At 65.6% G+C, this 57,222-nt stretch carries 58 protein-coding genes (1 of these 58 running past the window's edge); 31 read left to right on the top strand and 27 right to left on the bottom strand.

Annotation, left to right across the window (positions count from 1 at the left end):
- The 3 genes from BH95_RS22965 to BH95_RS22955 all read left to right on the top strand — a co-directional run.
- Positions 1 to 1,602: the 3' portion of a heavy metal translocating P-type ATPase gene (locus tag BH95_RS22965; protein WP_244165099.1), read on the top strand. The gene continues 339 nt to the left of window position 1, outside the view; only the last 1,602 of its 1,941 coding nucleotides appear in the window; the start codon falls outside the window, past its left edge; its stop codon occupies positions 1,600 to 1,602.
- A 46-nt stretch (positions 1,603 to 1,648) separates the two neighbouring features.
- Complete coding sequence (locus BH95_RS22960) at positions 1,649 to 3,085, top strand: HNH endonuclease signature motif containing protein (protein ID WP_037184307.1); 1,437 nt, start codon at positions 1,649 to 1,651, stop codon at positions 3,083 to 3,085.
- 114 nt (positions 3,086 to 3,199) lie between these two features.
- Positions 3,200 to 3,403: a zinc-ribbon domain-containing protein gene (locus BH95_RS22955; protein WP_033188948.1), complete on the top strand. Its 204-nt coding sequence runs from the start codon at positions 3,200 to 3,202 to the stop codon at positions 3,401 to 3,403.
- Positions 3,404 to 3,526: 123 nt separating this feature from the next.
- On the opposite strand, the gene BH95_RS22950 is transcribed toward BH95_RS22955, so the two are convergent.
- From BH95_RS22950 to BH95_RS22930, 5 genes are all read right to left on the bottom strand, one after another.
- Positions 3,527 to 4,468, bottom strand: a complete 942-nt coding sequence (locus tag BH95_RS22950; RefSeq protein ID WP_019665708.1) for a TAXI family TRAP transporter solute-binding subunit — start codon at positions 4,466 to 4,468, stop codon at positions 3,527 to 3,529.
- 25 nt (positions 4,469 to 4,493) lie between these two features.
- Positions 4,494 to 5,855: an MFS transporter gene (locus tag BH95_RS22945; RefSeq protein ID WP_033188947.1), complete on the bottom strand. Its 1,362-nt coding sequence runs from the start codon at positions 5,853 to 5,855 to the stop codon at positions 4,494 to 4,496.
- Between the two features lie 121 nt (positions 5,856 to 5,976).
- Complete coding sequence (locus BH95_RS22940) at positions 5,977 to 7,359, bottom strand: sensor histidine kinase (RefSeq protein ID WP_037184304.1); 1,383 nt, start codon at positions 7,357 to 7,359, stop codon at positions 5,977 to 5,979.
- A 13-nt stretch (positions 7,360 to 7,372) separates the two neighbouring features.
- Positions 7,373 to 8,032, bottom strand: coding sequence for a response regulator transcription factor (locus BH95_RS22935; protein ID WP_019665705.1), 660 nt, complete (start codon positions 8,030 to 8,032; stop codon positions 7,373 to 7,375).
- A 54-nt stretch (positions 8,033 to 8,086) separates the two neighbouring features.
- Positions 8,087 to 9,217 (bottom strand): citrate/2-methylcitrate synthase, encoded by a 1,131-nt coding sequence (locus BH95_RS22930; RefSeq protein WP_037184302.1) that lies wholly within the window; start codon positions 9,215 to 9,217, stop codon positions 8,087 to 8,089.
- A 102-nt stretch (positions 9,218 to 9,319) separates the two neighbouring features.
- Here BH95_RS22930 and BH95_RS22925 point away from each other — a divergent pair, with 102 nt between their 5' ends.
- Both BH95_RS22925 and BH95_RS29140 read left to right on the top strand, forming a co-directional pair.
- A complete protein-coding gene (locus tag BH95_RS22925; protein ID WP_037185437.1) occupies positions 9,320 to 10,525 on the top strand; it encodes a citrate synthase in 1,206 nt (401 codons plus the stop codon).
- Positions 10,526 to 10,605: 80 nt separating this feature from the next.
- Complete coding sequence (locus BH95_RS29140; RefSeq protein ID WP_167336912.1) at positions 10,606 to 10,761, top strand: hypothetical protein; 156 nt, start codon at positions 10,606 to 10,608, stop codon at positions 10,759 to 10,761.
- Between the two features lie 13 nt (positions 10,762 to 10,774).
- On the opposite strand, the gene BH95_RS22920 is transcribed toward BH95_RS29140, so the two are convergent.
- From BH95_RS22920 to BH95_RS22910, 3 genes are all read right to left on the bottom strand, one after another.
- The gene (locus BH95_RS22920) at positions 10,775 to 11,197 is read right to left on the bottom strand and encodes a hypothetical protein (protein WP_037184299.1); all 423 of its coding nucleotides are present in this window, start codon (positions 11,195 to 11,197) and stop codon (positions 10,775 to 10,777) included.
- Positions 11,198 to 11,234: 37 nt separating this feature from the next.
- Positions 11,235 to 12,641, bottom strand: coding sequence for a carotenoid oxygenase family protein (locus BH95_RS22915; RefSeq protein ID WP_033188942.1), 1,407 nt, complete (start codon positions 12,639 to 12,641; stop codon positions 11,235 to 11,237).
- A 92-nt stretch (positions 12,642 to 12,733) separates the two neighbouring features.
- Positions 12,734 to 15,421 (bottom strand): ATP-binding protein, encoded by a 2,688-nt coding sequence (locus BH95_RS22910; protein WP_037184296.1) that lies wholly within the window; start codon positions 15,419 to 15,421, stop codon positions 12,734 to 12,736.
- 178 nt (positions 15,422 to 15,599) lie between these two features.
- Between BH95_RS22910 and BH95_RS22905 the strand changes: the two genes are divergently transcribed.
- Positions 15,600 to 16,232 (top strand): hypothetical protein, encoded by a 633-nt coding sequence (locus BH95_RS22905; RefSeq protein WP_037184293.1) that lies wholly within the window; start codon positions 15,600 to 15,602, stop codon positions 16,230 to 16,232.
- A gap of 90 nt (positions 16,233 to 16,322) precedes the next feature.
- On the opposite strand, the gene BH95_RS22900 is transcribed toward BH95_RS22905, so the two are convergent.
- Positions 16,323 to 16,787, bottom strand: a complete 465-nt coding sequence (locus BH95_RS22900) for an SRPBCC domain-containing protein (RefSeq protein WP_020110572.1) — start codon at positions 16,785 to 16,787, stop codon at positions 16,323 to 16,325.
- A gap of 112 nt (positions 16,788 to 16,899) precedes the next feature.
- On the opposite strand from BH95_RS22900, the gene BH95_RS22895 reads away from it, so the two are divergent.
- From BH95_RS22895 to BH95_RS22885, 3 genes are all read left to right on the top strand, one after another.
- Entirely contained in the window at positions 16,900 to 17,919 is a 1,020-nt protein-coding gene (locus BH95_RS22895; RefSeq protein ID WP_037184290.1) for an ABC transporter substrate-binding protein, read from the top strand.
- An 87-nt stretch (positions 17,920 to 18,006) separates the two neighbouring features.
- Positions 18,007 to 19,269, top strand: coding sequence for a hypothetical protein (locus BH95_RS22890; RefSeq protein ID WP_244165097.1), 1,263 nt, complete (start codon positions 18,007 to 18,009; stop codon positions 19,267 to 19,269).
- Positions 19,270 to 19,299: 30 nt separating this feature from the next.
- Positions 19,300 to 19,884: a hypothetical protein gene (locus BH95_RS22885; RefSeq protein WP_244165096.1), complete on the top strand. Its 585-nt coding sequence runs from the start codon at positions 19,300 to 19,302 to the stop codon at positions 19,882 to 19,884.
- Here the strand turns inward: BH95_RS22885 and BH95_RS22880 are convergent.
- Positions 19,868 to 20,536: a glycoside hydrolase family 25 protein gene (locus BH95_RS22880; RefSeq protein ID WP_244165095.1), complete on the bottom strand. Its 669-nt coding sequence runs from the start codon at positions 20,534 to 20,536 to the stop codon at positions 19,868 to 19,870. The genes BH95_RS22885 and BH95_RS22880 overlap by 17 nt on opposite strands.
- 106 nt (positions 20,537 to 20,642) lie before the next feature.
- Between BH95_RS22880 and BH95_RS22875 the strand changes: the two genes are divergently transcribed.
- The 3 genes from BH95_RS22875 to BH95_RS22865 all read left to right on the top strand — a co-directional run bounded on the left by BH95_RS22875 (position 20,643) and on the right by BH95_RS22865 (position 23,132).
- Positions 20,643 to 21,626, top strand: a complete 984-nt coding sequence (locus BH95_RS22875; protein ID WP_037184282.1) for an ABC transporter substrate-binding protein — start codon at positions 20,643 to 20,645, stop codon at positions 21,624 to 21,626.
- Positions 21,627 to 21,665: 39 nt separating this feature from the next.
- On the top strand, positions 21,666 to 22,439 hold the full coding sequence (locus BH95_RS22870) for a hypothetical protein (RefSeq protein ID WP_020110566.1): 774 nt from the start codon (positions 21,666 to 21,668) through the stop codon (positions 22,437 to 22,439).
- 141 nt (positions 22,440 to 22,580) lie between these two features.
- Positions 22,581 to 23,132 carry a hypothetical protein gene (locus BH95_RS22865; protein WP_037184279.1) on the top strand — a complete coding sequence of 184 codons (552 nt, stop codon included), beginning with the start codon at positions 22,581 to 22,583 and terminating at the stop codon, positions 23,130 to 23,132.
- Positions 23,133 to 23,224: 92 nt separating this feature from the next.
- Here the strand turns inward: BH95_RS22865 and BH95_RS22860 are convergent, their stop codons facing one another.
- Positions 23,225 to 23,626, bottom strand: a complete 402-nt coding sequence (locus tag BH95_RS22860) for a DUF6226 family protein (protein WP_037184276.1) — start codon at positions 23,624 to 23,626, stop codon at positions 23,225 to 23,227.
- 20 nt (positions 23,627 to 23,646) lie between these two features.
- Here BH95_RS22860 and BH95_RS22855 point away from each other — a divergent pair, with 20 nt between their 5' ends.
- The gene (locus tag BH95_RS22855) at positions 23,647 to 23,952 is read left to right on the top strand and encodes a hypothetical protein (RefSeq protein ID WP_037184273.1); all 306 of its coding nucleotides are present in this window, start codon (positions 23,647 to 23,649) and stop codon (positions 23,950 to 23,952) included.
- A 79-nt stretch (positions 23,953 to 24,031) separates the two neighbouring features.
- Here BH95_RS22855 and BH95_RS22850 read toward each other — a convergent pair whose 3' ends face one another.
- The gene (locus BH95_RS22850) at positions 24,032 to 25,297 is read right to left on the bottom strand and encodes an MDR family MFS transporter (protein WP_230594000.1); all 1,266 of its coding nucleotides are present in this window, start codon (positions 25,295 to 25,297) and stop codon (positions 24,032 to 24,034) included.
- A 138-nt stretch (positions 25,298 to 25,435) separates the two neighbouring features.
- Here BH95_RS22850 and BH95_RS22845 point away from each other — a divergent pair, with 138 nt between their 5' ends.
- The 5 genes from BH95_RS22845 to BH95_RS22825 all read left to right on the top strand — a co-directional run bounded on the left by BH95_RS22845 (position 25,436) and on the right by BH95_RS22825 (position 30,751).
- A complete protein-coding gene (locus BH95_RS22845; RefSeq protein ID WP_037184270.1) occupies positions 25,436 to 26,497 on the top strand; it encodes an ABC transporter substrate-binding protein in 1,062 nt (353 codons plus the stop codon).
- A gap of 86 nt (positions 26,498 to 26,583) precedes the next feature.
- Positions 26,584 to 27,549, top strand: a complete 966-nt coding sequence (locus BH95_RS22840; RefSeq protein ID WP_019665683.1) for a FecCD family ABC transporter permease — start codon at positions 26,584 to 26,586, stop codon at positions 27,547 to 27,549.
- Complete coding sequence (locus BH95_RS22835; protein ID WP_037184267.1) at positions 27,546 to 28,310, top strand: ABC transporter ATP-binding protein; 765 nt, start codon at positions 27,546 to 27,548, stop codon at positions 28,308 to 28,310. The genes BH95_RS22840 and BH95_RS22835 overlap by 4 nt, the downstream gene beginning before the upstream one ends.
- A gap of 49 nt (positions 28,311 to 28,359) precedes the next feature.
- Positions 28,360 to 29,331: an arsenic resistance protein gene (locus BH95_RS22830; protein WP_020110558.1), complete on the top strand. Its 972-nt coding sequence runs from the start codon at positions 28,360 to 28,362 to the stop codon at positions 29,329 to 29,331.
- The gene (locus BH95_RS22825) at positions 29,324 to 30,751 is read left to right on the top strand and encodes an FAD-dependent monooxygenase (RefSeq protein ID WP_037184265.1); all 1,428 of its coding nucleotides are present in this window, start codon (positions 29,324 to 29,326) and stop codon (positions 30,749 to 30,751) included. The genes BH95_RS22830 and BH95_RS22825 overlap by 8 nt, the downstream gene beginning before the upstream one ends.
- Before the next feature lies 1 nt (position 30,752).
- Here the strand turns inward: BH95_RS22825 and BH95_RS22820 are convergent, their stop codons facing one another.
- Positions 30,753 to 31,355, bottom strand: coding sequence for a TetR/AcrR family transcriptional regulator (locus tag BH95_RS22820; protein ID WP_037184262.1), 603 nt, complete (start codon positions 31,353 to 31,355; stop codon positions 30,753 to 30,755).
- A gap of 112 nt (positions 31,356 to 31,467) precedes the next feature.
- On the opposite strand from BH95_RS22820, the gene BH95_RS22815 reads away from it, so the two are divergent.
- A complete protein-coding gene (locus tag BH95_RS22815; protein ID WP_037184260.1) occupies positions 31,468 to 32,106 on the top strand; it encodes a hypothetical protein in 639 nt (212 codons plus the stop codon).
- Between the two features lie 16 nt (positions 32,107 to 32,122).
- On the top strand, positions 32,123 to 33,616 hold the full coding sequence (locus tag BH95_RS22810) for an alpha/beta hydrolase (RefSeq protein WP_037184257.1): 1,494 nt from the start codon (positions 32,123 to 32,125) through the stop codon (positions 33,614 to 33,616).
- Between the two features lie 40 nt (positions 33,617 to 33,656).
- Here BH95_RS22810 and BH95_RS22805 read toward each other — a convergent pair whose 3' ends face one another.
- Complete coding sequence (locus BH95_RS22805; RefSeq protein WP_037158764.1) at positions 33,657 to 34,244, bottom strand: hypothetical protein; 588 nt, start codon at positions 34,242 to 34,244, stop codon at positions 33,657 to 33,659.
- A gap of 66 nt (positions 34,245 to 34,310) precedes the next feature.
- Here BH95_RS22805 and BH95_RS22800 point away from each other — a divergent pair, with 66 nt between their 5' ends.
- From BH95_RS22800 to BH95_RS29135, 5 genes are all read left to right on the top strand, one after another.
- Positions 34,311 to 34,760 carry a MarR family winged helix-turn-helix transcriptional regulator gene (locus BH95_RS22800; protein WP_019665675.1) on the top strand — a complete coding sequence of 150 codons (450 nt, stop codon included), beginning with the start codon at positions 34,311 to 34,313 and terminating at the stop codon, positions 34,758 to 34,760.
- Positions 34,761 to 34,851: 91 nt separating this feature from the next.
- Positions 34,852 to 35,718 carry an AraC family transcriptional regulator gene (locus tag BH95_RS22795; protein ID WP_019665674.1) on the top strand — a complete coding sequence of 289 codons (867 nt, stop codon included), beginning with the start codon at positions 34,852 to 34,854 and terminating at the stop codon, positions 35,716 to 35,718.
- A 76-nt stretch (positions 35,719 to 35,794) separates the two neighbouring features.
- On the top strand, positions 35,795 to 36,364 hold the full coding sequence (locus tag BH95_RS22790) for a class I SAM-dependent methyltransferase (RefSeq protein WP_020110551.1): 570 nt from the start codon (positions 35,795 to 35,797) through the stop codon (positions 36,362 to 36,364).
- A complete protein-coding gene (locus BH95_RS22785; RefSeq protein WP_033188921.1) occupies positions 36,361 to 36,975 on the top strand; it encodes a LysE family translocator in 615 nt (204 codons plus the stop codon). Before BH95_RS22790 ends, BH95_RS22785 begins: the two co-directional genes overlap by 4 nt.
- Before the next feature lie 72 nt (positions 36,976 to 37,047).
- On the top strand, positions 37,048 to 37,215 hold the full coding sequence (locus BH95_RS29135) for a hypothetical protein (protein ID WP_019665671.1): 168 nt from the start codon (positions 37,048 to 37,050) through the stop codon (positions 37,213 to 37,215).
- 50 nt (positions 37,216 to 37,265) lie between these two features.
- On the opposite strand, the gene BH95_RS22780 is transcribed toward BH95_RS29135, so the two are convergent.
- Entirely contained in the window at positions 37,266 to 37,640 is a 375-nt protein-coding gene (locus BH95_RS22780) for a histone-like nucleoid-structuring protein Lsr2 (RefSeq protein ID WP_020110549.1), read from the bottom strand.
- Between the two features lie 196 nt (positions 37,641 to 37,836).
- Here BH95_RS22780 and BH95_RS22775 point away from each other — a divergent pair, with 196 nt between their 5' ends.
- Positions 37,837 to 38,067, top strand: coding sequence for a hypothetical protein (locus tag BH95_RS22775; protein ID WP_019665669.1), 231 nt, complete (start codon positions 37,837 to 37,839; stop codon positions 38,065 to 38,067).
- Positions 38,068 to 38,121: 54 nt separating this feature from the next.
- Positions 38,122 to 38,556: an SRPBCC family protein gene (locus tag BH95_RS22770; protein WP_037184255.1), complete on the top strand. Its 435-nt coding sequence runs from the start codon at positions 38,122 to 38,124 to the stop codon at positions 38,554 to 38,556.
- Between the two features lie 9 nt (positions 38,557 to 38,565).
- On the opposite strand, the gene BH95_RS22765 is transcribed toward BH95_RS22770, so the two are convergent.
- The 7 genes from BH95_RS22765 to BH95_RS29835 form a co-directional block, all read right to left on the bottom strand.
- Positions 38,566 to 39,627 (bottom strand): NAD-dependent epimerase/dehydratase family protein, encoded by a 1,062-nt coding sequence (locus tag BH95_RS22765; protein ID WP_037184252.1) that lies wholly within the window; start codon positions 39,625 to 39,627, stop codon positions 38,566 to 38,568.
- Between the two features lie 104 nt (positions 39,628 to 39,731).
- Positions 39,732 to 41,951 carry a catalase/peroxidase HPI gene (gene katG / locus BH95_RS22760; RefSeq protein WP_037184249.1) on the bottom strand — a complete coding sequence of 740 codons (2,220 nt, stop codon included), beginning with the start codon at positions 41,949 to 41,951 and terminating at the stop codon, positions 39,732 to 39,734.
- A gap of 57 nt (positions 41,952 to 42,008) precedes the next feature.
- Entirely contained in the window at positions 42,009 to 42,434 is a 426-nt protein-coding gene (locus BH95_RS22755; protein WP_026347871.1) for a Fur family transcriptional regulator, read from the bottom strand.
- A gap of 176 nt (positions 42,435 to 42,610) precedes the next feature.
- Positions 42,611 to 43,897: a lipase family protein gene (locus BH95_RS22750; protein WP_037185432.1), complete on the bottom strand. Its 1,287-nt coding sequence runs from the start codon at positions 43,895 to 43,897 to the stop codon at positions 42,611 to 42,613.
- 83 nt (positions 43,898 to 43,980) lie between these two features.
- Positions 43,981 to 45,465, bottom strand: a complete 1,485-nt coding sequence (locus BH95_RS22745) for a protein adenylyltransferase SelO (protein ID WP_037184246.1) — start codon at positions 45,463 to 45,465, stop codon at positions 43,981 to 43,983.
- 36 nt (positions 45,466 to 45,501) lie between these two features.
- Entirely contained in the window at positions 45,502 to 46,209 is a 708-nt protein-coding gene (locus BH95_RS22740) for a GAF and ANTAR domain-containing protein (RefSeq protein WP_019665662.1), read from the bottom strand.
- A gap of 159 nt (positions 46,210 to 46,368) precedes the next feature.
- Positions 46,369 to 46,491: a hypothetical protein gene (locus tag BH95_RS29835; protein WP_019665661.1), complete on the bottom strand. Its 123-nt coding sequence runs from the start codon at positions 46,489 to 46,491 to the stop codon at positions 46,369 to 46,371.
- A gap of 173 nt (positions 46,492 to 46,664) precedes the next feature.
- Between BH95_RS29835 and BH95_RS22735 the strand changes: the two genes are divergently transcribed.
- Together BH95_RS22735 and BH95_RS22730 are read left to right on the top strand one after the other, a co-directional pair.
- Complete coding sequence (locus BH95_RS22735; RefSeq protein ID WP_020110545.1) at positions 46,665 to 48,857, top strand: putative bifunctional diguanylate cyclase/phosphodiesterase; 2,193 nt, start codon at positions 46,665 to 46,667, stop codon at positions 48,855 to 48,857.
- 9 nt (positions 48,858 to 48,866) lie between these two features.
- Entirely contained in the window at positions 48,867 to 49,670 is an 804-nt protein-coding gene (locus BH95_RS22730; RefSeq protein ID WP_020110544.1) for a DNA-formamidopyrimidine glycosylase family protein, read from the top strand.
- Between the two features lie 4 nt (positions 49,671 to 49,674).
- On the opposite strand, the gene BH95_RS22725 is transcribed toward BH95_RS22730, so the two are convergent.
- Positions 49,675 to 49,863, bottom strand: a complete 189-nt coding sequence (locus tag BH95_RS22725) for a three-helix bundle dimerization domain-containing protein (RefSeq protein ID WP_033188998.1) — start codon at positions 49,861 to 49,863, stop codon at positions 49,675 to 49,677.
- A gap of 211 nt (positions 49,864 to 50,074) precedes the next feature.
- On the opposite strand from BH95_RS22725, the gene BH95_RS22720 reads away from it, so the two are divergent.
- Positions 50,075 to 51,130 (top strand): ABC transporter substrate-binding protein, encoded by a 1,056-nt coding sequence (locus tag BH95_RS22720; RefSeq protein ID WP_037184243.1) that lies wholly within the window; start codon positions 50,075 to 50,077, stop codon positions 51,128 to 51,130.
- 30 nt (positions 51,131 to 51,160) lie between these two features.
- On the opposite strand, the gene BH95_RS22715 is transcribed toward BH95_RS22720, so the two are convergent.
- The 4 genes from BH95_RS22715 to BH95_RS22700 are packed head-to-tail and all read right to left on the bottom strand — an operon-like array spanning position 51,161 to position 56,101.
- Positions 51,161 to 52,747: a dipeptide ABC transporter ATP-binding protein gene (locus tag BH95_RS22715; RefSeq protein WP_037184240.1), complete on the bottom strand. Its 1,587-nt coding sequence runs from the start codon at positions 52,745 to 52,747 to the stop codon at positions 51,161 to 51,163.
- Positions 52,744 to 53,583 carry an ABC transporter permease gene (locus tag BH95_RS22710; protein ID WP_033188915.1) on the bottom strand — a complete coding sequence of 280 codons (840 nt, stop codon included), beginning with the start codon at positions 53,581 to 53,583 and terminating at the stop codon, positions 52,744 to 52,746. The genes BH95_RS22715 and BH95_RS22710 overlap by 4 nt, the downstream gene beginning before the upstream one ends.
- Positions 53,580 to 54,539, bottom strand: coding sequence for an ABC transporter permease (locus BH95_RS22705; RefSeq protein ID WP_019665654.1), 960 nt, complete (start codon positions 54,537 to 54,539; stop codon positions 53,580 to 53,582). The genes BH95_RS22710 and BH95_RS22705 overlap by 4 nt, the downstream gene beginning before the upstream one ends.
- Entirely contained in the window at positions 54,536 to 56,101 is a 1,566-nt protein-coding gene (locus BH95_RS22700; protein ID WP_037184237.1) for an ABC transporter substrate-binding protein, read from the bottom strand. Before BH95_RS22700 ends, BH95_RS22705 begins: the two co-directional genes overlap by 4 nt.
- Before the next feature lie 210 nt (positions 56,102 to 56,311).
- Between BH95_RS22700 and BH95_RS22695 the strand changes: the two genes are divergently transcribed.
- Positions 56,312 to 57,222 (top strand): TauD/TfdA dioxygenase family protein (locus BH95_RS22695; protein WP_052060208.1); only part of this gene is annotated, 911 nt, incomplete at its 3' end.

Raw genomic sequence — 57,222 nt, 5'->3', positions numbered from 1 at the left:
TTCGCGACGTCCGGCGCGCTGGAGGCAGTCCTCACCGAGAGAACCGCGGACTCCGTCCGAAGCCTGTTGGGCCTGACACCCGACACCGCGGTCCGGCTCGACGCCGGCGGCACCGAACACCGAATCGACGCAACGGACCTGACCGTCGGAGACATCGTCGTCGTCCGTCCCGGCGAGCGCCTCCCCGGTGACGGAACCGTCGTCGACGGCGGGTCCGACATCGACCAGTCCTCGATCACCGGGGAGTCCGTCCCGGCCTTCAAGACCGTCGGCGACGACGTGTTCGCCGGGACCATCAACGGCACCGGTGTGCTGCGGATCCGAGTCGACGTCGACCCGTCGGACACCGTCATCGCCCGGATCGTCACGATGGTCGAGCGTGCCTCCGAGACCAAAGCGAAGAAGCAGCTGTTCATCGAGAAGGTGGAGCAGTACTACTCGACCGGCGTCGTGGCCGCTACGGCAGCGGTGTTCACCATTCCCCTGCTGTTCGGCAGCGACCTGCAGTCGGCGTTGCTGCGCGCGATGACGTTCATGATCGTGGCGTCGCCGTGCGCGGTCGTCCTCGCGACCATGCCGCCCCTGCTCGCCGCGATGGCAACCGCCGGCCGCAACGGAGTCCTCGTCAAGTCGGCCGTCGTGATGGAACAGCTGCGCCTGACCGACGTCGTCGCCTTCGACAAGACCGGAACCCTCACCGAGGGAACACCTCGCGTCGAACGGGTCGACGCACTGGGCGGCTTCGATCACACCGACGTCCTGCGATGGGCCGCGGCCGCCGAAGTGGGAAGCGAGCACCCGGTAGGAGTCGCAATAGTCGACCACGCCCGTAACCGCGGGCTTACGCTACCTCCCGCATCGAATTTCGAATCGACACCGGGCGTCGGCGTACGCGCACGGGTCGACGGACGACAGATCGTAGTGTCCAAACCCGATTCGGCCCAGACATCTTCCGGCACCTCCGACATCCGAACGCACGGAACGACCACCGTCGTCGTCACCGTCGACGACGTTCCCGCCGGAATCATCGCTCTGGTCGACACCATCCGTCCCGGGGTCGACGGCGCCGTATCCGAGCTGGAGCGTCTGACGGGCGCCCCGTCGGTGCTGATCACCGGCGACAACCTCGGGTCCGCACAGCACGTCGCCCGCCGCGCCGGAATCTCCGACGTGCGAGCCGGATTGTTGCCGGAGGACAAGGTCGACGCCGTGCGCGGACTGCAAGCACGCGAGCAACGGGTCCTCGTCGTCGGCGACGGGGTCAACGACGCACCAGCCCTCGCCGCGGCCGACACAGGAGTTGCCATGGGTCGCAAAGGGTCCGACCTGGCACTCGACACCGCCGACGCCGTCCTGGTGCGCGACGACGTCGCCGCGCTCGCCAAGGTGATCGAACTGTCGCGCCGAGCCCATCGCATCGTCGTCGCCAACCTCGTCATCGCCGGCACGTTCATCGTCGTCCTCGTGGCCTGGGACCTGATCGGAACCCTGCCCCTCCCAATCGGTGTCGCCGGGCACGAGAGCTCCACCGTCCTCGTCGCTCTCAACGGCATGAGACTTCTGTCCTCACGTGCGTGGCGAGGGACGAAACAACCTGCTTGACGGCCGAATCCGGAACTTGTCGGTGGGTCGCGGTACCTTTCCCCGCATGCAGAAGTTGGGGGACTCGAGCACCGCAGCGGAACTCTCGGACCGAGACGTCATCGCCGCCATCACCGAGCTCACCCACGCCCAGAATCAGACTGCCGCACGTAAATACGTTCTGCTCGACGAGTTCGCCCGCCGTGGCCTGAACCTGAAGACAGGGCATTCGACGCCACAGCATTACATCGCCTCGGGCACCCGTGTCACCCTCGCCAACTCGACCCGGCAGTTCGTCACTGCCAACTGGCTCAGCCGATGGCCTTCGGTGACCGAGGCTCTCGCCACCAGCGACATCTTCGTCGACCACGTCAAGGAAATCCACGACGGCTACACCACCATCAGCGGCGCGGACTCCACGCTCTCCGAGGAAAGCCTGGCCGCAGCGGTCGCAGACCTGCTCGCGACCGCCATGGACGGCACAGCCCACCAGGTCAAGCAGCGCGCTCAGGTGTTGATGCACGCAGTCATCGACGACGCCCGCGCCCGATACGACAGCGCACTCGGACGACAAGAAGCACGCAAACAGAAAGAGCGCGAAGCCGAAGAACAAGGACAGCCCCTGCCCGACGACGATGCTGACGCCGATCCTGATACCGATGTGTTGAACAACCCTCCGCCACAACCGGTATCGGAGAACACTGCGCTCAACAAGCTCGAGCTGTTCCTCCTGGCCAACGGACGCCTTGGCTTCAAGGGGGATGTGGACAAGGTTCTCGGCGAGAAGCTCCGGTCAGCCCTGTCCCCGCTCTCGCGGCCACAACCGGCACCCGACGGCACCCGCGATCCCCGCAGTGCATCCAGACGTCAGGCCGACGGGTTGTCGCGGCTCCTCGACCTCGTCGGCGGCGGCACGCGCTCCACCGGGCCGGGAACACCACCGGCGACGGTCAACGTCACCGTGAACCTAAGTGACCTCCTCGCCGACAGAGCCCTCTCGGCATCGCCGGACACCACAAGTGGGACAGCCACTTCCGGTGCCACACACAGGTCGCCGAAGATGGGTGACCCGGACTGGCCGTTCCAGCTCGAATGGACGGGCCCCTTGAGTCGCAGCCTCGCACGCCTGCTCGCCTGCGACGCGAACCTCAAGCCAATCATCCTGGACAACAACGACGTTCCCCTCTCGATGGGGAAGGAAGTCCGGCTCGCCACTCCTGAGCAACGCGCAGCCGTGGCCGTCCGCGACAGATGCTGCGTCCGATGCGGCCTCCCCGCGCAGTGGTGCCAAGTGCACCACATCGTCTTCTGGGAAGACGGCGGGCCGACCGACCTCACCAATCTGGTCCTGATCTGCGGCGACTGCCACCGCCTCGTTCACAATCACGGCTGGGACATCGACTTCGGCGCCGACGGCCACCCCCGCGTCATCCCACCCGCCGCCATCGACCCCGAACGAAAACCGATACCCAGCTTCCACCGACAACGCCGCCCCGCTGCCTGACCGGTCAAGTTGGCCACAGCACCCTCCCCGCCCCGGACCAACCGGGCGGGGCTGGGTGCCAGAGGTGTTGGGCAAGCACCGCGGCGTCCGCGGAGAAATCGCTAGGCTGGCCAGGTGTTCTTCCTCTTCGGTTACGGCAGCAAGCAAAAACACCTCGGCGCAGGCCAGACCCGAACGTGCCCTCGGTGCAACAACACCACGCAGTGGTCGCGGATCCGGACGTACACACAGTTCACGGTGTTCTTCATCCCTGTCGCGAGGTGGAGCCGCCGACAACTCGAACAGTGCAGCATCTGCGGCACCGCCGTCGAGGCCTGACCACCCCACAACCCGGATGTAACTGCGCCTTCCAGGTCGACCGTCCTCGGGCACAGGGTCACCATGCGGACCCCACTGACTCCCCGGGAGCACTTACTCATGGGCTCCCCGACGAACGCGCCTTCACCCGTGCCTGCGGCGGTACTCCGCCTCGGCTCCCGGATGGAGAGGGATCGTGCCGGTCATGACGAGAGACCGGGCGTCGAGGAACTGACTGCCGATCGCCTGGCGAGGAACCAACGCCGACGACCTGTCCAGCAGCACGCTCACCAACGCTGCGACCGTCTCGTCCGGCACATCCGGGCGGACCAGCAGCAGATTCGGGATGCCCACCGTCGTGACCTCGGGGTGCTCGCCGTACACACCCGCCGGCACCGGCACCGCCTCGTACGCCGTCCCGAATTCACTCCTCAGACCCGCGACCACTCCGCCCAGATCGAGTAACCGCACCGGCGTCGGCGGATCGGCGAACGCAGGCGTCGGCAACCCACCCGCCCACATCACCGCGTCGACGTCGCCGGCGTACAACGCATCGGCCGCCGCGTTCATCGACATCTGCACCTCGCGAACAGCGTCGGGCAGCCCCGCTGCATCGAGCACCCGGCGCGACACCAGCGTCGCGCCGGAGCCGGGAGCGCCGATGCTGACCGACCGTCCGCGCAGGTCGGCAATGGACTCGATCCCGGAATCGGCACGCACGGCGATCTGGAAGTAGTTCTCGTACACGCAGCCCACCGCCGTCAGATCCCGTCCCGGATGGTCGTACGCCGCGTCCGCGAGCGTCATCGCCAACTCGGCCCGCCCGGACTGCAGCGCATCGAGATTGTCGACGGAACCCTCCGTCGTCAGCGGGACGATGTCGGCTGCTCCGGCGCCCGCGGCCGCGTCGGCGAGCAGTCCGCCGAACTCCCAGAAGAAGCCGCCGATCTCACCGGCCGCGAGACGCACCCGAGGCGACGGCTCCGACGAGCACGACACCGAGGCCCCTGTCGCCGCACCGACGGCGAGAACGCCGGCAGCCCGCAGAACCGCTCTTCGCGAGAGCAGCACTGCGGGCTGGACCATGGTTCTCACCTTAAGACGAGGTCGCTCACTGGAAGGCGCGACCCTGTTCGCGGTCCAGAACCGTCTCGGTCTTGTTCCGCAGAACGAAGATGTAGACCACCAGCGACACCGCGATCACCACCGTCACGTAGAGGATGAACCACGAGACGTGGCCACCGTTCTTCGCGGCCTGGTAGATCAGCGGCGCCGTGCCACCGAACGCCGAGTTCGCCAACGCATACCCGAGGCCGACGCCCAAGGCACGCACGTGCGACGGGAACAGCTCCGCCTTCACGATCGCGTTGATGGAGGTGTAGCCGGTCAGGATGACGTAACCCACGCACACCAGCGCGAGCGACTCCACCACCGACGTCGCGGACGGCAGGTACGTGATGAGCACGTAGGTGTACAGGACACCGCCGATACCGAAGAACACGAGCAGCGGCTTGCGACCGACCTTGTCGCTGATCATTCCGCCGATCGGCTGCAGCAACATGAGGAAGATCAGGCCGAAGAGGTTGATCCACGTCCCGGTCATGCCGCGGTCCTCGTACGCCGTCTTGATCATCGACGGAGCGTTGACGCTGTACGTGTAGAACGCGATGGTGCCGCCGATCGTGACCATGAAGCACACCAACAACGGCCGCCAATGGTTCAGCACGAGTTCCTTCATCGATCCCGACGCCCGGTCGGCACCACTGCGCACGGCCGCGAGCTGATCCTTCGTCAACGATTCGTCCATGCTGCGACGCAGCCAGAACACCACCACCGCAGCGACACCGCCGATGAAGAAGGCGATGCGCCAACCGAACTCCTCGATCTGCCCCCGGTCCAGGAACGCCTGCATGATCAGCAGCGTCACCTGTGCGAGCACGTGTCCACCGACGAGGGTGACGTACTGGAACGACGAGAAGAATCCCCGACGCTCCCGCGTGGCGGCCTCGGACATGTACGTCGCCGACGCGCCGTACTCGCCGCCGGTCGCGAAGCCCTGCACCAGACGGCACAGGATCAGGATGACCGCGGCCCACACACCGATGCTCTCGCGTCCCGGAGTCAGCGCGATGACCAGCGAGCACGCGGCCATCATCGAGACGCTGAAGGTCAGCGCAGCACGTCGGCCGTTGCGGTCGGCGTAGCGGCCGAAGAACCACGACCCCACCGGACGCATCAGGAACGTGACGGCGAAGATCGCGTACACGTAGACGGTCGAGTTCTTGTCCGCCGAATCGAAGAACTGATTCTCGAAGTACGTCGCGAAGACGGTGTAGACGTACACGTCGTACCACTCGACGAGGTTGCCCGACGACCCGCGGAGCGTGTTGAACACCGCACGCCGAGTCGCCGCGGGAGACGAAACGGGGGCGGACCGCGGTGAGTCAGCGGTCGAGGTGGCCTCGTTGGCCATGGGCAGTCCTTCCACAGGGGGCTCGTGCTGGTCGCCGCGAGCTGTGCGGCAACCGTCGTGCCCCTACTGTGACCCCAGGCACAGCCTCCGACAAAACCGTTTCCGATTTCCTAACACTCTCTTAGGAAAGGACCGCCGGTACTACCAGCTCGACGCGCAGACCCGATGGCACACCCGCGCTGACCTGCAAGGACCCTCCTGCTCGCTCGGTCAAGGCGTGGACGATCGACAAGCCGAGCCCGGTGCCCTCACCGCCGACCCCCGGCGCCCGATAGAACCGGTCGACCACCTTCGGCAGCTCGCTCGTGGGTACTCCCCCACCCGAGTCCGCCACCCACACGAGCACCTGACCGTCGCCGCCCCGGCACCCGATCTCGACAGCCGAACCGGCGCCCGCGTACTTCGTGACGTTGCTCAGCAGCGCATCGAGAATCCTGATCATGTCGTCCTCCGGCAACGCCGCGCGGGGCACGTCCTCCGCGACGGCGAGCGAGTAGGACATCCCCGCGACAGTCAGTGTGGTCGACCAGAATTCGACGCGGCTCAGTATCGCCGCCCGGGCGTCGCACCCCGTCGTCCGCGCGCCGGCCGGCGTCTCCGCAGCCGCGAGGACCAGAAGATCCTCGACGACGGTGCTCAGCCGATCCACCTCCAGAGTCGTCTTCAGGTGTGCCTCGGACGCCGACTCCGGCACCCTCATACCCAGCACATCCAGTCGAATACGCAGTGCAGCCAACGGATTACGCAACGCATGAGCGGTGTCCGCGACCAGCCGACGCTGAGCCGCAGTGGCCGCCTCCACATCGTCGGCCATGGCGTCGAACGCACCGGACAGCTCACGCACTTCCGGCGGCCCGACGTACTCGGTCGACTCGGGCCTCGGCGGCTCCTCCGCCGGCAGCTCGGCGTGGAACTTGTCACCGAACGACTGCACCCGCGACGACAACGCCGTCAACGGCCGAACCACCCAGCGCGACAACGCAGCAGCGATCACTGCCACGGACACCAGGATCAGCAGCGCACCGGCGCCGATGACCACCCACGCCACCGCTACGTCTCTACGCGCCGCATCGGTCGACGCATCGATCACCACCGCACCGTCCACCTGTGTTCCACCGCCGACGGGAGCCGCGATCAGCACCTCGGACTGGGCCCACGGCGTCAAACTCGAAGGGACGTCGCCGCGTTGGTTACGTAACGCTCCCGACACGGCCTCCTGCACATCCGGCCGGTCGACGTCGATACCCGCCGACGCACGCACCACACCGCCCCGGTCGACGATGGCGAGGCCCTCGCCGTACAGAGAGTGGTAGCGCTGCACGGACTCTCGCAACCTCGGCACCCCGGACTCGTCCTCCCGCGAGGACAACTCCGCGAAGAACGTCGCTGCCGCGGCGCGGTTCTCGCCGAACCTCTGCACACGTTCCCGCCCCACCAACACCGCCAGAGGCACCGCAAGCGCGAGCACGACGACGATCGAGTAGATCATCAGCACGACCAGCACCCGGCGTCGCACGTCAGGTGTCCCAGCGGTAACCGAAGCCGCGGATGGTGACGATCGCCCCGGGGCGCCCGAGCTTGGCCCGCAGCGCAGTCATGTGAACGTCGAGCGTGCGCGAGATCGCCACGTACGCATCACCCCAGATGGCGTCCATCAACTGCTCGCGGCTCACGGCTTCGCCCCGCCTCGTCACGAGGTGCGCCAGCAGTTCGAACTCCTTGGTCGTCAGCCCGATGTCTCTGCCGTCGACCTCGACACCGCGTCCCACGAGATCGACCACGACATCACCGAGCACCACCCGGTCCGCCGAGGACTCGGCCGCTGCACTGCGACGCCGCGCCGCGACCTCCAGCCGCGCATGCAGTTCACCGAGCCGAGCGGGCTTCACGACGTAATCGTCCGCACCGCCGCGGAGAGCCCGCACCACCGACCGCTCGTCGTCCCGCGCCGTCAGCACCACCACCGGCACGGCACTGAGGGTTCGGAGCTTACGCAGCACCTCGAGCCCGTCCATGTCCGGCAACCCCAGGTCCAGCAGCACGACGTCCATGTCGTGGTATCCGAGCAGTACATCCGCTCCCCGGCGCATTCGAACGGGCGCGTGGCCGACCTCGGTCAGCGCCTCGACCAGCGCCTCACCGACTCCGTCGTTGTCCTCCACCACCGCGATACGCATCCACCACAAGATATATCCGACGTGGGCGCAGCGGCCCGGGGACACCGAAACCGGTCACAGCGGCGGAAGCGCCTGGGGTGCCTCGGGGCCGTCGTACCGGGCGATGGGCCGAATGATCTTGCTGTCTGCGGACTGCTCGACGATGTTGGCGCACCACCCGACGATCCGGCTGCACGCGAAGGTCGGCGTGAACATCGACCTGGGTATCCCGCACAGCTCCATCAGCACGCCCGCGTAGTACTCGACGTTCGCGTAGAGCTTCCGGTCCGGTTTCAGATCCGCCAGCGCTGCGGCGATCACCTTCTCCACCTGGGCGGCTTTGTCGATCAGTTCACCTCCCAGCTGCTGCGCAGTCTCACGGAGCATCACCGACCGGGGATCCTCGGTGCGATACACCGGGTGCCCGAACCCCATGATGCGTTCACCCGCAGTGATTTTCGACCGTGCCCAGGAATCCGCGTCCGCCAGGTCGGCAATCTGGTCCAGCCCGTCCAACGCCCGATCCGGTGCGCCTCCGTGCAGCGGTCCGGCGAACGCGCCGATCGCCGCACACACGGCGGAGGCGATGTCCGACCCCGTCGACGCGACCACCCGCGCCGTGAAGGTCGACGCATTGAACCCATGATCGATGGTCGCCGTCAGGTACCGGTCGACGGCCCGGGCACGAGCGTCGCTCGGAACGTCGCCGTTGATCATGAACAGCCAGTTCTGCGCCGTCGTCAGATCCTCCCGCGGTTCGATCGGCTCCTGACCCGACCGAAGGCGATGAACCGCAGCCAGAACGGTGGGAGTCACCGCGCACAGGCGCAACGACGTCGCTCGTTTGTCGGCGTCGGTGGATTCGTACAGCGGAACAGCACCGGGCAGGCCGGACAGAACCGTGCGCAGCGCCAGAAGCGGCTGCTCCGGGCCGGTCGCGGCAACCGACGCCACGGCCTCGCGCACCTCCGCCGACAGGACCCGCAGCGGCGCGACCGTACGGCTGAACTCCGCTCGCTCGGACAGGCTCGGCAGACGACCCTCCACCATCAGGAACCACGCATCCTCGAAGGTGCGGCTCTCGGCGATGTCGATCGCCGAATACTGACGGTAGTGATAGAAACCCTCGTCGCCTCGGACGTCACCGATCGACGTGGACGTGACGACGACGTTGTGCAGCCCACGCGGGGCCTCGAGAACGCTCATGACATCTCTCCTCTGCTGGTCACCCACCACGATCCGCGTTAACATTGATCGTTGTCAATGTTGATCGAGTCAATGTTCAGCACGCCGAACCGAGAGGCGAAAATGCCATCCCCCGACGGCCGAGACCTCCTCACCACCGCACAGGCCGCAGCCCGGTTGGGGGTCAAACCCGAAACCGTCTACGCCTACGTCAGCCGCGGGTTGCTGACCAGCAGTCGCCTCCCCGGCGTCAGGGGCAGCGTCTTCGACGTCGAGGAAGTCGAAGCACTCGCCGGTCGAGACACCGCTCGCCGCAACGACATCGGGACGGTGGAACGGATCAGAACTCGGATCACCCTGCTGGACGACGATCACCTGTACTACCGCGGCCGCAACGCCGTCGACCTGACCGCCTACTCGTTCGAGTCGGTAGCGCACTTCGTGTGGACAGGGCAAATGGACTCGGATCGCAGGTTTCACGTCGATCCCGTTGTGGCACAGAAGTGCCGAGATGCCGCCGCGTCACTGTCGCCGGAGTGCCGATTCATCGACCGTATCCGCCTCGCCGTCGACGTCGCCGCGACCCACCGTCCGATGCGTGTCGACATCAGCCCGAAATCGGTTATATCCGAGGCCGGCCAACTGTCGGCGACCGTCGCTGCCTCTCTCACCGAAGCTGCGCCCGACACCTCCGTCGCGGAGTCGATGTGGGCTGCAGTGCGATCGGAGGCATCCGACCCTCGCGGGCTGACCGTTCTACGAGCCGCCCTCGTGCTGATGCTCGACCACAGCCTGGCGGCGTCGACGCTCGCCGTTCGGGTCGCGGCCAGTACACGAGCCCACCTCTACTCGGTCGTCGCCGCGGGCCTGGGGTGCATCGACGGTCCACTGCACGGATCCGCGGCCGAGCCTGCCTATCGGTTCATTACGTCTGCGCGCGTCGACCCGATTTCCGCTCTGGCACAGCATCTTCGATCCGGCGAGCGAGTCCCCGGGTTCGGCCACGTGATCTACACCGACCGGGACCCTCGCGCCCAGGAATTGCTTCGGCTGCTCCGCGACCCGGCGAGCGGCGCGAACGCCGCCGTGATGGCAGCCGCGGACATCGTGATCGACGAGATGCGCGATCGGTTCGACACGTTCCCCAACTCCGATTTTGCGCTCGCCACGTTCACGTGCGCCTTCGGTCTCCGGCCCGATACCCCGGAGGCACTGTTCGCCTTCGCCCGTATCGCCGGGTGGACCGCGCACGCCCTCGAGGAGTACGACGAACCGCCCCTTCGCTTTCGAGTGCCCGGTATCTACACAGGCATCCGGCCGGGCACCTGAGCAGCTCCCTCGAGTCCTGTGTAGTTTCCGCCGAAACGGGCACACTCTCCTCGACCGCGCTTCGAACCCCAGGAGATCTCATGACGATGCCCAGCGACGCCGACGCCGCAGTGGAATCCCACGGCACCAACGACGGCCCCCGCGACCACCCGGCGGACGAGAACACTGCCGTGGGCGCACACGTCGACGACGAGAACGTGCCACACCCTCCGCGCGACGACGAGTCGACGGGCTAGCTCGACGGCCGAACTACGGAACGTAGAAGGTGGCGAACCCGGGGACCGTCGTGGCGTAAGAGGAAACGGCGACCAGAGCTACCTGCCCCGGCCCGGTCCGCAGTACCGCCTCGCGCGGTGCGCCGCCCAGACCGTCGGACATTCGGGCCGCACCTGACGCCCCGGTGGAGAGGTTCACCCAGCGCACGTCGGCGACCTGATAGCACCCAGGCCTGCCGTCGGCCGGGCTGGTGACCCTGGCGACCCCCGGTTGCTCGCCGAGTACCGCTACGCAGCGGACCTCGGGCGAATCGAAGCTGCCGTTGGTGTTTCCGTACGGCGCCGGGTCGATCTGGAACGGCACCGTGACCTCAGCGGACGCGACTGCCACCGGACCGAAAACCGCCCCGATCATTACCGCCCCACACACCGTCAGTCTCCGTACGAACGTCTTCATGGGTTCGATCCTCCACCCGATGACGGTACGGCGCGCCTTATTGGACCCAAATGCCGTGCAGTCCCGCGGGAACACGGATGGGCAGCTCGATCGTCGCCAGCGGCCCGTCCGCCGGGTTGTCGGCGTCCAGGATGTAGAAGCGGGATTTCAGATCCTCGGGATCGGTGCCGATCGCACCCCAGTAATCGTGCGTCTCACCCGGAATGTAGATCGGTTCGCCGATCGCCACTCCCGGAGACCACACCTCGTCGCGCCCGGAGTGCACGTCGTGGAAGAACAGTGATTCGAGGAATCCGTCGTCGACCTCGGATTTTCCGACGGTGGCGATGCGGCCGTGATCGAGCGTCAGCAACCTGTCGTCGACGCGAGGGAACTCGATTCCGAACCGGTCACTGATCTGCGTACGGCTCACCGCACCGGTGACGGGATTCAGCAGCGCCCGCGTCAACGCCGGGTTGTTGACGCCCGTCGGCTTCGTCAGACCACCGGGAAACAGGTGTTCGACGTAGTCGACGGTGACGGTGCCGTCGGGATTGTCGAAAGCGTTGGCGAAGTGCCACACCCAGAACGCATCCGTGTCGATCCACCGAATCGCGCCACCGTCCCGGGGGATCAGCGCGATGCGAGTTCCTCGGTCCGGCTGCCACGACAGCAGCGCTCCACCGGTCATTGCGGCGGCGAGGTCGAACGCCAACGGATTGACGAACAGCACCACGTACTTCTGCGTCAACGCCATGTCGTGAATCATGTAGGGCTTGTCGAGACCGTCGACGGGAGTCGGCGACAGCAACACCCTGCCGTCGGCGCCGACGATCGACCACGTCAGATACGGCGCCTCCAGCGAGTAGTTGAACAGGACCATCTCCCCGGTGTGCGGATCGATCTTGGGGTGCGCCGTGCTGCCGACCCGCATCGCGCCGTCGCAGTCCTCCTGCGCGAGCGTCGCGAGCTTCTCACGGTCCAGCAGGTACGGCCGGTCGCCTTCGGCCATCGCCAGGAGCTTGCCCGCGTGATCGACGATGTTGATGTCCGGCAGTTGACGCGTGGTGCCGGCGAGGGCATCGCCGACGACCGACGCCGGCGGCGTGTATCCGTCCATCACGCCGGACCAGATCGCTTCTCCGCGTTGCTCTTCGAGCTCGACCATCGGCGTCCGAACGAACCGATTGGTGTACGACGCTCGGCCGTCGGCGATGCCGACCCGGTGGACCATCCCGTCGCCGTCGAGGGGAAAGACGAACGATCCGATCGGGTCGAAACGCGGATTGGGTCCGTTCCGCAGGTAACTGCCCTTCAGGTCGGCCGGGATCTCGCCGACGACGTGCAGGTCGGCGACGTCCACCTCCTCGCGCTGCGGTGCGAACACACCGTTCAGGTGGGTGTGGTGGACGACGTCGACGGGCGCCGGCCGGTGCGGGTCGGTGGTGAGCGTGTCGTTCGTCATGAGGGGACTCCCGTTCGTCGGTGCGATGCTTCGATCCTGGTCTTCGGGACCGTGGAGGAACATCGGTCAGAGCACGTAGATATCCCTGCCAGTCACTCCCGGCGGCCGGCGACGAGGGCGGCGAGTTCCACTCGGGTACGCAGGCCCAGCTTGGCCAGCGCGTGCGAGACGTGCGTCTGCACGGTGCGCTGGGAGATGAACAGGCTCTGCGCGATCTCCGGGCCGCTTCGACCGCTCGCCACCATGTCCGCGATGGTCGTCTCGGTCCGGGTGAGGCTGTCCCACCCCGTCCGCGGACGCTCCCGGACGGTCCGCGGATCCAACCGCACTCCCAGCGGACGCAGGCGCATGGCGATTCGCGAGGACAACGCGGTGGCGCCCATGTTCTGGGTGATCAGCAGCGCCGTCCGTGCATGTTCACGCGCAGTCACCTTGTCTCCCGACGCCGCGAGCTCGCACGCTGCTTCCTCCCAGGCTGCGGCCTCGGCGATGACGTTGCCTTCCCGGCGAGCGCTCTCCGCGCTCCGAACGGCCTGCGCGACGACGGACTCCGAATCACCCGCGCACAGGGCCCGAGCGAGAGCGACCGGTCCGACGCTCGCGACGGGCAGTGGATCGGAGATCTCCGCGAGGGTGTCGACGATCTCCGCGGCGAACTCACCGTCGTCGGTCCGCCGAGCCAGACGAGCGCAGTCGACGGCGAACGACGGAAGCCACCCGTAGATCCCCAACTCCCTGGCGCCACCCCAATACCTGCGGGCTGCGGCCACCGCAGGCAACAACTTGCGGCCGGACTCGAGCAACGACACCCGCGTCATACCGCAGATCGGCAGTCCGAACTGATGCGGCTGTCCCGAGTTCTCGAACGCATCCAACCGCGCGAGAGCCGCCTCCACGTCGCCTCGGTACACGTCGATCTGAGCGCGGGTGCCCTCCGCGATCGACGTCCACCCCATGTCCGCCGAGCCCGCACGTTCCAACCCGGCGTCGATGTGCGCGGCCGCGTCGTCGAGACGGCCTCTCTTCATCGCGATGCCTCCGCGGGTGAAGTCCTGGTACGCCGTCATCCACGCGGCACCGCGGTCGGTCCGCAGCTGCTGAGCGCGGTCCATCAGCGCTTCCGCCGCGACGGGCCCGTGCGCGTACAGCTCGATGAACGGCGGCCACACGTCCGCCGACGTACTGAGCTGAAACCCTGCGCCCACCGCGCCTTCCTGCTGGGACGCTTCGAGCGCCAGGTTCAACCCACTGTCGACAGCACCGGAGAGAAACCGTCGCAGAGCCTCGGTGACCAACACGCTGACCGGTCCCTGGACGGCCCCCAGCTCCCCGCCTGGCACCGGAGTGACGCCCTCCAACAGCGAGACGTACCGCTGCGTGTCCAGCAGACCCGCGCGGGTGGCGTCGTCGACGGGCATCTGCAGTGTCGACGAGATCAACCCGAGCGCGTGCTGCGACTTTCCTTGCGCGATCGAGGTGAACAGCAGCGTCCGGTACAGCAACGGCACGACGGCGGGATCGGTCGCGTTCGACAGACCCTGCGTCGCAACCTCGGCCGACCGGGCGAGCTGGCCGCTGCGCGCCAGTGCCGTCGCCAGGTCCAGCTCGAACGACCCGGCGACGGTGGCCGTCGCAGTCCCCAACAGGTCGACGGCGACCGCAGGAACGTACTGCAATTCCTCCTGCGCCCGGCTCACCGCCGCACCGAGCACCGACTCGTCCCCGCCCGCCGCGAGCAGGTGATGCGCCACCATCTGTCGGTTGCCCGCGGCCTCGTGGTGACGCGCGACCTCCGTGTGCAGAATCGCCCGCAGCGGCGGCGCCAGACCGTCGTACGCCACATCGGCGTAGACGTCGTGCGTGAACATCAACTCCCCGCTCGGCGACGCGTCGACCATGCCCGCGTCGATCACCGTCTGCGCCGCCCCCACCATCACCGCCGCCGACGTGTCCCCCAGGTCGGCCAGCTCGGCCAGCGTGGCAGGCCCGCCCCACACCGCGAGCTTGCGGACGAGATCACGCGAGGAGGCATCGAGCAGCGAAAGCTGTTCCGCAATAGCCGATTGCAAGTTGCTGGACGCCGACGCGTCGAGCATGCTCGGCGCGGTTGCCCGGCCGTCCTTCACGACGACGGTGCCCTGCGCACGCAGCTCCGTCAGCATCGTCAACGCGTGCATCGGGTTACCACCCGACCGCGCCAGAAGCGTCGACAACGCGGCGTCCGGCCACGCACCGAGTACCTCGTGGGCCAGCACCTCGAGATCCGCGGCGTCCATCGCCGGCAGATTCCACTCACGGACCGTCGGGCGGGCCAGCATGCGAGTCAACAGCTCACGGGTGGGCAGGTGACGTCGCGCGACGAGCACCACCAACGGCAGATCCTTCGCCGCCGCGGCGAGGTGGGACAACACTTCCAGGCTGCCCGCGTCCGCGTTGTGCGCATCGTCGACGACCAGCAGCTGCGGCCGAACCGCGCACAGTGAATCGACCGCTGCATGGAGCTCGGTGTCGAACCCGGCCGGGGCAGTCGCCGGCACGGCGACGCCGATGAGAGCCGCGGCCACCGCATAGGGCTGACGCCAGGACAACTCGTCAGCCGTCGCCCACCGCGTTTCGATGCCCCGGCCGGACACGAGCCGACGCAGCGTGTGCGACTTTCCGCTGCCCGGTCCGGCCGTCACCACCAACGTCCGCGGACCGATGCCGTTCATCGCCAGGTCCAGCGCGGAGTCGATCTCGTCGACGATCGACCTGCGCGCCCCGGTGGACGGCAACTTCATGCATACGACGGTAGCGCCGAAGCAGCGCCGACCTGGGCGGAACGCGTCGATTCATGCATATCGGGTGAGTGGCAGCGAATCGTGCGTGCCTACACCGATGATCTGCCACGCCGATCGTTGGAAGCTGATCTCATCGTATTCCGCTAGTCCGACGCAGTGCTGTCGAAAGGCTCCCACCATGAACGGCAAAATGATGATCCTCGGCCTGGCGCCTTGGGCGCTCTTCGCCATCCTTACCGAGAGAATGGGTGCGAGCGCTGTCGGGATCGCCGCACTGCTGGCCTGCGTGAGTTCGCTGGCGCTGGCGTTCGTCGGCCGCAGCACGTCCGTGTCCAGGGGCAACGGCGGCATCAAGATCATCGACGCGGCCGGCGTCGTGACCTTCGGGATCATCGCGGTGCTCGGGTTCCTCGGCAACAGCAGCCTGAACGACGCCCTGGCCGATTTCGGTCGCGGCGGCGCGACGTTCGTGCTGGCCGCCGTCATGGCCGTGTCCGTCGTGACAGTGCCGTTCACCGAGCAGTACGCCCGCGACTCGGTGGACCCGCAGTACTGGGGCACCCCGCGATTTCACGAGAAGAACAAGTCCATCAGCGCGATGTGGGCGGGCGTCGTGTTCGCGATGGCCGTCTGCCACGTCATCGCCGGTGCACTGGCCTCGTCCACCGAGATGACCAACAACCACCCGGGCAATCTCCTGCTCAACTGGGTCGTTCCCATCGCGTTGATCGTCTGGGCGGTCAAGCGCACCGGCAGGATCGCCGGCGATCACTCCGCGACGCCGAACAGCGCGACGCCTCAGGCCACCTGAGCGGCGCACGACAATGCCGCGCCCACCGCCCGTGTCGATTCGAGGGCAGTGAGCGCGGCAGAGTCGGTAGCTACGTCAGGCTGACGGCGATCAGGTTGTCGCTTCCGCGTCCAGCAAGGACAGGGTGCTGTTCAACTGATCTTCCGTGACCAACGGGAACTTCACCTTCTCGAGAAGCTTCTTGTCCGTCACCTTCGACCAGTCGTACGTGTGGCGCACCAGCGTCTCGTTGGGACCCTGAGATTCCAACTCCCACAGCCACTCCCACCCGGGAGGCTCGGTGCCCGCAGGCGCGGTGGTCCATGCGAGCAGCTTGTCCTTGGCGTAGCCGGTGACGTGATTGTCGGTCTGGTACTCGCCGCCCATGTGATCGCCGGCCATGTTCATCGTGAACACCTCACCGACCTTCTGGATGCGATCCGCATGATCCACCCCGCGGATGAAGCCGGAAGCATCGATCTTCTGATGCCGCTCGGGATTGGAGAGCACATCGAACACCGCGTCGACGGGAGCTTCGATGGTGCGTTCTACGGTGACCTTCGTTGTGTCGCTCATACAACTACGGTGCCCGACGATGAGGCCGCCTAAACGTTCCCCGGCCGATCGACGGCGCTGAGTAAGCGAAGGCTAACCTGAAGGTCCGCATTGTTCGACGTACAGGATCCTCATGAAGCTTCACATCACCGCAGTCACCGTCGCTGCGATCGCATCCCTCGCACTGGCCGGGTGCAGCACCTCCGACACCGCGAACGACAACGCCGCGACACCCGCAGCCGAAGGTTCGTTCCCGGTCACCGTCGACCACATGTACGGCGAGACGACAGTCGATGCACTACCGGAACGCGTCGCGACCTGGGGATTCGGCACCACCGACGCCGTCCTCGCCCTCGGCGTCGTACCCGTCGCCATCCCGTCGGCCGAATACGGCGGAGGCGACGACCTGATGTACCCGTGGGTGTCCGACGCCATCGAGGACCTCGGCGGACAGACCCCGGTTCTGCTCGACAACTCCGCGTACGAACTCCCCGTCGAACAACTCCTGGCCACCGATCCGGATGTGCTGATGGCACCGCACTCCGGACTCACCCAAGCCGAATACGACGCAGTGACCGCAGCAGGCGTCCCCGTCATCGCGCCACCGGAAGAACTGTGGTCGACGCCGTGGCGTGACGTCATAACCACCACCGGGGACGTCCTGGGCCGCGCCGACGAAGCCCGCGAACTCGTCGCCGACCTCGATCGACAGGTCACCGACGCCGGCGATCAGCACCCCGAATTCGACGGTCGATCCATCGCCTACGTGTCCGAGGCAGCAGACGTCTACTACCTGCTCCTGCCGACGGATCCTCGCGTCGAACTGCTCGAGAATCTCGGATTCACCACGCCCGAATCGGTGACGTCCCTCTCGAACGGTGAATCGCCGTTCTCCACCACCGTCTCGGCGGAGAACATCTCGAAGATCGACGCGGACGTCGTGTTCACCCAGGTCGACACCGACCAGGCCTTGCAGGAGTTCCTGACCTCGGACGTGTCGCGACAGATTCCGGCCGTCGCGAAGGGCGCCGTCGCCGGATTCGTCGGCCAGGAGGCCGGTTCCGCGATCGGGCCGACGGCTCTGTCCATCCCCTTCTTCCTCCCGACCCTCGTCGACGGTCTGGCCAACGCAACGGAAGTAGCCGGTAGCTGACGCAGCCGCGGGTGTACGGTTACACGCACGGTGACCCGACGCCCGTGACGCTTCGCCGCACGGTCCCCCTAGTGCGTCGGGACTGACATGAGCAAGCCAGGAGTGGAGCCCGCCGAACGACCGAAGGCTCTGCGTATATTCGTCGCAGGCTGGGTCATCCAAGACGGGTCGTTCCCACGTGCATCGGTGGGCGACGTGGTCGACGTCGCCCTCGAGCATCACTCGGCGGGCCCCGTCCGCTCGGTGCTCGACGACAAACGCAGAGCCACAGCCCGTCCCGCCTTCGGAGCCTGTCCCCGAGGGCGGGACGGAGAACTCCGGTGGTTGCACCTCGTCCACGGCGACGGCTGGAGCGGGCAGTGGTGGGCGGATCGCCCCACGAACGGGTCGGTGATGCTCGACGGGATACTCAGCGCGGTCCTCGACGACCGGGCGATCGACCGACCCGCTCGGGTGCACGGCCGAATCGAGCGAATGCACCTCGTGCACAAGCAAGTCGAGAAAATCGACAACGGCTGGCGCGGAGTCGACGGAACCGAGCGCCTCGACGAGATCGACGCCGTCCCCACGGGTGATCCTTGGTGGGAGCGCGAGCCCATCGAGAACGGCCACGTGCAGACGACAGGAATCCTCGTCGAACTCGATCTCGATATGCTCTCACCACCAACGCCTTTCGCCGCGGGAGCCGTTTCAGCCGACGGCAGCGACGTCTGGGTCATGCATGCGTCGGACCCCGTCCTGTTGCGTGTCGAGGCAGCAGGCGCCGTTCCCGCGATCACCCGGTTTCTGTTGCCGCTCACCATCGAACCCACCGACGACCGCTGGACCCGACGCCTCCACGCCGTCCCCGGCGGGTGTTGGATCACCTCCGAACACGATGTCCACCGATGCACTGTCGTCGACGAGAACTCCGTGACCATCGACCGGTACGCAACCTCGGGCGCCTGGGCCTCGGCCATGGTCGACGGGTCCCTCTATCTGATCGACGCGTCCGGATCGCACATGACCGACGATCGTCGACACGGGGTGATCCGAACCTGGCCGAGCACGAAGGTCCAGGTCCTCGACGAGCACCACCGATGCACAGTCGATGTCGCAGAGCAGGATCGGCCCGACATGACGTTCTCCCGAGCAGATCGCGCCTACGGCCCGCACGGAATCGAATGGCAGGTACACGAAACCGACGAGTTGCTGAAGCTCGACTTCGAGGCGGGAACGACGACGCGGATCGACCTGAACCGAGGCGTGGCCGATGGGCAGGTACGAAGCATCACCCCCAGCGCCTGGGACGACCCCGCCAACGCGGCACTCATCGCCTCCATCACGGTGCCCCGGCCGAAACGCGCGTGAACTCGGCGCCGACGTGGCACAGTGTCGTGGATGACCGACAGGCCCAGGGGGGCGCCGTGGTGGGTTGGACTGACGATCGTGGTCGCGGTACTCGCCGCTCTCGTATGTCTGCTCGTGCTGTGGGCGTACGTACCGCCCGAACGTAACTACCTGTACTTCGCAATCGCGCAGGATGCCGCGCTCGCCGTGGCCGCGATGTGGCTGCTACTGGGCCTGATCGGGTGGGTGAAGTATCGGAGGCTACGGCTGACGGCAATCGCACCGGTGTTCGCACTGGTCACCGCCGTCCTCGTGGCGTTGTCCCTACCGTCGTCGTTCGCCTTCGCCGTGTCCGAGGGCGCGCTGACGGCGACCGCTGAGGAGTGCCCCGACGTCGACACCGCCGAACGACGGGTCGGCCTGTACCGCGTCTGGCACACGATGCCGGTCGATTCAGACGCGACAGGGCAGGGCGGCTGCATGCTGTACGTACGCGGCGGTGGCCGAGTCGACGGCGTGGGCCTGGCCTACCTCCCGCTGGGAATCCCGAACTCGTACACGCACGATGCCGGACGGCCGGACATCGAGTACTCCCACTACGACGGTGAGTGGTACCAGTTCACACAGGTGTTCTGAACAGCTCCGCCAGCGCCGCGTCGTCGCCCCGAAAAGCATTGGCGTCGATGAATTGACCGGCCACCGAGGCACTCTCGGAGAACTGCAGGATCTGCACGGGCTTGCCTCCCATGTCCGCCCAGCCACCGAACCTGCCGGCGCCGCGCGCCGGCGCCCAGTTGTCCCCGGGATACAACCGGGAGGCGAAGTCACGCCCGGAGACGTAATCGCTGTTCCAGACCCCTACCGGTAATCGGTCCAGAGGCGCACTGCCCATTCGCGTTTCCCAGAACCAGCGCGGAAGATACACCGGAAGGAACTGCTGGAACCCCACCGCGCGGTAGGCGTCGAACCGCCGGAGAAGATCGTCCACCGACCCGCCGTTCGTTGTGTCCTCGTAATCCACTTGCAATGGAAAATCAACTCCACCAGCGTGATTGCGCAGTGTCTCCGCTTCGGAAGCCGGGTCGGTGTTCGTTCGACAGAACACGTACCCGCCCCACCGTCCGGGAAAATGCGTCGCCATCTCCGCAGCGGCCCGCGGCCAGAACGGATCGCGATACCCGGACCCCTCGGTGACTTTGTGCGTCGCGAACACGAACCCTTCGGCCTTGGCCGCGGCAAAATTGAAGTTGCCCTGATGATTGCTGACGTCGATACCGAACAGTGTCACACCGACCACGGTGCCACACACCTACGACACGGACCCTCGAGCTCACCCTCGCCCGAAGCTGAGTTAGGGTTCCCTGACCAAACAAGCGGAATCACGGATCGGGTGGATGAGTTCGATGAGAATCGGTGCAGCGATAGTCGGCGCGGTGCTGCTCGCAGGCGTCGTGACAGGATGTTCCAGCTCCGAAGGCGAGACGACCTCCACCGCCCCCACCGGCGAGTTCCCCGTGACGATCGAGCACGTCTTCGGGAGCACCGAAGTGCCGTCGACGCCGGAACGCATCGTCACCCTCGGGGTCTCCGACGCCGACGTCGTACTCGCCCTCGGCCAGGTTCCCGTCGGAAACAGTGGTTTCGCGTTCTACGAAACCGGGCTCGGCCCGTGGGCCCAGGAACAAGTCGGCGACGCCGAACTCACCCGCATCGAGTCGGATTCGGAACCCAACCTCGAGCAGATCGCCGAGCTCGCACCCGACCTGATTCTCGGCCTCAACGCCGGGTTCGACGAGGCGACCTACAACAAGCTCAGCGAGATCGCACCGACCGTCGCGCGGCCGGTTGGCACTGCGGCGTACGCGGTCCCTCGCGCCGCTGCGACCGAGACCATCGCCACCGCGATGGGCATGAAGGACGAGGGGGTGCGGCTCAACGAGGAGACCGACGCCCTACTCGCCGACACCGTAGCCGCGCATCCCGAGTTCGCAGGCAAGACCGGAGTCGCCGTCATGTCCTACAGCGGCGTGTACGCAGGCTTCCTCCCCGGTGACGGACGTGGCCAGTTCCTCACCTCACTCGGTTTCGCGACGCCGCAGCCCGTACTCGACGGCGACACCGGTGACACGTTCTACGTCGAATTCTCGGCCGAGAACACGAACATGCTCGACGCCGACGTCATGCTCGTTCTCGGACCCGACGAGAACTTCGACATCGTCGCCGAGAACCGTGCGTTCGCCAACACCACAGCCGGCCGCAACGATGCCATCGTTCCCGCCACCCTCGATCAGCGTGGCGCGATCACCTACAACTCGGTGCTGTCCATTCCCTACGCCATCGACACCCTGGTCCCCCGCATCGCGGACGCGCTTCGCTGAGTCCGGATTGACCGGTTCCACAACGGGGTAACACCCTGCATGCCGTCGCTACGACACCTGTCCCTCGCACCCCTCGCCGCCGTCGCCTGCGCACTCGCAGCCGCGGCACCGGCGTCGGCGCTCCCCGGTCCCGAGAACTTCGCCGACGTACCCGCTCGGACCTCGATCTCCTTCGAGCATTCGCCCAGCGGTCTGCGCGTGGGAACCGCCAACGAGAACGACGCCCGACCGGGCTTGTCCACGGTCAAGCTGTACCTGGCGGACTACGCACTACGCCACGGAGACGGGTCGGCCGGCGACCGCGATCTCGCGGCACGGATGATCCAATCCAGCGACGACGGCGCCGCGTCCGCACTGGACTCCAAGTACCCGAACGCGATCGACGCCACCGCCGCCGAATTCGGATTGCCGTCGACCTCCCGCGGAGGTTTCTGGGGTAGTTCCTACACCAGCACCGCGGATACCGTCCGCTTCCTGGAAGCGAAGAAAAGAACCGACCCGGCGAGCCCGATCCTGGGATGGATGAACTCGTCGAGCCCCGTCGCCACCGACGGCACCCAGCAGGACTGGGGCACAGGCGAGCTCGCCGACGTGACCGGAACCAAATGGGGCTGGGCCGACGACGCATCCAGCGTCGTCGCCTCCGCATCCATCGGTGACGGTTTCTCGGTCGCGGCCAACACTTACGGCTCGGCCGCAGCACAGACCGACGACGTCCTCGGCGCCCTCGGCGGCATCGACCTGTCCCCGGGAGTCGTAGCACCTCCCGCAGTACCCACCCTGGAGCAGTTCCTCGAAATGTTCGGGCCCTAGATCGAACCTCTCGACCGAAGTTCAGCCGCCTGCCACAGCGGGGGCCTGCACCGCACCGAAGCGGGTCGATCTACATGTGGACCCGAGGCCAACAGCGCCTATGGCCTTCGCGCGGAGTGGAATCAAGTAGGGTCGGCGACCATGCCTGCATCCGATCGGACCTGGTGGAACTGGGCGTCCGCCGTCACCACGGTGCTGGTAGCGCTCGGGTGTGGCCTCGTTCTGTGGGCCTTCACGCCTCCCAGTCCCAATGGCCTGTTCCTCGGTCTCGCGGTGGTCCCACTCGTGGTGTTCGCAGTGCTGTGGTCGGCCTTCGCCCTCATCGGCTGGTCCAAGTACCGGGCACGGGGGTGGAGTGTCGTCGCACCCGTACTCGTACTCCTCACCGTCGGCGCAGTGGCGTTGTCGCTGCCCCGGACCGTTGCATTCGCAATATCCGAGGACGCGCTGACGGAGACTGTCTCGCAATGCCGTTCCGCATCCGGGGGTCAACGAATCGGCGTCTACACCGTGGTGGCCGTCCGCCCACTGGGGACGGGGTGCCTTGTCTTCGTCGACAGCGGACTGGGCGATTCCATCGGCTTCGGCTACCTCCCCGACGGTCCCCCGGCGCCGGGGCGGCCACAGTACGACGAGGCCATCGAGTTCTACGACTTCGACGGAGACTGGTACCGATTCGAGCAGGACTTCTGACCGGTCACTTCGGAGACCACCGCTTCCATCGCCCATCCTCGGGCATCGCGACACGTAACTCGGGAATCGGGCCACGACCCGAATTGCGCCAATTACCGCCTTCCCACACGTGCTCCGACCATCGAATCGACAATGCGCTCGTAAAACTGCCCCGAGACGAGAGCGGAGAGGTACCTGTTCAGGTGGCCGATCAGATTCTCGACATCCTCTTCGCACGCATCGCACCCGCACGCGGGCAACGCGATTCGCTGTGATGCACCCACATCGAGAAGCACTCCGGGAAACGACGTGAAGGAGACGATCAACGGCGCCTGATCGTCCTGCGCTGGTACGAAGTGAACGGCCTCGACCACCTGCGAACCCGGGTCACCGGCCACACGAGTGACATCGACGTCGAACCGTGTCGCCACATCGTCCGCAAATTCTTTCGCTGCAGTCACCAGCGGCGCGAACCGCTCTGGATTGGTCACCCGTCCGTACGCCTCGTCCGACACGACTCGTTACGATACGCACCGTGCGTTCACTCGTGCTGCTGCTGAGCCTCACCGGTGCTGTTGTCGGTCTTCTCCCTGCGGTTCTCGAGTTCGTTCAGCAGGCATACTTCGCCTCCGAGGTCGAGTACAACGGTGTGTACGAACCGCTGCGGGGAGTGCAGATGAGCCACGCCTCCGAGACCTCGCAGGACATCTCGTTCCGGGTTCGATCGGGGCTGTTCCTGCGACGGGCCGTCTGGTTCGCCCCTCTGACAGGTGCGGCGCTCGGGGCTGTCGCAGGGATCATCGCGTACCGATTCGGATTCCGGCTTACCAGGGGTGCCTGACGCTCCAATTTGTTGCGTCATATGCCTGGATCTGCCCTTCAGCACCGAATAGTGGAGCAGGAGGCCCGGTCCCGAGCCCTCAAGGGAGGCTCCTCAGCACCAAGCGGATACCGAGGACGCTGGCGAGAGGGAAGACGGCGGCCACGAGCCACGGCGTGCTCGACCCCCACCCCGTCGATGGAGCCGCGTCGATGACTGCCCCGATGGCGACCGAGCCGATCAGAACGCCGATGCCTCCGAGGGATGCCATGAAGCCGTAGTACGCACCCAGCCTGCGCTCGCCGGCCAAGCGCGGCACGATGTCACGGGCCTGGGGCATGGCGATCATCTGCCCGAGTGCGAGCAGGGCGACGAAACCTGCCGCCGGGAGCAGGCCGACGAACCCGCTGAGCCCGAGGGGAGTCGTCAGTGCCACGACCACGAACGACAGTGCCATGACTGCCAATCCGGCCGGCAACGTGACCCGGGGTGATCGTGCGCCGACCATGCGGGTGATGCCCATCTGCGAGGACACCACGAACACCGCGGAGATCGCGAAGAACCACCCCAGCACTGCCTGCGATCCCCACGCCCGTTCGACCTCCAGGGGCAGCAGCAGATACAGCTGGTTGTATGCGACCAGTTGGCTGCTCATCGCGACCGCGAACAACACGAAAGTCTTGTTGCGCACCACGTCGTTCCACCCGGAGAGCCACGACTCGCCTCGGTGCTCGCCCGGTTCGTTCGGCAACCATCTCAGATGTGCTCCGATCACGCCGACGAAGATCACGGCAGCGACCGTGCAGGCAACGCGGAAGTCGACGACCAGCAGTACCGATCCGATCAGCGGGCCGGTGAACGAGCCGATCTGATTGCACACCGACAGCAGCGCGAAGGTCTCGACCCGGCTGGGCCCGTCGTCGCGCTCGCTTCTTCCCGCCTCGATGGCGATCGCGGACTCGACGGCAGGCGAGAACAATGCGGCTGCGAAGCCGATGGCCACCGTCGCCGCGACCACACCGGCCAGAGAACCTGCTACCGCCATGCCGAGGAATCCGAGCACCCGGATGCCGCATCCGACGAGGACGACCGGCTTGATACCCCATCGATCGGCGAGGGTGCCGCCGATGAAGAACAGTCCCTGCTGCGAGAACGTGCGGATGCCGAGGACCACACCGACCACCGCCGCACCGAGCCCCAGGTCGGACGTCAAGTGCACCGACAGGTACGGCAGCACCATGAAGAACCCGATGTTGAACGTCATCTGGGTCAGCACGAGAAGCCGGATCGTCGGGGTTGCCCGCGCCAACTCGGTGATGAACGACCAGCGCCATCTCGAATGTCGGCCGTCGACGCCCGCCGCCACGATCAATCCCCTCGCTCGCTCAGTAGTCCCACCACGATATGACTTCGAGGATCGGCATAGGTTAGCCTATCCGCGTTCGTCGCCTCGTACGTTCTGCGCGAGTGGATCGCGCAGACATGCCGTGTTCACTCACGCATTGTGCCGTCTCAGAAAGTGTTCATCGTGAGTGCATTGCTCAGGCGCGTCGGCGCCATGGCCGTCGTCGCTGGACTTCTCACCGCGTGCGGTGAGTCCGAGGCCGTGACCGATTCCGATGCCGTCGGCGGCAACGGCGACACGGCCTACCCACTCGTCCTCGACAACTGCGGCGAGTCCGTCACCGTCGACGCTCCCCCGCAGCGTGTGGTGTCGTTGGATCAGAATTCGACCGAGATCCTGTTGTCTCTCGGGCTGCAGGACCGCATGGTCGGCACCGCATCGTGGACCGACCCGGTGCGAGAGAACCTCGAAGCGGCGAACTCCGACGTGCCCCGTCTCGCCGACAACGCACCCACCTACGAGGTGGTGCTCGACGCCGACCCCGACTTCGTCACCGCGTCGTTCGGCCGTCACTTCAAGGAAGGCGGCGTCGCCGAGCGTGCCCGCTTCGCCGAGACCGGCGCCCAGACCTACCTGTCGCCGACGGACTGCGACAACGGCCTCAGCATCAACGGCGGCAACACCAGAACCAACCCGTTGAAAGTCGACGCGCTCTACCAGGAGATCACCGAGCTCGCCGAGATCTTCGACGTGCAGGACCGCGGCGCCGCCCTGGTCACCGAACTGCAGGACCGCATGACCGCCGCGACCGCCGAACTGGCCGAGACCGGTGAGACCATGGCGTTCTGGTTCGCCGACACCAAGAGTCCCTACGTCGCCGGCGGACTCGGCTCCGCCAACCTGATCGCGACGACGGTCGGCGCCACCAACGTCTACTCCGACCTGGACGACGACTGGCCGGCCGTCGGTTGGGAGACGATGGTCGACCGCAGCCCGTCCGTGCTCGTGCTCGGCGATCTGCTTCGTGCGCGCTTCCCCGGCGACCTCCTCGCCGACAAGATCGCGTTCCTGGAATCGGACCCGGTCACCAACACCATGCAGGCCGTACAGGACAAGCGCTACATCTCTCTCCACGGAGCCGAGATGAACCCGTCCATCAGGCTCGTCGACGGTGTCGAGAAAGTCGCCGCGGGCCTGCGTGAGATGGGCCCGCAATCCTGAACACCACAGTCCTGAACACCATTGCGCCCGCAGTACGTCGCGGGCTGGGTCTGCCCGCCGTTCTGGCGGGCGGCCTCGTCCTGCTCGTGGCATCGGTCGCCGTCGCGATGACGCTGGGGCCTGCGAGTGTGTCGCTGGTCAACGTCCGCGACGTCGTCACCAATCATCTGGGTCTGACCGACATACCGGTCAAGGTGTCCAAGAACGCGATCGTCTGGGAAGAACGACTGCCTCGCAGCCTCGTCGCCGCCGCATGCGGAAGCGGCCTGGGTATCTGCGGTGTCATCATGCAGTCGCTGCTGCGAAACCCGCTGGCGGACCCGTTCGTGCTCGGCATCAGCTCGGGAGCCTCGACAGGAGCCGTCGTCGTCGGCATCCTCGGAATCGGTGGTGCCGCACTGGGCCTGTCCGGTGGCGCGTTCGTCGGTGCCCTCGTCGCGTTCGGGCTCGTCCTTCTGCTCGCCCACCTGTCGGGCGGAAACAACGACCGGGTCATTCTCGCGGGTGTGGCCAGCACACAACTCTTCTCGGCGTTGACTTCGCTCGTGATCTTCGCGTTCGCCGACTCCGACGAGACCCGCGGAGTCATGTTCTGGCTGCTCGGATCACTCGAAGGCGTTCGCTGGGACGACGTGGTCCTGTGCGTCGCGGTGGTCGCCGTGGGCGTCGCCCTCTGCTTCTACTACGCCTTCGTCCTCGACGCCTTCAGCTTCGGCAACGAAGTGGCGTCATCCCTCGGCATCAACGTACGCGCGGCGCGTACCGCACTGCTCGTCGTCACCGCGCTCATCACCGCGACGCTCGTCAGCGTCGCAGGCGCCATCGGCTTCGTCGGCCTCGTACTGCCGCACGCCGCACGGTTTCTCATCGGATCACGACACAACCGGCTGATCCCCGTGACCGCGCTGATGGGCGCCGTGTTCATGGTCTGGGTCGACGCCGTCTCCCGTGTCGCCTTCGCGCCGACGCCTCTGCCCGTCGGCGTCGGCACGGCGCTGGTGGGAGTTCCTGCATTCATCGCCATCCTGGCCAGACGGAAGAAGTCCGCATGACACTCGCAGCGTCCGACGTGCGGTGGCAGCGCGGGGGTGCTCTCGTCGTCGACGGGGTGACTCTGACACCGGCGCCCGGCGATACCGTCGGACTGATCGGCCCCAACGGATCCGGCAAATCGTCACTGCTGCAACTGATGAACGGCGCCGTCAAGCCGACGTCCGGCGTCGTCACGCTCGACGACGCGGAACTGGCCGGCATGCGTCGACGCGACATCGCGAAAGCCGTTGCCGTGGTGAGTCAGCACGCCGACACGGATTTCGACATCACCGTCGCAGACGTCGTCCGGCTCGGCCGCATCCCGCACCGTGGCGCATTCGGCGGTAATGCGTCGGCGGACCAGAAGGCAGTCGACGCTGCGCTGAAACACACCGGGTTGACCGACAAGGCGCACCGGTTGTGGCACCAACTGTCCGGTGGCGAGCGACAGCGGGCGCAGATCGCGCGCGCCCTAGCCCAGGAACCGCGCGAGCTTCTGCTCGACGAACCGACCAATCACCTCGACATCCATCACCAGCTCGAACTACTGTCCCTCGTCTCCCGGCTGCCCATCACCAGCGTCGTTGCGTTGCACGATCTCAACCTCGCAGCGATGTTCTGCACCCACATGGTGGTGCTGTCGCAGGGCAGAGTGGTCGCTGCGGGCACCCCGGCTGCGGTACTGACCGAGGATCTGATCTGGGAGGTGTATCAGGTGCGAGCCCACGTGAGCACCCACGGGCCGAACGACACGGTGTTCATCCGTTTCGACTACCGATAGGCCCCGAGCCGAACCCCGGAACACGACGCGGCCCACTACTGTGACGAGTATGCACACCTGGCTCGAGAGGCACCAGATTCCCTTGTATCTGGCTGCTTTGACGGTCGGAGCCGTGGTGGGGTCGGCGTCACCGGAGTCGGCGCCGGTGTTCGAACACGCCATCAACCCGGTCCTGATCGTGCTGTTGTACGCGACGTTCCTCGCAGTCCCGTTCGCCTCGATCGGAAAGGCGCTGAAGGACACTCGGTTTCTCGCCGCCGCGGTGCTCTTGAACTTCGTGGCGGTGCCGATCGTGGTGTTCGCTCTGACGCGGCCCGTGTCCGGCAACGAGGCGGTTCTCGTCGGGATTCTGCTGGTGCTGCTGGCGCCCTGCATCGACTACGTCATCGTGTTCAGCGGACTGGCGGGAGCCGCGTCACAGCGTCTGCTTGCCGCGGCTCCGCTGTTGATGCTTCTTCAAATCGCTTTTCTGCCACTGTATCTGTGGATGTTCGTCGGCTCCGATGTGGTGTCCGCCATCGATGTGACGCCGTTCGCCGAGGCATTCTTCCTCCTCGTCGTCGTTCCTCTCGGATCGGCGGCTGTGACACAGGCGGTGGCGCGCCGGCACACGATCGGCCGGAGAATCATGGACGTCGCGGCGGCAGCGATGGTTCCGTTGATGATGGCCACCCTGCTAGTGGTGGTCGCGTCGCAGATCGATTCCGTTCGTGGCCGCGGAACGGAACTGGCCTCCGCGGTAGCCGTATTCATCGCGTTTCTCGTGGTCATGGCTTTCGTCGGTCTGGCCGCGGGACGGATCGCCCGTCAGGACGTACCGGCGACGCGTGCGCTGGTCTTCTCCGGCGCTACCCGTAACTCGCTCGTCGTGCTGCCGTTGGCGCTCGCTCTGCCGGATTCTCTGTCGGTAGCCGCGGTGGTCGTGGTGACGCAGACGTTGGTGGAGTTGGTCGGCATGGTGGCGTACGTTCGACTCGTCCCGCTACTCGTACCCTCCCGAAAGCGAGGTCGTCGTGTATGACGTGGTGATCGTCGGCAGCGGTCCGACGGGGTTGATGCTCGCCGCCGAACTGAAATCGGCCGGGGTGGACGCCCTTCTCCTGGATCGACGCTCGTCCCAGGACCTCGTGGGTTCCCGAGGCGGCGGAATACACTCCCGCACAATCGAACTACTCGATCAGCGAGGGATAGCCCAACGGTTTCTCGACGAGGGCACTACCGCACAGGTGGCGTCGTTCGCCGGCACGCGGCTGGACATCGGACAGCTACCCACCCGCCACCCGTACACCCTTGCGCTGTTCCAGAATCACATCGAGCGTTTACTGCTGGAACACGCCCTCGAACTCGGCGTGACCATCAGACGTACCAGCGAGGTCACCTCGGTCGACTGTTCAGCCGTCGACAACGCTGCAGTCGTTCTCGATTCAGGCGAGAGACTGGACGCGCAGTACGTCGTCGGCGCCGATGGCGGCCGGAGCGTCGTACGTCGGGAGTCCGGAATCGACTTCGTCGGACCCGACGCCACCCGCAGCAGCCTGATCGCCGACGTATCCGTCACCGAAGAACTTCCCACTGCCGGGAAAATCGACGAACGCGGTGTTCACGGCCTGCACGCCATGGGCGACGGCACGGTGAGAGTGGTACTGACCGAGAAGGAGCTACAACGAGGCACCGAGCCCTCGCTCGACGATCTCCGGCGCGGTCTCGTGGAGGTGTTCGGCACCGATTTCGGCGTTCACTCACCCACCTGGCTGTCCCGATTCACCGACGCCACGCGCCAGGCGGCGTCGTACCGGAAAGGTCGAATCCTGCTCGCCGGCGATGCCGCACACGTGCACTCGCCGACGGGAGGCCAGGGCATCGGTCTCGGACTGCAGGACGCCGTGAATCTCGGGTGGAAGCTGGCGCAGGTAGTGCGAGGCATCAGCAGCGACGCACTGCTGGACACCTACCATTCCGAACGGCACCCCGCCGGCGCACGAGCATTGAAATACACGATGGCGCAATCGCTCTTCCAGAAAGCCGACCCACGGCAAGAGGCAATGAAGGATCTGCTCGACGAGATAGTCGTCGGCGATGCGGGAAATCGTATGGCAGCGTTGATCTCCGGGCTCGACGTGACCTACGAGATGGGCGTCGGACATCCGCTTCTGGGGCGGCGCATGCCGGACCTGGACCTCGTCACCGATACCGGGCCGACCAGGGTGTTCGAATTGCTGCACTCTGCCGCGCCGGTACTGCTCGAATTCTCCGGGCCGTCGGTGAACGGAGTGCGCGCGCGATGCGACGGGCCATGGGAACTGCCCGTGATCGGCGAAATTCCGGCGCCGACAGCCGTACTCGTGCGGCCGGACGGTTACGTCGCCTGGGCGGGAGAGGGCACCGACGACGGATTGTCCGCCGCACTGACCACCTGGTTCGGGGGAACTCTCCCCGGCTGACTCACCCGCCGGAGGCGGGCGTCAGCACCGCGTCCACCGCGAAATACAGTGTGGCGGTTTCGGTGTGCAGAACCGAGTGGTCGATGGGCATCGCCCGATCCAGCGACAGGCCGGTGACGACGGTGTTGAGGAACGTTGCCTGCTGACCCAGGTCGCCGTCGGCGCGGGCTCCCTCCTTGTCCAGGACGCCCAGCCAGTGTTCGACCCTGCGCCTGCCCTCGTCGGTGATCGCCGCGTACGAGGCGCGAAGCCGGTCGGTGGGTTCGGGTTCCACGAACGATGCCATGAAGTTCAACCACGCCTCCCGTGCCTTGTCGCCGACGAGCGGGCTCAGAATCAGACGCAGGCACTGCACCAGACGGTCCCGCGCCGGCACCGTCTCGTCGTGAATGACCTGGTCGTCCGTCGTCACCACGTCGTAGATGGTCTCGAGAACAGCATCGCGCAGCGCGCGCTGCGTCGGGAAGTGGTGCCGCAGCGACCCCATGCTCACTCCGGCGCGCGCGGCCACCGAGCGCACGCTCAGCGTCGACGCCTGATCCTCGCCGATCATCTCGCACGCCGCGATGATGATCTTCGCTCGCGTATCGAGCACCTCTGCCATCGTGTCCCTCTTTCCACTTGACTAGCACGCCGTGCTAGCACAGTGTGCTAGTGTCGGCTCATCGCTTACGACAGTACAGCGTGCTAGTGCTTCTACCAGGAAAGGAAGAGCAGTGTTCGACGAATGGAAACAGCACAGGGCCACCCGCCGGGTGCGAGTGGGCGACGGACGCGCACTACAGCGATTTCGCTGGTGGCAACTGCCCGGCCGCGCGCTCTTCTACCTGAAGCGCGAGAACACGGAGTACGCGATCGACGTCAGGCACTGGCAGAACCAGAGCTCGGGAGACGTCAAGGCAGAGCTCTACCGGGACGGGCGCCACCTCGCAGAATCGAAACTACCTGCGGCGTTCACCGTCGACGGCGGCATCATCGACGTCGCGATGAGCGGCTTCGGCCTCAAACGCTGCCACTTCATCGCCGACGACGGTACCGAGCATCAGCTCGTGCCGGACCCCGCGTCGGCAGAGGGGCGTCGGGCGCGCCTCGACCGCCACCACCCGATCGCCAGCCGCGCCATCGGGGCGGTATCGGCAACGATGCTGATCGTCGGTGTCGTGCTGCTGCTTCTGCAGCTCGCTGACGCGTTGTCGAAGGCGCCGCCCATCGCCGATTCCCTCGGAGTCTTCACCTCACCCGTCAGCTTGCCGGTGTGGCTGAACATCACGCTCACCCTTGCCACCGCCGTCGCCAGCATCGAGCGAGGCCTTCGCCTGCGCTACCACTGGCTGCTCGACGCAGCGGCCAACTGAACCGAAAGGAAACACCATGAAAGTGATTCGCCCAGCATTGATCCTCGCGGTGTCCGGAACGGTGATCGCCGGTTGTTCGGCATCCTCCACCCCGGACACGGACGCGCACCCACCTCCCGCCTCGGCCGCATACGACTGGACCGCACACAACCAACCGATCACGTGGACTGCCTGCCCCGAAGACGTCGACAACACCGGATTGCAGTGCGCCACAGTGCCGGTACCTCTGGACTACGACGACCCGGACGGCGAACGAATCGACCTCACCATCTCCAAGCTCGCGTCGACGAACCCCGACGAGCGGCGCGGCTCGCTCATGCTCAATCCCGGCGGCCCCGGCGGCACCGGACTGGACCAACCCACGTTCCTCGTCGAACGCGGCATACCGCAGGAGACACTGGACACTTACGACCTCATCGGCATCGACACACGCGGAATCGGACACTCGTCGCCCATCAACTGCGGAATCACCGACGACATCCAGTACCGCGGAGCTGTTCCACCGTATGCCTACGACGACAGCGCATTCGACGAGCAGAACACCGTAGCCAGGCGCGTCGCGGAGAAGTGCGCCGAGGGCGACGACGGCCGCATGAAGCACGTGACGACGGCCAACATGGCACGCGACCTCGACAGCATCCGTCAAGCACTCGGAGACGAGAAGGGCAATTTTCTCGGGTACTCCTACGGATCCGCACTCGGAGGTGCGTACGCATCGTTGTTCCCGGACAAGACCGACCGAATAGTGTTGGACAGCAACATCGGTGACACACACCTCGACCGCGACGGTATGCGTAGTTACTCCGAAGGCATGGAGGACACCTTCCCCGATTTCGCGAAGTGGGCGGCGGGGCGCAACGAGCAGTACCGATTGGGCAGTACGCCGGAGGAAGTACGGCAGACGTACTTCACCATCGCCGACAAGCTGGATCGCGAACCGGTCGAGGGACTCGACGGCCGCAGCTTCCGGCTCGGAATGTTCGTGGCGCTGTACAACCCGGCTTCGTACGACGCGACGGCACAGACATGGAGGGCAGCGCTGGACACACTCCCCTCCGAGGGCCCACCCGTCGGACACGGAGCGTCCGCATTCGACAACACCTGGTCGGTCTTCCTGGCGGTCACCTGCAACGACGTCGAATGGCCCCGTGACCCGGAGGTCTACAAGCAGGCGATCGAAGAAGACCGCGAGAAGAACCCGCTGTTCGGCGCCGCAGCCGCGAACATCATGCCGTGTGCGTACTGGCAGCTCGAGCACACCGAACCACCCGTGCCCGTGGAGGCCGACGGCCCGACGAACATCCTCGTCGCACAGCACCGACGCGACCCGGTGACACCGCTCGCCAACGGCGAACGAATCAACGAGATGTTCGGCGACCGCTCGCGACTCCTCACCGCCGACGGAAGCGGTCACGGCGTCTACGCTCTCGGGCAGAACCAGTGCGCCCAGGACGTCATCACCGACTACCTGGTCGACGGAGTCATGCCGAACGACGACGTCAGCTGCTGACTCGGGCTACGAATCCCCACGCGCGGTTCACGGACCCGACCTACGCGTCGCACCCACTGGTACCGGTGCGACGCGTAGGTCCTTGGTGCGTACGTGAATTGCGCGTCAGTATCTTCGCGCGAACCAGCATCAGAACCACCAGCGCCGCAAGCCAGCCGACCTGGGACAGCAACACTCCCACGCCCGCCTGCCCTGTCGAATCGGTGCTCGCGCTGACCGCAAATGCAGTCGTGAATCCCCCTGCGGTGCCCAGTGCAGCGGCCAACCCGCCGGCACGGACCCACCTGGACAGCCGTGCTGCGCCGAAACACACTCCGACAACCGTTGCGCCGCAGGCTACTACCTGCCACGTCGGAAACTGGTTCGGCGCGGGCAATCCGGGCCCTCGGACCTCTCCCCTGTAGTCGGCCGACCAGCTCAGCCATCCGGCGCACGCCACGAACCCACCGACGAACGCAATCGAACCGGTGCCCCACACTCCCACTCGTCCGCTACCCGTCTGCCCGGCGAACCGTGCCCTCTCCGACCACAGCGCTGACCATGCCGCGCATCCGCCGATCACGGTCGGCACACCGACGAAGATCAGCACGATCGACGAGAACTGCGACCACGTGAACTCGTCTGCCATCTCACGAGTATGCATCCTGACGCAGCGTTTGACCTCGAGTGCACTCGAGCTTCTACCGTCGAGTACATGAACACGACACGAGACATGCAACCGCCGGAAAAGCAACCCATAGGATTCTGGACCGTCCGCGCAGGTGAAGCGATCCGCACCCGGACCCAGGGCGCGCTCCGCGACATCGATGTGGCACAACCCGAATGGTGGCTTCTTCACCAACTTTCGCTGCACCCGGGAGGCGTCGATCGTGATGCGACCATCGAGCTGATCGGCCACAACGACACCCCGCAGGCGATCGTCGACGCCATCGACTCCGCAACGCACAAGGGGTGGGTGACGCAAACAGACTCCAGGCTGACGTTCACCGACGCGGGCGCCGAGAAGTTCCGCGACGCCGCGGACGTCCAACGCGACCTGCACGCCGAACGGATGCAGGGGATCAGCCCGGAGGACTTCGCGACGACCATTCGCGTGCTGCAGCAGACCGTCGAGAACGTCGGCGGTGACGCCTGGCATTGGTAGCATCACCGACAGTTCGCGGCACGGAAAGTCGAGAATCCGCGCCGGGTGCGCTCCTATCGTTTCGGTCAGAACGAAGGAAGGCAGGGACGGCATGCTGGGTCGGTGGAACGATGCCCTCGGCTACATCGAGGACAACTTGGCGGGTGAGATCGACGCGACGGAACTCGCGCGGATCACGCTCACCTCGGAGTACCACTTCCGACGCGTCTTCTCGGCGCTGGCAGGCATGTCGCTGTCGCACTACATCCGAGCGCGTCGAATGACGTTGGCAACGGCGGAGATTCTCGACGGCGTCGGGGTTCTCGACGTCGCCTCCAAGTACGGATACTCGTCGTCGGACGCCTTCACTCGGGCGTTCCGCCAGATGAACGGCCTGACGCCATCGGCGGCACGCAGGCCGGGTGCAGTCCTTCGTTCGCAGCAAGCGGTGACATTTCACCTGACCATCGAAGGACGGAGCACCATGCGATACCGAATAGTCGACCTGCCGGAGTTCCACATCGTCGGTAGAAAAACGCGAATCCCCTTGAAGTATCAAGGCGAGAACACCGCGATGACGGAGTTCCACCAGAGCCTTGAACCCGGAACCGGGCAGGCGCTCACAACGGTCGCCGACGTCCCGGAGTTACCCGAGATCCTCTTCGTCAGTGACGGATTCGAGCCGGAGCGAGAAGACGGGAGCCTGTTCGATTACTACTTCGCGGTGGCGTCGACGACGCACCATCCGGAGTGGGACTCGCTCCCGGTGGCGCCGTCGAAGTGGGTGGTGTTCGAGGCGCAGGCGTCGGAGAACTTTCAGTCTGCACTGCAACAACTCTGGGCCGACGCGTTCGGCGAATGGTTCCCTTCCAACCCCTACCAAGTGGTCCCGGGGCCGGAACTGCTGACCGTCACCGAGAAGAGCGCCGACTGGACTTCGGGAACCGGCGAGCTCTGGATCCCCGTCGAGCGACGCTGAGTACCGGAGTGGCACGGAGCTGGGTACCGGGGCGCCGCCGGCCACCTCCGTATGACGGAAAGGCTACCGTTGCTCGGTGACCGCCTACTCCGATCGTGTCGCCGAATACGTACGCCTGCTGGACTCGATGGGCGCGGTGCACCCGTCGGATCGGCAGTTGGTCACCGAGTGGGCGACGTCGGTGTCGGGACCCATCGTCGACGTCGGCTGCGGCCCTGGCCACTGGACGGACCATCTCGCGTCCCTCGGCCACGATGTTCGGGGGATCGATCCGACGCCCGAATTCGTCGAACATGCGTCTCGCAGATATCCAGGGCGAAAGTTCGACGTCGGGGTCGCCGAGAAACTGCAGGGGCCCGTCGGCGGGATCCTGGCCTGGTACTCCCTCATCCACCACACACCGGACGAGATCTCCGCGCCGCTCCAGGAGTTCGCCCGGGTACTGGGACCAGGTGGAAGCCTGCTGATCGGGTTCTTCGAAGCGCCCGAACTGGGCCCGTTCGATCACGCGGTCACGACGGCCTATCGGTGGCCCGTACCTGCGCTGACGGACCGGCTGGGAGCGTTCGATGTCGTCGAAACGCACACCCGAACGGGCGTCGGCTGTCGACCACACGGGGCGATCGTCGCTACGGTGAAGACGTGAACACACACATGTTGTGGGGTTTCGCGATCGCCGCGGCGCTGGCGTACGTCATTCCAGGGCCCGACTGGTTCGTGGTGCTCAGACACTCGTCGCGATCACGAGCCGACGGTCTGCGCGCCGCGTTGGGCGTTCAGAGCGGGCTGATGGTCCACCTGACCGTGGCGGCGCTCGGGCTGTCCGCGGTACTGCTCGCGAGCGCCCAGGCGTTCACCGTCGTCAAGCTCCTCGGGGCCGCGTATCTCGTGTACCTCGGTGTCCAATCCCTGCGCGACGCCGTACGCGGCAGACCCGCGCCGGACACCACCGACCGATCCGGGCGGATCTGGGCTCAGGCATTCCTCGCCAACGTTCTCAACCCGAAAGCCGCCCTGTTCTTCGTTGCCGTACTGCCCCAGTTCATCGACCCGGCCGCGGGCGTGACCCTGCAGATCGTCGTGCTCGGAGTGTTGGACATTGCCCTCGGTGCACTGTGGTGGCTGCTTTTCGTCGTCATCACCGTGCACCTGCAGGGCCTTCTCCGACGCAGGCGCGCCCGGATGGCCATCGACGGCACCGCGGGCATTGCGCTCTGCGGCCTGGGCGGGGCGCTCGCCTTCACCTCCCGCCCATGACTGCGCTGTGGGTCCTGTGAGCACCGGGGTTTCAGGAACTTCGTCGAGGACCTCGCCCCCAACGACTCAGGTGTGAGGCGCATCAACTACGCCTTCGTCCCCGACGACGACCGTCGAACACCGTGGCTGCACCGCGGGAGAACCCACAACGCACGTACCCGCTACTTTCTCAGCCCGCTGCCGACGATCTATCTCGAATTCACTGTCTCCTACCCGAAACAGGAATCGACCGGGCAATGACAGTGGCGGTGCGCGACCCGATTCACGTCACGGGAACATGAAAACAGCTGTCAGTTGGCGGCTTCGTACGCCTCGACGATTTCCGCTGGAATCCGGCCGCGGTCGTTGATTTCGTAACCGCTGTCCGCGGCCCACTGCCGGATCGCACGAGTCTGTGCCGGATCACGCTTGGTGGTCGGGGCGGACACAGCGGGCGCGCTCTGTGCCGCACCGGCCGGTGCGGCCTTGCGCTTACGCCCACCGACACGAGTGGCGTAGTCGACGTAGAATTCGACCTTCTTGCGAAACTCGTTGGCGTTCTTGTTCTTCAGGTCGATCACGTAGTCGACACCGTCGAGCGAGAATTCGATGGATTCCCCTTGGCCCTCGTCGATCGACGTGCCATCGATGTCATCGATCAATTCGTAGATAACCTGCTTCGCCACGGTGCGAGGCCTTTCGTATCGAGGGATTTGTCTTCAAGGCTATCCAATAGCGAATGGAAAAGCAGAATCGGGTTAGAAATCGTTATTCGAGATGACCGCAGTGGAGACCGTTCGGTACGCCGGCGCGTGAAATGCGAAGGATTGATTCCGATGAAAATGGGGAACAAGTGTCGCGGACAAGAAGGGACCTTCACCGATGACGCTCGACCACACCGCGCACGCCGAAAACAGCACTGAACCCGAGGAGTCGATTCTCCTCGACGCACTCCCGACGAAGATCGTGCTCGACATCGTCGGCGCGACGACGCTGTTCACCGCCATCGCACTCGCTCTCGACGTGTCCGACGGGGTCCTGGTCACCGCCATGGTCGGGGCGCTCGTCGTTGCCTCACGCCTGCTACGACGGCGTGTGCCCGACGAAGTGTGAAACGGATCCCCGGTGGGTAGTACGGCGCTATCTATCCAGCGAAGGAAGTTCCGCATGCCCACCTCACGTGAGACCACAGCCAGCTGCGACGACGTGTGGGAAGTGCTCGCCGACGGGTGGAACTACGCCACGTGGGTTGTCGGAGCCAGCCGCATCCGCGCCGTGGACGAGAAATGGCCCGCCGAGGGATCGAGAATTCACCACTCCGTCGGGGTGTGGCCGGCGGTGTTGAGCGACGAGACCCGGTCTGTCGGAATGCACGAGGGACGCGAATTACAGCTCGAAGCCCGCGCACTCCCCTTCGGAAAAGCCCACATCACGCTGCGTCTTCATCCTCAGGCGTCGGGCTGCAGAATCGAAATGATCGAGCACGCCTTAACGATGCCTGCAAGCATCGTCCCTGATTCGGTTCAGCACCTGTTGGTGCACCCGCGCAATTCCGAAGCATTACGACGCCTTGCCCTGCTTGCGGAGAAAAGAAGCAACTGAGGGAGTCGGCTAGGACGGTCGGCCTCGCGACACGAATCCGCGCCGGACGAACGACCGTGCCGTGTCCGAGATGGTTCTCTTACGCATCGGCGGACTGTCTCCGAACGCTCGGTCCTGCATTCCACGCACCGTATCCCGCAGAACCGCCGGGCCGTCTTTGCTTGCCTGCCATCCTAATTCGTTGCGAGCCCGCGCCGCGTTCAACAGCGGTGTCTCGAAAGCCAGTTCAACCCACCCGTGATGGATCGGCAGCACATGCGCCGTGAAACCCACTCGAACGGCGGTCGACAGCACCCTCTTCGGGGTCGGAACTATTCGAACACCGAACGCATCCGCGACCGTATCGGCCCGAACCGGTTTCGGCGCAGCAAGATTGAACGGTCCCGACGCGCGACGCTGCAGAACCCTGACCACCGCGTCGGCGACGTCGTCGCTGTGCACAGCGGGAACGACGAAGGATCGGTCGATAGGTAGGAACGGAACGACGTCCACGATCGAGGAAGGTACGAGATCCGGGAGCGCGTAACGCAGCAACGCACTTCCGAACGAATACTGACTGATCAGCCCGGGACGAAGACGAGCAACACGCATTCGAGTGGACAGACCGTCCAGAACATCCTCGGCAGCGGCCTTGTCCATGCTGTACGTCGACGCCTCGACCCCTGTTCTTGGCCAGGATTCGTCGACCTCGACGCCGTAGGCGCCGGGCGCGTAGATACCGCCGGACGACAGATGAACCAAATGTCCGACGCCTGCAGCCTCACAGGCCCGCGCCACGCGCTCGGTGCCGTCGACGTTGACTCGCCGAAGATACCGACGGTCCCGCATGGGCTGGAATGCAATGGCGAGATGAACCACCGCGTCGACCCCACTGAAAGCGTCGAGCAGGATTGTTTCGGAGTCCTCGGATGCAAGATCGACCTGAACCCAGGTGACGCCGTCGAAGGGCGGTTCCTGAGGCGGTCGCCGTCGCGACAAGCCGACGACCTGCGCATCCGGGTACGCAGCGCGGAGAGCCCGCAGAACAGCGGTGCCCACGTTCCCGCTCGCCCCGGTCACCGCGATGCGCACAGCGGTCCTCGTATTGCGTTCACACAGCGTGGAATCCCCGGACTGGAAGAACCCAAACGCCGTGAGTGGAGACACCTCGACGTATCTCCACTCACGGACGTGGACTAGCGGACGTCGAACCGATCGTTGTCCGCGACCTTGACCCAGGCCGCAACGAAATCGTCGACGAACTTCTTACCGTTGTCCGCCTGGGCGTAGACCTCGGAGATGGCGCGCAGCTGCGAGTGCGATCCGAAGTTCAGATCGATGGCGCTGGCCGTCCACCTCTGCTCACCGGTCTTGCGCGTCTTCCCGACGTAGGACCCGTCGTCCGCCTTGCTCCACTCGGTGTCCGAATCCAGCAGGTTCACGAAGAAGTCGTTGGTCAACGCACCCGGACGATCCGTGAACACGCCGTGCTTGCTGCCACTGTGGTTGGCGCCCAGTGCACGCAGGCCGCCGACCAGAACCGTCGCCTCGGGCGCGGTCAGGTTCAGCAGGTACGCGCGATCGAGCCACAGAACTTCCTCCGGCGTCTCCTCGTCGCTCTTGTAGAAGTTGCGGAAACCGTCGGCGCGGGGCTCGAGGTATCCGAACGACTCGACGTCCGTCTGCTCCTGCGAGGCGTCGGTGCGACCCGGAGTGAACGGAACCGTCACCTCGTGCCCGGCGTCCTTGGCAGCCTTCTCGATCGCCGCGGATCCGGCCAGAACGATCAGGTCCGCGAGCGAAACCTGATGTCCGTCAGCACCGTTGAAATCGTGCTGGATCTGCTCGAGCTTCGGCAGCACCTCCGCGAGCACGGCAGGCTCGGATGCCTCCCAGCTCTTCTGCGGTTCGAGCCGAACACGTGCGCCGTTGGCGCCGCCACGGAAGTCCGTGTGGCGGAACGTGCTTGCCGACGACCATGCAACCGACACGAGCTGCTGCACCGTCAGTCCCGAGTCGAGGATCTTCGACTTGAGCGAGGCGATGTCGGCGTCGTCGATCGGCTCGGACGTCGCCGCCGGAACGGGATCCTGCCACAGCTGCTCCTCGGGAACCCACGGACCGAGGTAGCGGGAGATGGGGCCGAGGTCGCGGTGCAGAAGCTTGTACCAGGCCTTCGCGAAGGCGTCGGACAGCTCCTCCGGGTGATCCAGCCAGCGTCGGGTGATCTCGGCGTAGATCGGATCCTCACGCAGCGAGATGTCGGTGACGAGCATGGTCGGTGCGCGTCCGGGACCACCGAAGGGGTCGGGGATCTCACCGGCGCCCGCGCCGTCCTTGGCCACGAACTGCCATGCGCCCGCAGGGCTCTTCTGCAGTTCCCACTCGTAGCCGTACAGGTTCTCGAGGTAACCGTTGCCCCACTTGGTCGGCGTCTTGGTCCACACGACCTCCAGACCACTGGTGACCTGATCCTCGCCCTTGCCGGTGCCGTGGCCGTTCTTCCAGCCGAGACCCTGCTGCTCGATCGGTGCGCCCTCGGGCTCCGGTCCGATCTTGTCCGCGGGACGAGCGCCGTGCGTCTTGCCGAAGCTGTGACCACCGACGATCAGCGCAGCCGTCTCCTCGTCGTTCATGGCCATGCGGCCGAACGTCTCGCGGATGTCGTGCGCGGCCTTCACCGGATCCGGCTCGCCCTCGGGCCCTTCGGGATTGACGTAGATCAGACCCATCGTGGTCGCGCCGAGCGGCTTCGCGAGCTCACGCTCACCGGTGTACCGCTTGTCGGAACCCAGCCAGCTGTCCTCGGGACCGTAGAAAACTTCCTCGGGCTCCCAGATGTCCTCACGGCCGAACGCAAAGCCGAACGTCTTGAATCCCATGGCATCCAGTGCGACGTTGCCGGCGAACACCAGCAGGTCGGCCCACGAGATCTTGTTTCCGTGCTTCTGCTTGACCGGCCACAGCAAGCGGCGAGCCTTGTCCAGGTTGGCATTGTCCGGCCAGCTGTTGAGCGGTGCGAAACGCTGCGCGCCCTGACCGCCACCACCGCGGCCGTCGAACACGCGGTACGTACCGGCCGCGTGCCAGCTCAAGCGAATGAACAGACCACCGTAGTTGCCGTAATCCGCAGGCCACCAATCCTTCGAATCGGTGAGCACAGCCGTGACGTCGGCCTTCAACTCGTCGACGTCCAGCTTCGCGAATTCTGCCTTGTAATCGAACTTTTCACCCAACGGCGTCGACTTGGACGTATGCGCATGCAGGATCGACAGGTCGATCTGGTTGGGCCACCAGTCCTTGTTGGTCAGCGGAGCCCCGCTCTTGGGCTTCGGCGACTCGATAACCGGGTTTTCGCTCTCACTGGTGCTGTCGGTCTTCGTGTCGGAGTGGGGTGGGCGGGCGTCGGAGGTCACGCGTGGTCCTTTCCGGTGGGCTACATTTTTCGGGCTGTGATCAACGCCTGGCGATGATCAAGATCTGGTCGCGCAATCGGGACAGAAGCCCCAGAACGTGACCTCGGCCTCGTCGACGACGAAACCATGACTGTGGGACGGCGTCAGGCACGGAGCCTCACCGAGCGCACAATCCGCGTCGGCGATGAGACCACAACTGCGACACACGACATGGTGATGATTGTCGCCGACGCGCATCTCGTACCGGGCCACATGACCCGCCGGTTGAATGCGACGCATGAGGCCGACAGCCGTCACCGCATCGAGAACGTCGTAGATGGCCTGACGGGACACCGCAGGCAAAACTGTACGAGCCAGCGTGAACACGGTATCCGTGTCGACATGCGGATGACTGTGCACAACGTCCATGACGACAGTGCGGGGCTGCGTGACCCGTAGACCGGCTGCACGTAGCCGATCCGCATTGCTCAGGTCCGTCGTCATGACACCGACGATAACCAGATCCAACCCAAAAATCTCGTGTTTTCTGGAATTAGTCAAAATTTCATCGCGCGGTTTCCGTACCGAACGTGGCGTTCGGTCACTTGAAGTGACCGAACGTCACGTTCGGTCCCACGCGTTCGGTCCCACGAGTTCGGTCCTGCGAGGGGGTGACGCTGTCAGCCCAGGCGGCAACCGCTGGCAAGGGGTACGTCGTTGAGCCGGTCGGTGATGTAGTTCAGTGCCAGTCCGGTGCCGTAGCCGTCGATGAGGTCCGGGCCGAAGTGGTTCGGCAGGACGGCGCCGGGGAGGATCGGCGGCAGGTCGTTGCTGACGAAGTCTATGGTGGCACCGTTGTCGCACCAGTCGACGGCGACCTGTCTGGCCTGCTCGTAGGGGACGGTGTCGTCGTTGCGTCCGCTGGTGACCAGCACGGGGGTGGTCGGCGTCAGGGTGCCGATGCGCTGTTCGTCGAAGATCGGCGCTGCTTCCGGAATCGTGCGCAGGTTGGCCAGCAGGGGCTGGTGGTCGGCGGTGAACGTCTCGGTCCGCAGGAAGGGGTGGCGGAGGATGACGTCGCCGATGCAGGCGTTGCTCAGCTCGGCCATGACGGCTTTGCCTTCGGGGGTGAGCCGCGCATTGAAGGGTTCCAGCAGTTCGGGCCTGCGTGCGACGAATCCGTTGACCGCGAATCCGATGACACCGCCGATGAGTGTTCCGTCGACCTGCCCGAGGGTCGCCAGCAGGTCCGCCGGAGGCGCACCCGCCCAGGTGCCCTTGACGTTCAGCTCCGGTGCATACGACGGCTGCATCTCCGCGGCCGCGGCGACGGCGCCACCGCCTTGCGAATATCCCCACAGCGCAAGCGGAGTCGACGAGCCGGTACCACTCAGGACGTTCGCGACGCGGGCTGCGTCGAGCACCGCGTGCGCTTCTTCGATGCGGTTGACGTACGTGTGCACACCGGGCGTGCCGAGACCGACGTAGTCGGTGACGAATACCCGCGCACCGCGGGCGATCCAGACGGACGCGGCGAGCTGTTCCTGGTTGGCCGAGAACGAGACCGGATCGAGTGTGGCGTTCAGTCCCGTCTGGAACGCCTTCGACGGTGCACACTGATCCCCCTGCCCGACGGTCCCGGGCGCCACGACGATCGTGGGGCGCTCCCCGGTGCCGCGCCAGGGTTGACTTGCCTCGATGTACGTTCCGGTGACGGCGACCGGCGAATCATCTTGCAGCCGTGAGGAATACATGACGCGTTGAGCCTTGCCGGGCCACGTGCCGTCCGCGCCGGGGAACGACGCGAGGAGGGGGAGCGGCTCGGCCCGGACGAGCGAGCCCGGCGTCGAATCGAATTCTGCGGGTGGAGAATAGAAGTCCGATCCCGGATCGGCCGACGCGGTCGCCACCGGAATCAGCACCGCGGCTGCTAGAGACAGTACGACCGTGACGACGCGCAGATTCACCGTACCCCCAAGGATGACCCAGTCGCGGGTGGCTTGGATCACACGCGAGGTGGGCTAAACCTAGACAGAAGCGGCGACGAGTGTCAAGTTCCGCAGAACGTCTGGAACCCACTCGCGAAGACCGCAGGCGCCGGTCCCGCGAACTCCGCCCACTCGGGACGAACCTCGAACGGGTGAGTGACGACATCGAGAAGCGTCGAGAACTGGCTCATGTCCCCGCCCGTCGCAGCCACGAGGGCCGCGTCGACCAGATGGTTTCGCGGGATGTACACCGGGTTCACACGATCCATCGCATCGGCCACGGCCGCGGGATCGCCGACCAGCGCCGAACGCCACCGCGACTCCCACCCCGCCAGCCACGAGGGAACGACCGGCCCTGCCCCCACGGTCGTTCCTGCCGGCTCCACTCCTGCCCCCACGGTCGTTGCTGCCGGCTCCACTCCTGCCCCCACGGTCGTTCCTGCCGGCTCCACTCCTGCCCTCAAAGAGTCCGCCAGCGTTCGGAACGTCCCTGTCCAGTCCGCACCCTCGGCCTGCAGGACCGCCAGGAAGTCGTCGATCAGACTTCTGTCCGCCGAGGCCAGGCCGAGCTTCGACGCCATTCCAGCCGTGAAGTAACCGTCGTACCGCGTGTCGAAGCTTTCCAGCACTGCGGTGACCTGGGCGATGGCGTCGTCGGGAACGTCACTGATCAGCCGCAGCAGCGTTTCGCCGAATCGCGCGAGATTCCATTTCAGGACCGCGGGCTGGTTGCCGAACGCGTACCGCCCGCCCTGATCGATGGAGCTGAAGACGGCGGCCGGGTCGTACCCGTCGATGAACGCGCACGGCCCGTAGTCGATGGTCTGGCCGGAGATGGTGGTGTTGTCGGTGTTCATGACGCCGTGCACGAACCCAGCGAGCATCCACTTCGCCACCAACGATGCCTGCGCGTCGACCACAGCCTCGAAGAACGCCAGGTAATCGCCCGTCGCGGCCGGGTAGTGACGCTCGATCGCGTAGTCCGCCAACGGTTGAACGAGGCCGTCGCGACGAACGGCGAACTCGAACGTTCCCACCCGAATGTGGCTGGCCGCGATGCGCGTCAGCACCGCACCCGGCTCCGGCCCGTTTCGGTACACATCCCGCCCGGTGGCCGTCACGGCCAGCGAACGCGTCGTGGGAATCGCCAACGCGTGCATGGCCTCGCTGATCAGGTACTCACGCAGCATCGGGCCGACGACGGCGAATCCGTCGCCTCCGCGGGAGAACGGCGTCGGGCCGGATCCTTTGAGATGAACGTCCACCCGCCCGTCGCCGACGCGCACTTCTCCGAGCAGCAGTGCGCGACCGTCGCCGAGAAGCGGTGCGTACCCACCGAATTGGTGACCCGCGTAGGCCATGGCCACCGGGTTGGACCCGGCCGGAGCGGTGGCGCCGGACAGAACGTCGACGCCGACGTCGGGAATTCTCAGCTCGCCGGCGAGGGCGTCGTTGAACACCAGTAACTGCGGACTCGGCGCCTCGGCTCCCTGCCACGGCAGCACGAGCGCATCCAATCGATCGGCGTAGGTGCTCTCGAAGGTCATACTTCGACAGTAACCTCGAGCATTGTCGACCTCGGACTACTGCGACACCGATTCGACGGCGACGAGTTCTGCGGCGACGTCGTGGAGTCGCTGGTTACGTTCTTGGGACAGCTTGACCAGCAGGTCGAAGGCACGGAGTGCGTCGATCGAGTACCGCTCCATCAGCATGCCCTTGGCCTGGCCGATGATGTCCCGCCGCGCGAGCGCCGACTTCAGTTGATCCCGTTCGCGCGCGGCGAGGAGAGCCAATGCTGCGTGCGTCGCGACGGCTTCCCCGACGATCAGATCGTCCTCGTCGAACGCATCGGTGCTCTTGCTGTAGAACACCAGTGCGCCGAGGTCGCCGTCACCGGAGTACAGCCGGAACGCAGCCAGGGATCGCACCCCTTCGGCCACCGCGATCTTCGCGAACTGTGGCCACCTCTGCTCGCCGTCGAGCTCCCCGGACACCACAGTGTCGAGGTGCTGGAGTTCGTTGTCGATGGGCCCCTCGTCCAGCTCGTATTGCAGCCGGCACATCTCCTCGGCGACGGAATCCGTCGACGCGACCACGGTGCGTTTCCCCTTTTCCAGGGTGGTCACGCATCCGTGGTGGACATTGCCGATCAGTTCGATCGACAGCGCCAGGATCTGCTGAACGGTTTCCTCGACCGTGCGATTGCCCTTGCGCAGGTCACGCGCGAAGTCCGCGAGTCCCAACAACGTCGGCGAATTGTCCGACGCTCGCGCGGTGGGTTCTGCCATCGTTCACCTCAGTCCGAGCTGCATGCAATCAACGTTGATGCAGGTAGCAGCGCGGAACCATGGCGTGCACCTGCTCCGGGTGACAACGCCGCTGCTCGACGGATGACCCTCCGGGTCGACCGCGAACTGCAATCGACGACGCATAGTGTATCCGGCGCTCTAGAGATCCTCGTCCTCGTCGTCCCAGTTGCCGATCGATCCCAGCCCACGGCTGATGCGCAGAGCGAAGATGAGCGCTATCACGATCCACAGCGCCAGGATGCCCAGAATCCACCACCACATTTCGTCAGTGTGCAGGGAAACCAAAAGGTTTGTCGGCGGAAGAGGCCAAGTGATTCGGTTCCGCCGTCGCGGGGTATCCGACGGCTCTTGTGCGCTCCCACGGATCCAGTACTTTCGGCTGGGCCAGGCCATACGATGTGTTGTCGACTGTCAGTTGGCCTGAAAGGACGGCTATGCCGGATCCGACCGATGACCTGGCCGTACTGCAGGCGATACTGGACCTGTCGCCCGATTTGATCGCATTGTCCGAATTCTCGGGCGCGGTGCTGTACGTCAATCCAGCCGGACGCGCACTCGTGGGCCTCGATTCCCTGACGGACGACGAGGTCCTCACCACGGACATGTTCTTCACCGTTCGCGGCCTCCTGGTGGCCGACGAGGTCGAGGCGAGCCTGAGAAATCACGGTCACTGGCGAGGGCTGAGCGAACTTCGCCACCACCGCACGGACGTGGCGATCCCCGTCGCCGTGTCGGCTTTCGTCCTCGAGAACCACGACGGTGTGCCCGGAAAAATCGCGACGATCATCCGCGACCGAACGGCCGGGCATCACCGCGACGAGGAACTTCAGGCCGTGGCCGCGACTGCCCGGCAGCATGCCGCCGAGCAGCAGGCGCTCGCCGAACTCAGCCGCCTTGCCGTACATGCGGACCTCGCACAGTTGATGTCGGCCGCAGCGCTGGCCGCCGCGACGCTTCTCGGCGTCGAATCCGCAGCGGTCGTCCACCAGGCGCACACCGGCGACAGCACCCTCAACGTTCTCGCTGCCAGCAGAACCCTGTCCACTCGCGCGTCCATTCCGGCCGGCAATCACTCCATGGCCGGTTACGCACTGCAGCACAACATCCCGGTGATCTGCCCGGACATCACCACCGAGGATCGCTTCGACACCTCGACCATGGAAAGCCTCCAGATGCGTAGCGGGGCAGCGGTGCCGGTGCCCTTCGCCTCGTCCGAACACTGGGGAGCACTGGCCGTGTACGGGTACGAGCCGCGCATGTACAGCGCCGACGAGATGAGCTTCCTCGCCGCCGTCGCCAGCGTCGTGACATCGGCACTCAAACGAGTGGAGCTGGATCGACAGCTGTGGCTCAAGAGCATGCACGACGCTTTGACGTCGCTCCCCAACCGGACGCTGGCGTACGAGTTCATCGACGACGCGCTCATGCGCAACCATTCGGAACGCAGTCACGTTGCGCTCCTGCTGCTCGACATCGACGATTTCAAGATCATCAACGACAGCCTCGGACACGAGAGCGGCGACCGTGCACTCGTCCGGTTCAGCGAGCGCCTCACCGACGCCGTCGGAGAACGCGGCACCGTGGCCCGGCTCGGCGGCGACGAGTTCCTCATCATGTACCAGAACATCGACGGACCCGACCAGGCAGAAGACTATGCTCGTCACATCATTTCGAAGCTGAGCGCACCGCTGCGTCCGGGCGACGGCCCGATCCCGATGAGCGTCAGCATCGGCATCGCCCTGTCGGAACCGTCGATGTCCCGGCGCGATCTCATTCACCGAGCCGACCTGGCGATGTACCGCGCCAAGGACAGCGGCGACGGCGGGTACGCGCTCTTCGACCGAGACGACCTGTACGACGCGGACCGCGTCCGCTCGTTGTCCATCGACCTTCGAAATGCACTGGCCGCAGGGGATCTCAGGCTGCATTATCAACCGCTGATACAGATCTCGACCGGCAAGATCGTCGCAGTCGAGGCACTGGCACGCTGGAACCATCCGGAGCGAGGGCCGATCGAACCGACCGAGTTCGTCGCCGTAGCGGAAAGAACCGGCCTGGCCACAGCCCTCGGCTCGTGGGCGCTCCGCACTGCCTGCGCGCAGGCAGTGCAGTGGAGAACGTTCTCCGACATCACCATCCGCGTCAACGTCAGCGCTCTTCAACTGCGCAACAGCGCTTTTCCCGACGACGTCGCCGCCGTCCTACGCGAGACCGGGCTACCGCCGGAGGCCCTCGGCCTCGAAATCACCGAAACCGTATGGGTCTCCGACACCGCCCGCGTCTCCGCGACCCTCGCAGCCCTCGGCGCGATGGGCGTCGCACTGCTGCTCGACGACCTCGGCAAAGGCTACGGTTCCATCGCCTACCTCGACCGCTACCCGACGTTCGAGTGCCTCAAGATCGACAGGTCCTACATTGCCGAACTGCCCGGGGAACGTGCCGAAGCAGTCGTCTCCGCGATCGTCATGCTCGCCATCGCATTCGATGTCACCGTCGTCGGCGAAGGAGTCGAGAACCAGGCGCAGTACGACGCACTCGCAGCCGCCGGATGCCATCTGGCACAAGGATTCCACCTGGGCCGCCCCGTCGATGCGGAACGCACGACCGCGCTACTGCGACAAGCGTGAGAACGCCGCGTGCCCGAAGGTGACTCCGTCTACCGCCTCGCCCGACGCCTGAGAGCGGCGCTGGACGGGCAGACACTGCGCCTCGGCAGGTTGAACGTCCCGGCGCACGCGACCGTCGATCTCGCCGGGCGGGTGATCACCGGGCACCGCACCCATGGCAAACATCTGTTCACCGACTTCGACGACGGGGCCACGCTGCACACCCATCTGAAGATGACCGGTTCCTGGACCGTCACGCGTCCCGGCCGCCGACTGCCCACGCGGTTGAACCCCGATGTCCGAGTTCAGCTGTCCTGCACGGACGGACCCACCGCCTACGGTCTGACGCTCCCCGTCGTCGACTACGGCTCCCGCCCCGACATGAACCGACTTCTCGCGCACCTCGGGCCCGATCCACTGCACGACGATTTCGATGCCGCGCTGGCCGCATCGAACGTCAGGGCGCAAGGCAGCGTGCCCATCATCTCGGCATTGCTCGATCAACGCGTCGTCGCCGGGCCCGGAAACCTGTGGGCCAACGAACTCTGCTTCCTGCGTGGCCTGCACCCGCAGCGACCGGCCGATTCGGTGGATGCACCCGCGCTCGTCGCGTTGCTACACCGGGCGATGACGCATTCCGCCACAGTCGACGGAGCTCACCAGGTCACCACGGGTGACCGCCGAAAAGGACGGCAGCACTGGGTCGCCGGCCGTGCAGGCAAGCCCTGCCTTCGATGCGGGACCACCATCGCCGTCACCGCCGAAGTCCCCGGCGATCCCGCGCGACGCCGAACCTGGTGGTGCCCAGCGTGCCAGCCGGCGCCGACGGGTTAGCGCATCAGGACAGACGCGCGATCGCGTCCTTCTCCACGAACAGCGGCACGAAATCTCGAATCGACCCGCCGTCGAACTTCCGATGCGCCTCCGCCACGGCCGCGTCGACATCGGCCTCGGGGAATTGGACAGCAAGCCTCGAACGGATCTCGTCGAGGGCGCGCTGTTCTTCTGTGGTGATGGTCTGCTGCATGCCACAGATGATGCCCGTGCGATGCTCGGTTTTCAATGGCCAGGCGGACACTAACTTTACATTCGTTCAGCTCAGCGGCGCTGTGCGCTGCAGCGATGCGTCGAACGTCACGTTCGACGCATACATCCTGCCTGTCCCACACTGAGCAAGACTTGAGAGTAGCGTAGCCTAACCTGTTGTCCGAATTGTCTACTTAGAAGGGGATCTGTCCATGCACTCCACCACTGCGAGGCGACGCTGGTCGCGCCTGATACCCGTTGTCGCCGCCACGGCCGCGCTGGCGCTCGTCGGATGCTCGTCGTCCGAGAACCCGGAGGGAAGCGGTACCGACTCCCTGGCGTCCGGACTCCTGCCCGATGCCGAAGGCACCACGCAGTACCCCCTCACAGTGGACACTTGGGCGGGCGATTTCGTCATCGCCGAGCGTCCCGAACGCGTCGCAGTGATCGGCTTCAACACCGGCCTCGACGCCCTCCAAGCACTCGACGTCACGCCGGTGTACGCGCTGACCGAGGATCCGGTCTGGGAATGGCGAGACACCGACTACTTCTCGCAGATCGAATTCGTCGACGGAGCGACCCGCAGCGACCCGGTGAACTTCGAGAACATCGCCAACACGAACCCCGACGTCATCATTTCGCTGAACTACGGTCTCGAACAGACGGACGTGGATCGACTCACCGACATCGCACCCTACGTCGACCTGTCCACCCTCCCGGGTGACAAGGCGGACTGGCGCGAGGGCCAGCGCATCGTCGGCGAGGTCCTCGATCTTCGAGCCGCCTCGGAGGCCGTCATCGACGAGGCCGACCGCAGAATCGCCGACGTCGCCGCCGCACATCCCGAGTACGAGGGCAAAACCGTCACGATCGCAACGGATTACGGCGCCGACAGCGGCATCGACTACTACTCCGTCGCAGGCGGCACCGCCGAATCCTTCATGACGGACCTGGGATTCACACCCAACCCCATCGCCGCCGAATTCACCGACGATCCCGCCGTTGCGAACGAAGCACTCGAGAAGCTGGACGGCGACATCCTGATCGTCTCGTACTTCGACGACGCCACCCAGCAGGCCCGGGAGTCCTCCGGGCTCTTCCAGCGCCTTCCGCCCGTCGTCGACGGCCGCTATCACGCCGTCAACGACGCCCAGCCGAACTCGGGATCGCAGGCCACCTGGGTCCTCCGCCGCGGCGCCAGCGCCCTCAGCCTCCCCTGGGCCGCAGAAACCATCTCCGACATCTGGCTCGCCGATGTCGTGAAGTAACCCTCTGTCACCCGTGCGCGCCGAACCGCCTCATCCGGCCCGCACGGGTGCAGCGGGTGCACTCTCGATCAGATGTCGGGTGTACTCGTGGTGCGGGTTCCGGAACACCTCAGCGGCGCGCCCCTCCTCCACCACTGTCCCGCGCCGAAGTACGACGACCCGATCGGCGACGCTGTCCACCACAGCCAGGTCATGGCTGACGAAGAGGCAGGCGAAGCCGAATTCTTCCCGCAACTCGGCGAACAACTCCAGTACGTGAGCTTGCACCGACACATCGAGCGCGCTCGTCGGCTCGTCCGCTACCAGCAGCTTCGGCGACAGCGCGAGAGCCCGAGCCAGTGCGACGCGCTGACGCTGCCCACCCGAGAGCTCCGACGGTCTGCGGTCCACGAAGTCCGCTGGTAAACGGACCGATTCGAGCAGTTGCTTCGTCCTCGAGCGCACCTCGGCGCCGGTGGCCACTTTGTGCACCACCAAAGGCTCACCGATGCTCTGCCCGACGCTGCGGCGCGGGTCCAGCGAGGCCGCAGGATCCTGATGCACCAGCGCGACGCCTCGCCGAAGCGCCCGCAGTTCCGACGCACGCAAGTGTCCGACCGTCGCCCCGAGTAGCTCGACTCTGCCGGTGGTCGCAGGCACCAGCCCCAGCGCGAGTCGGCCGAGAGTCGTTTTTCCCGAACCGGATTCACCGACCAATCCGACCACTTCGCCGGCCGAGAGCGTCAGGTCGACGCCCTCGATCGCGGTGAAGGACGCCGCACCGAAGCGACCCGGATACACGACGGAGACGTCGCTCAGGCGGAGGACCTCGGTGGATCCTTTCTCGTGCAGCCGATCACGGACCTCGTGCAGTCGTGGAACCGCGTCGAGTAGATCGCGGGTGTACTGGTGCGACGGATCGGAGAACAACCGGTCCACCGGCTGCCTCTCGAGCACTCGGCCCTCGCGCATCACCACGACCGAATCGGCGATCTCCGCGACGACCCCCATGTTGTGGGTGATCAACAGAATGGCTGTGCCACGAGTCTTACGCAGCCGCTGCAACAGGTCGAGTATCTCGGCCTGCACGGTGACGTCCAGCGCTGTGGTCGGCTCGTCGGCGATCAGAAGGTCAGGTTCACCGGACAGTGCGAGGGCGATGACGACACGCTGCTTCTGGCCCCCGGACAGCTGATGCGGATACCAATCGACCCGGGATGCGGCGTCGGGAATCTCCACCAGTTCCAGCAGTTCGATCGCCCGGGAGCGAGCCTCTGACTTGGATATCCTGCCGTGTGCCTGCAGAGCTTGCGTGATCTGCCACCCGATCTTCTGGACCGGGTTGAGAGCGGTCTGCGGCTCCTGGAAGATCATCGCTGCCCGGACGCCTCGGACGGACCCGAGCAGAGCCTCGTTCGCGCCGATCAACTGTGTGTCTCCGAGAGTCACCGAGCCGGTCGCGTCGGCACCGTCGGGTAGCAACCCGAGAATCGTTCGGGCCGTGAGCGACTTACCGGAACCGGACTCACCCACCAGTGCGACTATCTCACCGTCGTCGACGCCGATGCTCACTCCGTCGACGACCGGTGCAGCCGTCCCGAACGCGATGGTGAGATCTTCGATCTTCAATAAGGTCATGACCGACGCTCCCGTCCGATGCCCTGGGCGATGAGGAGAAAGCCGAGGACGAGCAGTGCGACGACGACGAGCGGTCCGACAGCGAACGCCGCGTTGATGTCCAGATTCGGGATGGAGTCGGAGATGATCGACCCGAGCGACGGTTCCGGCGGCCGGACGCCGATACCGATGAAACTCATCGCACTCTCGACGAACACGGCGAGGGAGAGCGACAGCGCTACCTGAACTCCGATGGGCTCCAGCGAGTTCGGCAGCACGTGCGTGCGCAGGACGAACAGCTTGCCCGCTCCGATGACCTCGGCCGCTTCGACGTACGGTTGTTCCCGCACCTTCAGCACCGATGTTCTGATCAACCGACCGAAAATCGGCAGCTCGGCCAGGACGATCACCACGCCGACGGTGAACGCACCAGGACCGATGATGGCGGCGAGCGTGATGGCGAGGATCAAGGCGGGGAAGGCCAGCACGACGTCGAAGATTCGTTGTGCGGCAGTGTCGGCCGCCGGATGCAGCGTCGACACCAACCCGACGAGACCACCGATGATCGCACCGATCGGCACCGCGAGAAATGCGATCTCGAGATCGATTCTGATGCCGTACAGCACTCGCGAGAGCACGTCGCGGTTGACCTGGTCGGTTCCCAGCCAATGATCCGCGTTGGGCGCCAGCAAGTTTGCGCTGGAGATCTGTTCCAGCGGATCGTACGGAGCCAACAGCGGAGCGAAGATACCGGCCAGCGCAATGACACCGACGATGATCACTCCCACCAGCCCCTGACCACTCGTCAGGCCACTCCACCTGGTCCGCGTCCTTACTGGTTCGTCGAGGACGGTCATGACGGTGCTCCGATGCGAATCCGGGGGTCGAGGTAGGCGTGCACCACATCGGTCAGGAGCTGGACTGCGACGAACACCGTCACGGACAACAGCAGCAAGACCTGCACGACGGGGTAATCACGCCGGCTGATGCCCTGCTCGATCAACTGACCGATACCTGGCCACGCGAAGATCGCCTCGACCAGAACAGCACCCCCGAGCAACTGCCCGGTCTGCAGACCCAACGCGGTGACCATCGTGGGCAGTGCGTTTCGCAGCGCCGAGCGCGACACCAGATTCCACTGCGACACTCCCAGGGACCGAGCTGTGGTGATGTAGGGCTGTTTCAGTTCGGTGCGCAGGGACTCCGTCAGAAACCGCGTCAGAGCGGCCGCCACCGGTAATGCCAGGCACACGGCGGGGAGAAGCAGATACTGCACGGTGATGTCGGGACGAGCGAGGAACCCGTCGGGCGGTACCCCGCCCGCCGGCAGTACCGGCAGTAACACAGCGAAGAACAGAACGAGCAGCACACCGGACACGAACGGCGGCAACGCCACGGCAACGGTGTTGGCACCGTTGACCAGCGCGGTGAGCCAGCGTCTCGGCCACGCCACGGACGCAACCGAAAGCCCGACCGACACCACGACCGCCAGCAGCAGCGCCGTCACCGACAGCACGACGGTGTTGAGCAGGCCGTCGAACACCAGGTCCGCAATGGTTCCGCCGATGACGTACGAGCGCCCGAGGTCGAACGTGACCACGCCCCAGAGCCAGGTCGAGTACTGAACCGGGATCGATTTGTCCAGTCCCAGTTGCGCTCTGATCGCGGCGATAGATTCCTCGGACGCGTCGGGCCCGGCCAATGTCGTCGCGGCGTCACCCGGTACCAGGCGGAGCACCAGGAAGATGACGACGGACGCGAGGAACAGTACGAGCAGTGCCGACGGAATCTTGTGCAGCAGGTAGCGCGTCATGACAGAAAGACATCCGTCAGCAGGACTTCCGATCGCTTCGTCCAATCGAGACCGTGCACGCTGTCGGCGGTGACAACCTGGTTGAACGTCACGCCGATCTCGATCAGGAACAAGCTTTCGAGCAGCTCCTGGCTGACCGCCGAGTACTTCTCCTTCGCCTCGTCGCCGGTGCCGTCGGCCACTTGCCACGCCGCGTCGGCAGCAGCCTGATACGAGGGCGACTCGTACCGTGACGCGTTCTTCAGTGCATTGAACGGATACGCGCTGACCGTCAGCGTCGACGGCGTGTACTGCGCCCAGGAATGGAACGTCACCCACAGCGCGGGGAACTGTTGCCCGATCAGCTGTTTCACGAATGCGGCACTCTCGACCGGATCGAGTTCGACCGTGACGCCGATCTCGGCCAGGTTCGCCTGCACGATCTGCGCGGTCGCCTCGTAGTACGGGTTTCCCGCCTGATAGGTCAGCGGCAGGGCGGGAATGTTTCCGACCTCGGCGACCAACGCTTTCGCGCGGTCCGTATCGAGGGTGAAGGTCGCGTTGAGGTCCTCGTCGTACGCGGGTGACGTTTTCGGCCACGGGACATTGATCGGGTATCCGGCACCCCGGAATACCTCGGCGATGATCCGGTCCCGGTCCAGCGCGAACGCGATCGCCCGACGCAGCCGGACGTCGGACAGTGCCGGGTTCTGCACGTTGGTGCCGACGTAGATCTGCAGTTCGGCACCTTCGAGGTTGTTGCTCGTGTGTGCCCCGCCGTTCGCGAGCGTCTCCGCGTCGCGGTAGTTGATGTTGGTGACCGCCTGCACCTGACCCGACCTGATGGCGTTCGTCAACGCCTGGGCGTCGGGGATGATCGACACTTCCACGCGATCCAGATACGGGCGCTCCGGCACCCGGTAACTGTCGTTGCGGACGAAGGTGAGCGACTGGTTCGGCGTGCGTTCGGTGAGAACGAAAGGACCGGTACCGACGAACTTCTCACCCGTCCTCAGCTGGTCGATCGATTCGCTGTCCAGGATCGGGACGGTGTCGAGGAGATCGAAGATGTTGCCCAGGGGGTGCGCGAACGTCAGTACGAGCCGGTGCGGATCGGTGGTGTCGAAGGCCGTGATCGCCGCCGCGGTACTGCGCAACTGCGCCGTCCACGTGGGGTCCGCGTAGGTGCGAATCGAGAACTCGGCATCCGTCGAGGTGAACGGCCTCCCGGAATGGAACGTGACATCGTCTCGCAGTTCGAGCGTGAGCGACAGGCCGTCGTCGGCGAGTGTCCACGACTCTGCAAGCAAAGGCGTCGGCGATACCTCGTCGTGCGGATACCGGATCAAGCTTTCGTAGACGAGGCCGATGACCGTTGTCGCACCCGCAGTGTTGGTCAGGAAGTTCGCCGGCACCACGTCCTGCGTCACCGCAGTTTTCAGCGTTCCGCCGCGCACCGGGGTCGCGTCGGACGAGCCTGCGTCCTGCTGCTCACCCACCGCGGACGAGCACGCGGCCGCACCGAAGATGGCCAGCGCGCTCAGGCCCGCACCGCGCAGCAGAGTGCGCCGGTCGAAAGACATGTTTGTACTCAAGACGATTCGCTTTCAAGGAGAGACGCAAGTGTGCAGCGAAGCTAGCACCGGCACCTGCGGAACCACAACGTTTCGAGGCACTTGCAATCTTCGTGATCCAAACTGTGGATTGCTCGACGGTTCTATGGTGCGGTGATGCAATCCCGCACTGCGCCTCTATTTTTCGTGCAGTGCACCTCCGACGGAAAGGCTCGCTCCATGTCAGTAGACACCGTTACCGCGACATCCCTTCGGGCAGTGAAGGTCGGCGGCAAGATCGGCGCGCGTATCGAGGGTGTCCGCCTGGGCGGTGACCTGGACACGGAGACCGTCGACTTCATCCGGCGCGCACTGCTCGAACACAAGGTCATCTTCTTCAGCGGACAGGACCACCTCGACGACGAAAGTCAGTACGCGTTCGCCGAGCTTCTCGGTTCTCCGACGACGCCGCACCCCACCGTGACATCGCGGGGCACGAAGACTCTTGCCATCGACTCCGAGTACGGCAAGGCCAACAGCTGGCACTCGGACGTCACGTTCGTCGACCGCATCCCCAAGGCATCGATTCTTCGCGCCGTGCAGCTCCCGGAATACGGCGGGAACACCACCTGGGCATCGCAGGTCGCAGCCTACGAGAGCCTCCCGGACTCGCTGAAGGCTCTTGTCGACAATCTGTGGGCGACGCACTCGAACGCCTACGACTATTCCGCGACGTCCGCAGAGAAGATCCAGAACGAGAAGTCGGCGGAGTATCGAAAGGAATTCCAGTCCACGTACTTCGAGACCGAGCACCCTGTGGTGCGCGTCCACCCTGAAACCGGTGAGAAGACCCTCGTTCTCGGCCACTTCATCAAGGGATTCATCGGCCTGCCGACCAAGGAATCACAGGTGCTGTTCAACCTTCTCCAGGACCGGGTGACCAAACTGGAGAACACCGTTCGGTGGACGTGGTCCCTCGGCGACGTTGCGATCTGGGACAACCGCGCCACCCAGCACTACGCCGTGGCCGACTGGGACGACCAGTACCGACGGCTCGAGCGCATCACCCTCGCCGGTGATGTCCCGGTCCACCCGAACGGGCAGAAGAGCCGCGTCGTCGCCGGCGACGCAGAGCACTACTCGGTCATCGA

This window comes from Rhodococcoides fascians A44A, assembly GCF_000760735.1.
In the GTDB taxonomy this organism is placed as follows: Bacteria; Actinomycetota; Actinomycetes; order Mycobacteriales; family Mycobacteriaceae; genus Rhodococcoides; species Rhodococcoides fascians_E.
Note: the sequence above shows the minus strand (reverse complement) of the source record. Positions and strands in the feature narration are given on the sequence as shown.

Bases quoted from the DNA above. Each gene is read 5' to 3' on its own strand.
- BH95_RS22960 (WP_037184307.1), top strand. From the start codon at position 1,649: ATGCAGAAGTTGGGGGACTCGAGCACCGCAGCGGAACTCTCGGACCGA.
- BH95_RS22950 (WP_019665708.1), bottom strand. From the start codon at position 4,468: ATGGTCCAGCCCGCAGTGCTGCTCTCGCGAAGAGCGGTTCTGCGGGCT.
- BH95_RS22945 (WP_033188947.1), bottom strand. From the start codon at position 5,855: ATGGCCAACGAGGCCACCTCGACCGCTGACTCACCGCGGTCCGCCCCC.
- BH95_RS22935 (WP_019665705.1), bottom strand. From the start codon at position 8,032: ATGCGTATCGCGGTGGTGGAGGACAACGACGGAGTCGGTGAGGCGCTG.
- BH95_RS22930 (WP_037184302.1), bottom strand. From the start codon at position 9,217: ATGAGCGTTCTCGAGGCCCCGCGTGGGCTGCACAACGTCGTCGTCACG.
- BH95_RS22925 (WP_037185437.1), top strand. From the start codon at position 9,320: ATGCCATCCCCCGACGGCCGAGACCTCCTCACCACCGCACAGGCCGCA.
- BH95_RS29140 (WP_167336912.1), top strand. From the start codon at position 10,606: ATGACGATGCCCAGCGACGCCGACGCCGCAGTGGAATCCCACGGCACC.
- BH95_RS22920 (WP_037184299.1), bottom strand. From the start codon at position 11,197: ATGAAGACGTTCGTACGGAGACTGACGGTGTGTGGGGCGGTAATGATC.
- BH95_RS22915 (WP_033188942.1), bottom strand. From the start codon at position 12,641: ATGACGAACGACACGCTCACCACCGACCCGCACCGGCCGGCGCCCGTC.
- BH95_RS22910 (WP_037184296.1), bottom strand. From the start codon at position 15,421: ATGAAGTTGCCGTCCACCGGGGCGCGCAGGTCGATCGTCGACGAGATC.
- BH95_RS22905 (WP_037184293.1), top strand. From the start codon at position 15,600: ATGAACGGCAAAATGATGATCCTCGGCCTGGCGCCTTGGGCGCTCTTC.
- BH95_RS22900 (WP_020110572.1), bottom strand. From the start codon at position 16,787: ATGAGCGACACAACGAAGGTCACCGTAGAACGCACCATCGAAGCTCCC.
- BH95_RS22895 (WP_037184290.1), top strand. From the start codon at position 16,900: ATGAAGCTTCACATCACCGCAGTCACCGTCGCTGCGATCGCATCCCTC.
- BH95_RS22890 (WP_244165097.1), top strand. From the start codon at position 18,007: ATGAGCAAGCCAGGAGTGGAGCCCGCCGAACGACCGAAGGCTCTGCGT.
- BH95_RS22885 (WP_244165096.1), top strand. From the start codon at position 19,300: ATGACCGACAGGCCCAGGGGGGCGCCGTGGTGGGTTGGACTGACGATC.
- BH95_RS22875 (WP_037184282.1), top strand. From the start codon at position 20,643: ATGAGTTCGATGAGAATCGGTGCAGCGATAGTCGGCGCGGTGCTGCTC.
- BH95_RS22870 (WP_020110566.1), top strand. From the start codon at position 21,666: ATGCCGTCGCTACGACACCTGTCCCTCGCACCCCTCGCCGCCGTCGCC.
- BH95_RS22865 (WP_037184279.1), top strand. From the start codon at position 22,581: ATGCCTGCATCCGATCGGACCTGGTGGAACTGGGCGTCCGCCGTCACC.
- BH95_RS22835 (WP_037184267.1), top strand. From the start codon at position 27,546: ATGACACTCGCAGCGTCCGACGTGCGGTGGCAGCGCGGGGGTGCTCTC.
- BH95_RS22830 (WP_020110558.1), top strand. From the start codon at position 28,360: ATGCACACCTGGCTCGAGAGGCACCAGATTCCCTTGTATCTGGCTGCT.
- BH95_RS22820 (WP_037184262.1), bottom strand. From the start codon at position 31,355: ATGGCAGAGGTGCTCGATACGCGAGCGAAGATCATCATCGCGGCGTGC.
- BH95_RS22810 (WP_037184257.1), top strand. From the start codon at position 32,123: ATGAAAGTGATTCGCCCAGCATTGATCCTCGCGGTGTCCGGAACGGTG.
- BH95_RS22805 (WP_037158764.1), bottom strand. From the start codon at position 34,244: ATGGCAGACGAGTTCACGTGGTCGCAGTTCTCGTCGATCGTGCTGATC.
- BH95_RS22800 (WP_019665675.1), top strand. From the start codon at position 34,311: ATGAACACGACACGAGACATGCAACCGCCGGAAAAGCAACCCATAGGA.
- BH95_RS22795 (WP_019665674.1), top strand. From the start codon at position 34,852: ATGCTGGGTCGGTGGAACGATGCCCTCGGCTACATCGAGGACAACTTG.
- BH95_RS22775 (WP_019665669.1), top strand. From the start codon at position 37,837: ATGACGCTCGACCACACCGCGCACGCCGAAAACAGCACTGAACCCGAG.
- BH95_RS22770 (WP_037184255.1), top strand. From the start codon at position 38,122: ATGCCCACCTCACGTGAGACCACAGCCAGCTGCGACGACGTGTGGGAA.
- BH95_RS22755 (WP_026347871.1), bottom strand. From the start codon at position 42,434: ATGACGACGGACCTGAGCAATGCGGATCGGCTACGTGCAGCCGGTCTA.
- BH95_RS22745 (WP_037184246.1), bottom strand. From the start codon at position 45,465: ATGACCTTCGAGAGCACCTACGCCGATCGATTGGATGCGCTCGTGCTG.
- BH95_RS22740 (WP_019665662.1), bottom strand. From the start codon at position 46,209: ATGGCAGAACCCACCGCGCGAGCGTCGGACAATTCGCCGACGTTGTTG.
- BH95_RS29835 (WP_019665661.1), bottom strand. From the start codon at position 46,491: ATGTGGTGGTGGATTCTGGGCATCCTGGCGCTGTGGATCGTGATAGCG.
- BH95_RS22735 (WP_020110545.1), top strand. From the start codon at position 46,665: ATGCCGGATCCGACCGATGACCTGGCCGTACTGCAGGCGATACTGGAC.
- BH95_RS22725 (WP_033188998.1), bottom strand. From the start codon at position 49,863: ATGCAGCAGACCATCACCACAGAAGAACAGCGCGCCCTCGACGAGATC.
- BH95_RS22720 (WP_037184243.1), top strand. From the start codon at position 50,075: ATGCACTCCACCACTGCGAGGCGACGCTGGTCGCGCCTGATACCCGTT.
- BH95_RS22715 (WP_037184240.1), bottom strand. From the start codon at position 52,747: ATGACCTTATTGAAGATCGAAGATCTCACCATCGCGTTCGGGACGGCT.
- BH95_RS22710 (WP_033188915.1), bottom strand. From the start codon at position 53,583: ATGACCGTCCTCGACGAACCAGTAAGGACGCGGACCAGGTGGAGTGGC.
- BH95_RS22705 (WP_019665654.1), bottom strand. From the start codon at position 54,539: ATGACGCGCTACCTGCTGCACAAGATTCCGTCGGCACTGCTCGTACTG.
- BH95_RS22700 (WP_037184237.1), bottom strand. From the start codon at position 56,101: ATGTCTTTCGACCGGCGCACTCTGCTGCGCGGTGCGGGCCTGAGCGCG.